Raw genomic sequence first — 57,671 nt, 5'->3', positions numbered from 1 at the left:
CCAGCTGCTGCCGAGGTTCTTCCAGGTCCTGCACACCGTCATGCCCCTGGGCAACGCGGTCGACGGCCTGAGAGGGGTCCTGTACTTCGACAACGCGGGTGTGCTCAGACCGGTCCTCGTGCTGTGCGCGTGGATCGCGGCGGGTATGGCCCTGCTGGGTCTCGACGCGTGGCGGCACCACCGCACGGCCGCACGGCAGGGAGCGGAGGACGAGCAGGAGGACGTTCCGGAACCGCCGGTGGAGGACCCCTCCATGGAGGCGCCCGTGCCCACCGCGCTTCCGGTTCACCCCCATCACTTCGGCGAGCCGTTGCCGATGCTGGAGGGCATCGTCCGCGACGACGAACAGCAGCCCGTCCGCCATGCCGCGGTGACCGTCATGGACACCAGCGGCCGGCAGCTGGTGCGGACGGCGACGGACGCGCGGGGCGAGTACGCGGTGACCGGTCTGCCCGAGGGATACATCAGCGTGGTGGTCTCGTACCCCGGCCGGAATCCACTGGTCCACCAGAAGCTGCTGCAGTCCGGCGTCGCCGTCCGGGCCGACTTCACCCTGCATGACCGGCGCGGGACGACTCGCGCGGCCGCTCACCCCCTCGATCTCGGACCCGCGCGACACGGATCCTGAAGAGCCGACCGGCTGCCGCTCGGCATCGAGTGACCCGCGCCACCACAGTGCGGGACGTGAGGAAGGCACTTCACGCCCCGGGCCCCGGATCGGCCGCAACGCGGAACGCGGAGCAATAGGTTCCACATCAGCAGCAGTCCCGCCCGCGCGGCAACGGTGTATGTGCCCCTGGCCGAGAACGCGGCCCGGTCCGGGCACAGCCAAGGCCCCTGAGGTGCAACGCCAGGAACCTCGCAGCCCGGTTCCGTCATCCTCGAAGGAGTTCCGCCGATGAAGACCGTCACCCACTGGATCGCGGGCAAGCCCTACGGAGACGTTTCGGACGCCTCCGGCACCTGGGGCCCCGTGACCGACCCCGCGACCGGAGAGGTGACCACGCGGGTGGCGATGGCCGGCGCCGACGAGGTCGACGCCGCTGTCGCCGCGGCGAAGGAGGCCTACGCCACCTGGCGCACGTCCCCGCTCGCTCAGCGGATCGCGATCCTCTTCCGCTACCGCGCGCTGCTGGACGCGCACCGCGACGACATCGCCGCGCTGATCACCGCCGAGCAGGGCAAGGTCCACGCGGACGCCCTGGCCGAGGTGGCCCGGGGCCTGGAGATCGTCGAGCTCGCCTGCGGGCTCGGCACGGCGCTCAAGGGCGACACTTCGACCGAGGTGTCGAGCCACGTCGACGTGGCGTCGGTCCGCCAGCCGCTCGGTGTGGTCGTGGGCATCTCACCGTTCAACTTCCCCGCGATGATCGGCATGTGGATGTTCCCCATGGCGATCGCCTGCGGGAACACGTTCGTCCACAAGCCGAGCAGCAAGGCCCCGTCCGCGTCCATACTCCTCGCGGAGCTCGCGGCCGAGGCCGGCGTGCCCGACGGTGTGCTCAACATCGTGCAGGGCGACGCCGTGGCGGTGGACGCGCTGCTCGACCATCCGGACGTGGCGGCAGTGTCCTTCGTGGGCTCCACGCCGGTCGCCCGCCACGTCTACGGCAGGGCCTGCACCGGCGGGAAACACGTCCAGGCCCTGGGCGGCGCGAAGAACCACATGCTGGTGCTGCCCGACGCCGACCTCGATGCGGCGGCCGAAGCCGCCGTGTCCGCCGCCTACGGCTCCGCGGGTCAGCGCTGCATGGCCGTCTCCGTGGTGGTCGCGGTCGGTTCGGTGGGCGACCCGCTGGTCTCCCGGATCGCCGAGCGCGCCGCGAAGGTGAGGATAGGACCGGGCAACGACCCGGCGTCCGAGATGGGCCCGCTCGTCACCAAGGCGCACCGCGACGAGGTCGCGCAGTACGTCGCGGGCGCGGCCGCCCAGGGAGCCGACGTGGTGCGCCGCGGCTTCACGGTCGAGGGCCTGGAGAACGGGCACTGGATGGGCATCTCGCTCCTCGACAAGGTCAGCACGGACTCGGACGCCTACCGCAACGAGATCTTCGGTCCCGTCCTGTGCGTGCTCCGCGCGGAGACCTACGAGGAGGCCATGCGCATCATCAACGGCTCCCGGTTCGGCAACGCCGGCTCGATCTTCACCCGCGACGGCGGCGCGGCCCGCCGGTTCCAGCTGGACGTGGAGACCGGCATGGTCGGCGTGAACGTGCCGATGCCCGTGCCGGTGGGCTACCACTCCTTCGGTGGCTGGAAGGACTCGGCCTTCGGCGACCACCGCATGTACGGCAGCGAAGCCGTGCACTTCTACACGCGCGGCAAGGTCATCACGAGCCGCTGGCCGGCTCCTGCCGAGACGGCGTCCGGTCCGGACCTGGGCTTCCCCGTGTCCTGAGCCCAGCATCCCGCACACGCGGCCGGGCTCCCCAGGATGCCGGTGCGGCCGCGGGCGTACCCCGGGGCGGGCGGATTCCAGGAACCGCCACCCTTGGGTGGCGCTGGACGACCGCGCCGTCGCGCAGCCGGAGGAGGCAGCCTGGAGGCAGTGTCTTTTGCGTCAGATGCAATCGGAAACAGGGTGCCGCGATCGACGCGGCCCCGGATTTAGGGAGACACATGTCCGAGAAGAACCACACCACCGTGGCGGTCACCGGGGTGACCGGGGCGCTGGGCAGCCGGATCGCGGCCCGGCTCGCCGACAGCGGCGTCCCGCAACTCCTCGTCGGACGCGACCCCGACCGCATGCCGGAACTGCCGGGCGCCCAGCGACGCGGTCCCGCCGCCTACGCCGACACCTCGGGCATGCGCAAGGCCCTTGAGGGCGCGTCGACCCTCATCCTGGTCTCCGGACACCGCACGGGACGCCGCCTGGAAGAGCACGCCGGCGTGGTCGAGGCCGCGGCCGCGGTCGGCGTGGACCGGGTGCTGTATGTGTCCCTCGTCGGCGCGGCGCCCACCGCCACGTACCTCAACGCCCGCGACCAGTGGCTGACCGAGCAGTTCCTGGCTGGTTCCGGGGTCCGCCACACGGTGTTCCGGGCAGGCTTCTACGCCTCGACGCCGGCCGCCCTCGCCGACGAGCAATTCGTCGTCAGCGGCCCCGCGAGTACCGGCCGGGCTGCCTTCGTCACCCACGAGGACATCGCCGACGCGATCACGGCCGTCGCCCTCGACGAGGGTCTTCGCTCCGAGCACGACGGCGCGATCCTCGAGATCACCGGGCCCGAGGCCCTGACCCTCGACGAAGCGGTCACCCGGATCGCCGCGGCCACCGGACGGCCCTACCGCTACGAGCCCGAGACCCTTGAGGAAGCCTTCGCACGGCGCTGGCGACAAGGCATGAGCGGGGAACAGATCGAGACCTGGATCTCGTGGTACCAGGCGATCGAGAAGGGGGAGATCTCCGTGGTCACTGACGTCGTCCCCCGGCTCACCGGCTCACCGGCGACGCCCGTCTCGGACGCGGCCTGGTGGCCCGCACCGAACACCGCGCGCGGCACCGCCGAGCTCGGGCGGGGCCGAAGCTGACCGCCACCCCTGTCACGCGCCGAATCGGTCGGGGTCGGCGGCCTTCCAGTCCGCGGCCCAGGACTCCGGCGGCTCGATCAGCAACTGCCCCGGGGCCAGCCATTCGTAGAGCTCCGCGTAGGAGCGGACCGTGACCGGATCCACGCGCCGGCGCAGCATGTGCGGGCGCAGCTGCGCCGGTCCGCTCACGCCCAGTGAGGCGATGATCTTCATGGAGCTGTTCACCGTGGCGGACTGGAAGCGCTGGACCCGCACCGACTTGTCGTCGACGTGCAACGCCCGGGCGCGGCGCGGGTCTTGGGTGGCGACGCCGGCGGGGCAGGTGTTGGTGTGGCAGCTCTGCGCCTGGATGCATCCGATCGCGAACATCATGGCGCGTGCCGCGTTGGTGAAGTCGGCACCCTGCACCATGCGCTTGACGATGTCGGCGCCGGTGGCCACCTTGCCGCTGGCGCCGATCTTGATCCGGTCCCGCAGGCCGGCGCCGACCAGAGCGTTGTGCACGGTGATGAGCCCCTCGGTGAGCGGGCTGCCCAGATGGTCGGCGAACTCCAGCGGCGCGGCTCCGGTGCCGCCCTCGGCTCCGTCGACGATGATGAAGTCCGGCGCGGTGCCCTCGTCGATCATGGCCTTGCACACCGCCAGGAACTCACGCCGGGAGCCCACACACAGCTTGAAGCCGACCGGCTTGCCCCCGGACAGCTCACGCAGCTCTGCGATGAACCGGATCAGCTCGCGGGGAGTGCTGAAGACCTCGTGGTACGGGGGTGAGATGACGGTCCGGCCTTCGGGGACTTCGCGTACCCGGGCTATCTCGGCGGTGACCTTCTCCCCGGGCAGCACCCCTCCGATGCCGGGCTTGGCTCCCTGGGACAGCTTCAGCGACACGCACTTCACACTGTCGTGGGCGGCCTTCTCCGCGAACCGCGCCCGGTCGAAACGGCCGTCCTCGGTGCGGCAGCCGAAGTATCCCGTGCCGATCTCCCACACCAGGTCGCCGCCGTGCCGCAGATGGTATTCCGACAGGCCGCCTTCACCGGTGTCGTGAGCGAAGCCCCCGAGGGCGGCGCCGCGGTTCAGGGCGAGGATGGCATTTGCGGACAGCGAGCCGAAACTCATCGCCGAGACGTTGAACAAGGCCATGTCGTAGGGCTTGGCGCAGTCCGGACCGCCGATGCGGACCCTGGGCTGCTCCGACGGCACCGGGCGAGGCCGCATCGACGACTCGAAGTACTCGTAGCCCTCGGCGTAGACGTTCCGCTCGGTGCCGAACGCCTGCTCCGCCTCCAGGCCCTTGGCGCGCTGATAGACGAGGCTGCGCACATCCCGGTCGTAGGGACGGCCGTCGTAATTGCGCTCGATGAAATACTGCTGCAGCTCCGGCCGGATCGACTCCAGCATGAAGCGCACATGTCCCAGCACAGGGTAGTTGCGCAGTATCGAGTGGCGCCTTTGGAGGAGGTCATGGGTACCCACCGCCGCCAAAGCCGCGCACAACACGGCGGCCGGCCACCACCAGGCAGACCCGGTCGACGCGAAGGCTCCGAATGCGGCTGCCAGGGCCCCGATGAATGCGATCGCTGCAATTCTCATCACATGCGAAACGTACAGCCGGCCAAGTGGCGTCACAATGATTCAATGGTGCGATATACGGCACACTCGACTACCCGTGTACCGGCCAATCACTAGATTATGCGATGCACTGCACGCCTTCCTGCTCGAGACTGGTCGCGTTGACAGTTATTACTCCCCAGGAAAATTAAGGAGTGAGTACTTTGCGCACCAGGAACAAGCTCGTACGACGCATCACGACCACCGCTGCTTCTCTGGCTTTCGCCGGAGGCGCTCTCCTCGCCGCCGGGGGTGCCGCCCACGCGGCTGCTCTTCCGGCCGGCGCGCACGTCCCTGCCCGGGCGGGTGCGGTGGTGGAGACGGTGACCGCCGGTGGGCACCACGGCGGACACTACGGACACGTCTGGGACTGTGAGAGGTACGAGCGCTTCTACCCGTGGATCTGGGAGCAGATGGAGACGTTCGGGTACGGCTCGGCCCGCCCCTGACAGGGCGGGACGGGTGTCGACCGGGTCCCAAAAGGCCCGGAGGTACACCGCGGGAATATTCGGGACGACGTCTGCGGCTATGCCGATGGGTCGTCCCGGAAACCTGTCGGCGTCAGAGGAAGTGTGCGAGGACGGATCGCAAGTGACGAAGGAACACGCCGACAGCCGCGGTGTCCCGCCGGACCGCCGCAGGAAGCACACCGCGGAACTGCTCGCCGCGTGCGCTGCCTGTCTCATACCGTGGACGGTGATGCTGGGTCTGACGCTGCCGTCGTCCCGCAACGTGCACGAGTGGCGCCTGACCTGGGTCGGATTCGACGTGCTGCTCATCGTCGCGCTGGCATCCACGGCGTTTCTGGCCTGGCGCCGCAGCCGCTCGGTCATCCTGTATGCGCACGCCACCGCGGTCCTGCTGATCTGCGACACCTGGTTCGACATCTCGCTCGACGCCGGCACCGACGACGTCTGGACGGCGGGCGGCCTCGCCCTGGTCACCGAACTGCCGCTCGCCGCCTTCCTCATCCATCGGGCACACTCCCTGATCGCCCTGCTCCCGTGGCCGCCCGCGCACACCGCAGCCGGCGACACCGCCGGCAGCCGGACGGAACCGGTCCCGGACGGGGAATCCGTCCACCCGCGCCTGCGGACGCGCGGATAACCGGAGCGGTTCATTCGAGGGCGTCACTGCCCAGATATTCGCGTACGTACCGGGAAAAGTCGTGCCCCTCACCGATCACTTCGCCCCGTGCGTCAAGCACGAGGGCGTAATCGTCGGTGTCCACCAGATAGATGCGGCCGTCGACCGTATATGCGCCGGAATGCTCCACTGACATGGTGAACCTCTTACGGGTGCGTGTCTTTGGGCTCTAGGTATTTCGGCGGACCGCGAAGCAGAGAAACTGGGCGCTGACGACCAGCAGATACACAGCGGTCGTGGTCGTGCCGACCAGCCCCCACAGGAGGGGCCCGGAACAACACCGTGCGAGCAAAAAGCTGACCAGTGCGGCGAGAGTCGCCATGGGCAGATGGAAAGCGGCCCATATCCTCGTGCCGGCCGCGGCGGGCCTCTCCGGCTTCATGGGGCCGCCCCCGTACGCGAGGGCACCCAGCCCGACGAAGGCGAGCGTCGCACCGGCGAGGAGGGCCAGGACCTCGGCCGGCCCTGGGGCACCCCGGTCGGACGACGTCACCGCGGTGGCGGTCCACAGCGCCAGGGTGTATCCGTGCGGGGCCGCGCTCGCGGCCACAGCAGCGCGGAGCCGGCCGCGGTATCCGCGTTCGGCGACCGCGCCGGCGTCCGTGACGGCCGAACCGTACGGTGGTTGACCGTCCGTCCGCGACTCGGGGGAAAGCCTTGCCACGCCGGTACTCCTTCTCGAGCGCCTGGTATGCGGCCCGGGTCTGCGCCAGGGGTTCGACCCCGTGGTTGTCCGGGCTCAGCCGTCCGCATGTGATCGGACCGCTGACGGCGCGGTGCCTGTAGGCACGCCGTCGCGACCAGCATCACCGGGTACGACCGTCGCCGGCATCGCCCATTCACGGGATGCTCGCCGGCGCGCCCCGCGGTCACGGGGCTGCCGCTCAGTCCGCCCCGTCGGCGGCGGTGCCCCGTTCGATCGCCAGCCGGGTCAGCTCGACTCGGGTGTTGATACCGAGCTTGGTGAAGATGTGCTTCATGTGCGTGTTGACGGTGTGCACGGACACGTACAGCCGGTCGGCGACGGCCCGGTTGGTGAGGCCCTCCACGACGAGCGGGATGAGTTTCCGCTCGGACTCGGTCAGGCTCTCCCACCCCGGGGCGCCGGTCGTGTGGTGCCGTGGGGCACCGGTGCGCACGCCGAACTGCCTGAGGCGCCGCATGATCCGTTCGTGATCGCGCAGGGCGCCACAGTCCGACGCCAGCTCACCCGCCTCTTCGAAGTACGCGATCGCCGACGTGGTGTCGCCCGACGCGGCCACGAGGTCGCCCAGGTCCTCGCAGGCCGCGGCCAGGGCCAGCCGCCTGCCGGTGCTGCGGTAACCGGTGACGGCGGACGCCAGTGCGCCTCGGTCGTCGTGGAGCAGGCCGTCCACATGGGCCCGGATCGTCCCGATGATCTGCTGGCTGTCGTCCCGTGCGGCCAGGGTGCGCAATGCCCCGGACACGGCCTGCGCGAGCGACGGGTCCTCGCCGCGGAGCGCCATGCGCACGATCCCGGGCCAGTGGGACGGCGGTACGGCAAGCAGCCGTGCCGGCTCGCCGTCCGTGAAACTGCCGGTGAGTGCGGCTGCCGCTGCGGCGTCCCGGCCCTCCGCGTCCGCCAGGCAGGCGCGCGCGAGCGACACCCATAGGCCGAACCGCTGAGTGCTCGTGCCGGAACCGGCTTCGGTGGCGCGGAGCTGGTCCCTGGCCCTGGCGAGGTCACCGCGTCTGATCTCCACCAAGGCCAGTACGGAGCGGGCCTGCGGATTCGGCTGGGTGATCTCGAGTTCGTCGGCCACCATCAGACTGGACTCGGCCTCCACGGCCGCGTCGTCCAGCGCCCCCTGTTCGAACAGTGCGCAGGCACGGCTTGCATGCCAGTGGGGAAGTGACCAGCCCAGGGCCAGCGCCTCCGCCTCGCGCTGCCCCTCCCGCAGCACCCGCTCGGTGTCCGCGAGCCGGTCGGTGGCGGTCAGCACCGTGGCCAGCCACAGCGCGGGAATCCGCGGGGGCCGCAGGTGGAGCAGGCCGGATCCCGTGCCGGCGCGTGCGGTGGCCTCCTCGGCGAGCTCGAGGGCGCGGGCCAGGCGCCCTCGGTAGAAGAAGGTCTGCGACTGGAACACCATGGCGCTGACGACGACGGCCGGATCCTTGCTCCGGTAGGAGGCCTCGACCAGCCCGACGTCGGTCTGCTCGGCAGCGGTGAGGTCCCCGAGGTACACGTGGCCCGTCGCCTTGGTCTTCAGCAGCCGGACCCGCAGGTCGGCCGGCAGCGCGGGCAGGGCCAGGGCCTGCTGGAGATGTGTCATCGCGGCGGCGTCGTCGCCCGCGGCCTGGTGGATCTCGGCGGCGACCAGGCGCAGACGCGCCTCCTGCAGCGGCTCCAGCCGGTCCGACAGGGTGGCGTCGACCAGATCGAGCGCCTGATGCACCCGGCGGGTCCGGCCGAGGTACTCGGCGGCGTCGGTCAGCAGGCCGATGCGCCGCCCATCGTGCAGGGGCAGCAGTCCGGCGATCTGTTGAGCCAGGTCCGCGGCCGCGTCGGGGGCCGACGGCGACAGTTCCCGTACCGCGGTGGTCAGCGTGGTCACGGCGTCGTCGTCGACCGGGCCGCCCGACAGGACGACGTGCCAGGCCACCTCGGCCGATCGTGCCCCGATGCCACGCAGGATGTCGGCGGCCTCCCGGTGCAGAGCGGTCCGCACGGCCGGCGCCAGGTTCTCGTGGACGGCCTGCCGGATCAGGTCGTGGCGGAACGCCAGTCGCGGGCCGTCGCCCGAGAGCAGACCGGCGTTCAGTGCCGCCTCGACGCCCGACAGCAGGCTGCCGGCCTGCCGGCCGAGCATACGGGCGGCCGTGCCGAGGTCGAACTCCCGGCCGAGGACGGACCCGATCTGGAGCAGGCGCACGGCGTCCTCCGGGAGCCGGTCCAGACGCGCGGCGACGCTCCGCCGGAAACCGACCGGGATGCCGTCGTACAGCAGGCTCGCCATGCCCGCCTCCACTTTGACGGCATCCGTGTCGGCGAAGGAGCGGACCAGTTCGATCGCCAGGAACGGGTTGCCCGCGACACCCCGCAGCATCCGGGTCAGACCGGGTGACGGCTTCGCCCCGAGGACATCGGCGGCGATGTGCTGCAGCTCCTGCTGCGGCAGGGGGCCGAGGGTCAGCCACCGGGCGCCGAGCGCCTCGAGGTCCTCCCGCACCCTGGCAACGGTCGGCCGCTCGGTCTCCGACCGTACCGCCAGCACCCACAGGATCCGCGAAGCCGCCAGTCGCCGGGGCAGGGTGCGGAACACCAGGAGCGTGGCCGGATCCGCCCACTGAGCGTCGTCCACCAGCACGGCCACCGGGGCGCGCTGGGCACGGTCCTCCAGAGCGTCCGTGATGCTGTCCAGCAGCCAGAGCCGCTGGTCGTCGGCGGCCGCGGCGGCTCGTTCGGAACCGCCGGAGGACTGCAGGGCGGACTGCAGGGCGGCTCCCGCCGCGTACTGGTCGAGCTCGTCGGCCCGTACGGACACCACGTCGAATCCGGAGCGCCGTGCCATCTCGTCCAGCTCGGCGAGCAGCCGGCTCTTGCCGACGCCGGGTGCGCCTTCCACGACGACGCAGGCACCGCGCCCGCCACGCACCGCGTCCAGGGCCTCACGGACGGCAGCCATCTCGCGGTCGCGTCCCCTGAGGCGCAGCCCGGTCATGGCCTGGTTCCCACGCCCGACGGGGCGGTCGCCCGCGGGGTCTGCGCTGCGCATGTGGCCAGCATGCCGCACGGTCACATCGCCCTCAACGCCGGTTCCCGTGTGCTCGGTGCTTTCACCCGGGTGATTGTCGGTTCCGTGCCGTGCGCTCACCCCACCGCGACGCATGCTCCGAGCCGTCCAGATCTCTTGCCCCCGAGAGGAGCATGACGTGCGTACAGGCAAGGAATACCTGGCTGCGCTGAACGACGGCCGTACGGTGTGGGTGGGTGACGAACTCGTCGACAACGTGGCCACGCACCCCAGGACGAGGGCGTACGCCCGGAGCATCGCCGACTTCTACGACCTGCACCACCGCCCGGACCTCGAGGACGTCATGACGTTCGTGGACGAGGACGGCGTCCGGCGGTCCATGACGTGGTTCCAGCACCGCTCCAAGGAGGAGCTGCTGCGCAAGCGGCGCTACCTGGAGACGGTGCAGCGGGAACTGGGCGGCGGGGCGATACCGCGCACGCCGGATGTCAACAACTACGTCCTGCTGACCTACATCGACGACCCGGAGCCGTGGAGCAGCCAGTCCGTCGGCACCGACGGCAGGGACCTCACGCCGGGGATCCTCGGCTTCTGGAACGAGGTGCGGGACGGCGACCTCAACGCGACGCCGGCCTTCGTCGACCCGCAGGCGGACCGCTCGCGCGACTCCGCGCAGGCCGAGTCCCCTGCCCTGCGGGTGGTCGCCACCTCGGACGAGGGCATCACCGTGCGGGGTGTGAAGGCGATCAGCACCGGTGCGGCCTTCGGGGACTGGATCCACATCGGCGTCTTCTACCGGCCCGGCATCGTAGCGGAGCAGATCATCTACGGGGCGGTGCGGACCAACACCCCCGGTGTCACCATCGTCTGCCGGGAGAGCAACGTCCGCGACGGCGATGAGGTGGAGCACCCGCTCGCCTCGAAGGGTGACGAGCTGGACAGCATCATCGTGTTCGAGGACGTGCTCATCCCCTGGGACCGGGTCTTCCACATCGGCAACCCCCAGCACGCGTCGCTGTACCCGCAGCGCGTCTTCGACTGGCTGCACTACCACTCGCTGGTGCGTGCGATGGTGAAGGCCGAGCTGATGCTCGGTCTGGCCCTGCTGATCACCGAGCACATCGGCACCTACCAACTGCCGCCCGTCCAGGCCCGGATCGCGCGGTTCGCCGGCTTCCACCAGACGCTCAAGGCGCATGTGGTCGGTTCGGAGGACGACGGCTTCTACACTCCCGGCGGCATCTACAAGCCGAACGTCCTGATGTTCGACTTCGGGCGCGCGTACTACATCGAGCACATCACCGAGTTGACCCACGAGCTCGTCGACCTGTCCGGTCGTGCCGCGCTCATCTACCCCACCGAGGGGCAGTGGCAGCAGTCCGAACTGCGGCCGTGGCTGGAGGCGCTGCAGACCGGACCGGTCGGCAAGCCGCACGACCGGCTGAAGATCAGCCGGGTGATCCGCGACATGTTCCTGTCCGACTGGGGCGACCGCATCGGTGTCTTCGAGAACTTCAACGGCACGCCCCTGCTGGCCATCCGCACCCTCACCATGAAGCGCGCCGAGATGTCCCCGACCGGCAGCATGGCGGACCTCGCGCGCAAGGTCTGCGGCCTCGACAGCGTGAGCAGCCACGATGCGACCGCATACCTGTCCCAGGCGAACTACGCCCGGCGCCAGGACGCCTCGCGTCAGGACGCCTCGTAACAGGACGCCGGGGCCCGGGTCAGAGCATGCCGCACTCCCGGGCCCTGGCGACCGCTCCGCTCCGGTCGTGCGCGCCGAGTTTGCGGAAGATCGCCCGTACCTGTGTCTTGACGGTGTTGTGGGACACATAGAACTCGGAGGCGATCTCACGCAGTGTCAGCGGACCGCACAGGGCGCGGAGTACCCGCCGCTCCCCCAGCGAAAGCTCCTGAGGGCCGGGCGCCGCGAGCGGCACCACGGTGTCCTCGCCGACTCGCCCGAGCAGGTCCGTCAGCGCTCCCGGTGACTCGCACCGGTCGGCTGCCCGTTCGACCGCCTCACGGGCCTCCCGCGCGGCGACCGCGTCGTGCCGGGCACGGGCAAGTCGTGCCCGTGTGAGGTGGTACAAGGCGTGCATCTGGGGTTCACTGCCGGTCCTGGACGAGTCCGTCAGCGCCGCTTTCGCGTCGGCGAGGGTCCGTTCGGCCTCGTCGTACCGTCCTTCTTCGAGGAGCAGGCCGGCCCTGCCGATGTGGGCGGGCGCAGCGACGAAGTGCCGCACCAGGCCGGCCGCAGCGGCCGCCTCGTGGGCCTCGTCGCTCAGTATGCGCGCCCGCTCGTGGCGTCCGGCCAGCAGCGCGCACACCGCCCGCAGACCCAGCGCGCGGACGAGCACCAGGCTGTGTCCGGCGGCATGCGCGTCACGGGTCGCCTCGGCGAGCAGCGCCTCCGCCTGCCCGTACCGGGAGGTCCACAGCAGAGCGGTTCCGCGAGCCGTACAGGCCAGGGCGCGCCAGGACGTCAACGGTACGGTGCCGGCGACGGCGGATTCGGCGAGGCGGTCGCCGGTCAGGACCTCTCCCTGCAGCCAGCAGGCCACGGCCCGGGCGACGGCTGCCGCATCGGACACCGTGCTGCCTTCGCCGACCGTCTCCGCTCCCGGCTCCCTGAGCCGGACCACGTCCAGCCAGCGCCGGGCCGTTTCCGGGGCGCCCCCCGAGAGAGCTGCCATCGCCGCCACGACGCACAGTCGTGCGTCGGCGGCGACCGCGCGGGGCGGCAGGAGCTCCAGCCACCCCGCGACCTCCCGGCTGCGGCCTGCCGAGATCGCCTGCTCCCAGTTGTCGAGTATCGACGCGACGGCCGCGGACTCGTCGCCGCCCCGCACCCAGTGCCGTACGGCCTCGGTCGTCTGGCCCCGCCGGGAGTACCACCGGGCCGCCGACCGGTGCAGGGACACGGCGGCCTCCGGGCCTTCCGACCCGAGGAGGTCCGACAGCAGCGCGGACAGGGCCCGGTGACGCCGGTATGCCGATGGACCGGCGGCGACGGGCACGAGCAGCTGGACGGTCCGTGCGAGCTCGCGCAGCACTGTGCCCGCCCGGTCGCCGGCGAGGGCCTGGCACGGCCCGGCACTCAGCTCGTCGAGCACGCTGGTGCGGAGCAGGAACCGGCGCTGCTCGGTGGTGAGCCCGTCGAGCACTTCCGTGGCCAGGTACTCGGAGACCGCTCGCCTGCCGCGGGCCAGGCCGGCCGCCGTGCCGGCGCCGTCCGACGAGCGGGCGAGGGTACGGCCCATCATGCACAGCGCCGCCGCCCACCCCTCGGTGGCCTCGTACAGCGCGCTCGACGTGTCCGGGGCCGGCGCGGACCCGAGCAGACCGGTGAGCACGGCCTGTGCCTCCTCGGGGGTGAAGGCCAGGTCGTGCTGGTCGAGTTCGGCGATCAGGCCCCGGGCCCGCAGGGCCGGCACGGGTCCGCCGGGAACGTGCCGGGTCGACAGAATGACTCGGAAGCCCTGCGGAAGCCTGGCCAGGAAGTCCGAGAGGCTGCGGATCGCGTCGGCGTCCGTGATCGATTCCACTCCGTCGAGGACCAGTGCGAGCGGTCCCTGTCCGCGCGGTCCGGTCACGAGGCCCGGCAGGATCTCCTCGAGCCATGCGTCGAGTGTCCACTCGTCGCTGTCGGGGCGGACGGGCAGTTCCGGCCGCACGTGCCGCAACGCTCCCAGGATGCCCGCCCAGAGCCGGTCCGGGGCGTTGTCGTACGCGTCCAGGCTGAGCCAGGCGCATGTGCCGCGCGTTGTGAGGCTTCGCGACCACTCGGTCAGGAGCACCGTCTTTCCGGCACCGGCGGGCGCCGAGACCACCACGACGGGCTCGGTCGACGCGTCCAGCCGGCGCAGCAGCCGGGGGCGGGTCAGGAGGTGCGGGGGCTGGTCCGCAGGACGCAGCTTGAAGGTCGGCACTGAGATGGTCATGGCACCTTCGGTGGAGTCGTCGGGACGAGCGGAGCCCCCGGCGTCCGTGGCTCGCCTGCAGGAGCCGGACGCCGGGGGCCGTAGGTGGGCCGGTCAGGAGGCTGCAGCTGCCTCCGTCGGGCCGCTGTCACCAGCGCTAGCAGGGGGCCTTGAGCGCGCCGAAGTATCCGCCGAAGTGGACCAGCGGCCGGCCTTCCACCCGGTGTTCGAAGTGGCGGACGTCGCCCACGAAGATGGTGTGATCGCCGCCCGGGAGCGCATCGGCGACGTCGCACACGACGGCCGCGATGGCCTCCTTCAGCACCGGCACGCCATGGTCGTCGATGGTCTCCACGCCCGCGAACTTGTCCCGCTTGGAAGCGGCGAAGTTGCGGGCGAGGTGCTCACTGTCCTCGCCGAGGACATTGACCGCGAAGCGGCCGTGCTCGGCGATCGCGGTCCGCGTGTACAGCTGGTTGCCGATGCACACGAGCAGTTGGAGCGGCTCCAGGGACAGCGCGGAGACGGCGCTGGCCGTCATGCCGATGGGTGTGCTGCCGGAGCATGTGGTGATCACGCTGACACCCGTGGCGAGCCGGCTCATCGTGGCTCGGAATCCGAAGCCGGTTTCAGTCATCTGAGGACCTCCGTGAATGCGGGGCCGCAGCCCGCGGTGTGGTGAAGTCTTCGACGTGGGTGGTCCTCATGGACCGCCTCTCGTCGTTGTGGCGCCGTGGGCATCAGTCCGTGACGCGGGGTGCGAGGACGAAGGTGTGGCGCAGCAGGGTGTACGGCACGTCGGTCATGCCCCGGCAGGGCCCGGCGTCGGCCGCGTACGTGTCGTAGCGGTCGACCAGCGATTCCTTGACGCCGAACACCGGATCGGTGTCCAGGTGCGGGTCGTCCGAGGGGAAGAGCATGGTGGTCACGCGCTGGAATCCCGGAGCGTCGATCAGCAGGTGCACATGGGCGGGACGCATGAGCGACCTGCTGGTCGCGCTCATGAGTTCGCCGACCGGGCCGTCTCCGGGTATCGGGTAGCTGGACGGGCGGATGGAACGGAAAGCGAAGTGCCCCGTCTCGTCGGTGCGGAACAGCGCGCGCATGGCCGGCTCGTCCAGGCCGGGCACCTCCATGTCGTAGTGGCCGTCCGAGTCGCTGTGCCAGACGTCCACCGCCGCATCGGCCACCGGCGCTCCTTCATGGTCCACGACCCGTCCCTCGAAGAACAGCGGGGTACCGGGCAGACCCCCGGAGATGTCGGCGGCGTCGGCCTGCTGCGGCCTGTCCTGCCTGAAGTACGGCCCCAGCACGCTGTTCTGCGTGGCCTGACCGGGGCGTCGGTTGGTCAGGGCGTCGACCAGCATGGTGACGCCGAGCACGTCGGACAGCAGGATGAACTCCTGACGCGTCGGGGTGCATATCTGCCCGGTGCGCGTCAGGAAGTCGACTCCCCGGGCCCATTCCCCCTCCGTCAGTTCGACGTCGCGGACGAAGGCGTGGAGGTGGCGCACCAGTGATTCCAGGATTTCGGCGACGCGGGAGTCCTTGGTGTCCCGCATGGTCGAGATCACGGCCTCGGTGATGGTGTCGCTGGTCAGATCACGCATGACGCGCTCCCGTGGTGGTGGAGTGGTGGACCGCGGACTCGGTCCGGGGATGTCCGTCGCCGGATGATGTGCACGGGGGCTGCCCGGCCCAGGCGCGGGCCAAAAGGGCGTGTACCGCCGTCCGTTCGACTGGTCGCGGGTTCCAGTAGCCGTCCCGCACGATGAGTTCGGCCGCCTGCTCGATGCCCGATTCCGGCATGCCGAGGTCCCGCAGTGCCCTGGGGGCGCCGAGCCGTCCCGCGAAGTCGAAGAGACCGCTCGCGGCGTCGGCCGCCGACAGCGCCTTCGCGATGCGTGCCATGGCCTCGGGCGCCGCCGGTGCGTTGTAGGCGACCACGTGCGGCAGGACGACCGTGTGGGTTTCGGCGTGCGGAAGCCCGAACGTGCCGCCCAGGACGTGGCACACCTTGTGATGCAGGGCCATGCCGACCGTGCCGAGGCACGTGCCTGCCAGCCACGCCCCGTACAGGGCATCGGCCCGCGCCTCGCCGTCGTCCGGGCGCTGTACGACGACCGGGAGGGACCGGGTGAGGGATTCGAGCGCTTCACCGGCCATCAGGAAGGCGAGCGGGTCCCGGTCCTGTGCGTAGAGAGCCTCCACGGCGTGCGCGATCGCGTTGATGCCGCTGACCGCCGATGCCGCCGCGGGAAAAGTGAGCGTCAGGTCCACGTCGTACACCACGGTCTTCAGCAGCACTTCCGGCAGCCGGCGGGTCGTCTTCCGGCGTCCTTCGGTCTCTCCGAGGATCGGCGTCATTTCCGAGCCGGCGTACGTGGTGGGCAGCGCCAGCTGCGGCAGCCCGGTCCGCAGGGCGATCGCCTTGCCGAGGCCGATGGTCGAGCCACCGCCGATGGCGAGCACGCAGTCGGCTCCCACGGTTCCGGCGTACGCGACCGCCTTCTCCGTGACCTCGACGGGGGTGTGCGGAGCCGCTTCCGTGAAGGTTCCCGCGGCCGCCGTACCGAGTACGTCGTGTACCTCCGCTGCCTGGCCCGCTTGACCGGGTGTGCACAGGACGAGCACCCGACGGCATCCGAGGGCATCGGCCTCTTCGGGGATGCGGCTGCGCGTACCGCTGCCGAAGACCACCTTGGTGATCTGTCCCCGATGCACGAATGTCTTCATGAGAATTCCCCAGTCCCGCCGTCTGCTTGGAACCAAGACTTTCGATGCCTGAATGACGGGGGTCAACGGAATCCGCGAGGGATAACGGGCGCAGGCGTTGAAATACCTTGTTCGTGCGACAGGCTCCGCGCCCGGGGCCTCCGGCTCTCGACAGACATCACTCATCTGCGCGATGCGGTGGGTGTCCGGGGGCCGGATCGTGGATCCGGACCTCTGTCGGGCGGATATGCCGGTCGAGGTCACCGGAACGGCGTCCGACGGGTCCGCATTCACGAGCGGCGAGGGTTCAGGTCGGGGGGTGCCGAACCCAGGAACACGGCCGCTGTCCGTGCGTCTCCCGGACCAGGTGCGGACCGGTCCGGCGCGCAGCTGATCGACGGCTGAGATCCGGCCGTCGTCCCCACCCCAGGAGGCACCATGACCGGAACCGGACGCGACTGCGAGGCCGATCCCGACACCCCGCCCAGGCCGGCGGCGACGGGGACGACCGATGAGGACGCAAAGGCCGTGGCGGACCGCGACATGCAGGCCCGCTTCGAACCGGCACTGGCACACCGTGACCGGCTTTTCGCGGCCGCCGTGCGGATGACCGGCAGTCCGACCGACGCCGAGGACCTGCTCCAGGAGACGTACGCCCGGGCCTACGCCTCGTTCCACCAGTTCCGCGAGGGCACGAATCTCAGGGCCTGGCTGTACCGCATCCTCACCACCACGTTCCTCAACTACCGCCGCAGTCAACGCAGGCGGCCGCAACGCGACGACACGACGGCGATCGAGGACTGGCAGATCGCCCGCGCGGCCTCGCACACCTCGTCGGGACTGCGCTCCGCCGAGTCCGAGGCGCTCGACAACCTGCCCGACTCGGACGTCAAGGTGGCGCTGCAAGCCGTCCCGGAACGCTTCCGGACGGCGGTGTACCTCTTCGACGTCGAAGGCTTCACCACCCGTGAGATCGCCGACATCATGCAGACTCCCGTCGGCACCGTGCTGTCCCGACTGCACCGAGGTCACCGACGGCTGCGCTCGCTGCTGGAGGGCTATGCCCAGGAGCACCGTCTCGTCCCGGCGGGCCACGTTCGAGGCAGTGGGTCCGCACCACGGGCTGGTGAGCGAGGTCACCCGGGACGGCGGCGGAAGGCGGGATGCACGCAGGGGTCATCGGTGTTCCAAGAGCGCATGGAACACCCCTTGACAGCCCTCCGGCCCGGTGTCCGGGACAGCCCCGGGCCGGAGGGCTCGACTCCCGTACCGAGTGAGTGAGGAAGAGATGCCGAGACCCAGCACCGGTGCCGTCAATGCCGAGCTACGTGCACTCCTCGTCATGCCGGACGGCTCGGTGGTGCCCGTGTCCACGCGACTGGGCTATCGCCCCGACGATCCCTACGCGGTCCGCGCGACCTTCCGCCTCGGCGGTGACCGGTCGGTCGAGTGGTTCTTCGCCCGTGAACTCCTGAGAGCGGGACTGCTCCAGCCAGTCGGCATCGGCGACGTGCGCCTGCGCCCTGCTCGGCACGACGGACAGCACATGGTGCAGATCGTCCTCACGCCGCCCGCAGGACGGGCCGACCTCATGTTCCCCTGGCCGGTGGTCACGGAGTTCCTGCAACGCACCGATGCGGTGGTGTCACCGGGCACCGAGCACGTGCATGTCGACCTGGACACCCAACTGATGCATCTTCTCGCAGAGCACTGACCCACACCCACGATCGATCGATCATCGATCAATGCGATCTCGTGGACAGGAGACCACGATGCTGACCGTGCTGTCGCCGATCTTCGCTCTGCTCGCAGCCGCAACCAACGCACTGGGAACCGTGATGCAGCGCCGGGCCGCCACCGTCGTCCCGCAGTCCAGCGGTCTGCGCATCGGCCTGATGTGGGACCTGCTGCGCACACCGGTCTGGCTGCTCGGCATAGGTGGGGTCGCCCTGTCGGCGATGTTCCAGGGCGCCGCACTGGCCACCGGCGCCCTGGCGGTCGTACAGCCGCTCTTCATGCTGGAGCTGCCGTTCGTGCTGCTGCTCGCGAGCGTCGTCTTCGGGCACCCGTTGCCCCGGGCCGGCTGGCTGCCCGTCGGCAGTATCGGGGGCGGCCTGTGCCTGGCGTTGTTCGCGGCCGCGCCGACCGGTGGCACTCTCGGGATCCCTGCGGCCCGGTGGACAGCGGTGCTGACCTGCTGCCTGCTCGCCGTGGCAGTGCTGTGCAGCGTCGCGGTCAGGCTGCCCAACGGCCCGGCCCGCGCCGCGTGCATGGGCCTGGCCGCTGCCGTCTCCTACTCCCTCACTGCCGCGCTCATGAAGTCCTCGACCGCCGCCCTCGGCCGCCAGGGCATGGGCGCCTTCTTCACCGCATGGCAGACCTATGCGTTCGCAGCCCTCGGCGTGTGCGCCCTGTTCCTGCTGGAGAACGCCATGCAGTCCGGACCGCTGGTCGCCTCCCAGCCGGCCCTGACCCTCGGGGACACCCTGGTGAGCCTGGCGCTCGGCGTCACCCTCTATGGGGAAAGACTCCGCGGTGGCTGGTGGCTGACCCTCCAGGTGTTCGGGCTCGCGCTGGTGGCGTACGGGGTCACCCGCCTGTCACGTCAGCATCTCGTTCCCGCAGGAATGTGAAATAGCCGATCCGTGCGATAGCGGCCGACAGCACACCCCTTGAATCGCAGCCAATATCGCCGATCTGCGGGATGGCCAAGCGCGCCGTGACACCGGACCGTGGAGCCCAGGTCTCAGCGGACGGCCCCGTCAGGCTGAATGCACATCGGGCGGACATGCCGGCGGCGTAAAACACTCCGCGATGGACACAGAATTCACGCGAGCATCTGGAGATCCGATAAATATGGGGAAATTGGTCAATACGGCCCTGGAGGCCGTGGCGGATGTGCCGGATGGAGCGTCGTTGGCCGTGGGCGGGTTCGGATTGAGTGGTGTGCCGAACGCGCTGATCCAGGCCCTGTTCGAGCGGGGCGTCGGCGGGCTGTCGGTCGTCTCGAACAACTGCGGGGCAATGGATTCGGGCCTGGCGGTACTGCTCTCGGCGGGCCGGATCGGACGGGTGACGGGATCGTATGTCGGGGCGAACAAGGAGTTCGCGCGGCAGTACCTGGCCGGTGAGCTGGAGGTGGAGCTGATCCCGCAGGGCACGCTCGCCGAACGGCTGCGCGCCGGCGGCGCGGGCATCCCCGCCTTCTACACCCCGGCGGGGGTGGGCACACAGGTCGCCGAGGGCGGGCTGCCCTGGCGCTACGACGGCTCCGGCGGGGTCGCACTGGCCTCGCCGGCCAAGGAGGTGCGGGTCTTCGACGGCACCGAGTACGTGCTCGAGCGCGGCATCCGCACCGACTTCGCGCTGGTGCGGGCGGCGCGGGGCGACCGGCACGGGAACCTGGTGTTCAGCAAGTCCGCCCGCAACTTCAATCCCCTCGCGGCCATGGCCGGCAGGGTCACGATCGCGGAGGTGGAGGAGCTGGTCGAGCCCGGCGAGATCGATCCGGACGCGGTGCACCTGCCCGGCATCTTCGTCCAGCGCGTGCTGGCCCTCACCCCGCAGCAGGCGGCGGACAAGAAGATCGAGCGGCGGACGGTGAGCAGCTGATGGCCTGGACTCGTGAGGAGATGGCCGCCCGCTCCGCGCGTGAGCTGCGCGACGGCCAGTACGTCAATCTCGGCATCGGCCTGCCCACGCTGATCCCCACCTACCTGCCGCCAGGGGTGGAGGTGATTCTGGAGTCGGAGAACGGCATCCTGGGCACCGGCCCCTACCCGGGTGAGGACGCGGTCGACCCGGACCTGATCAACGCCGGCAAGGAGACCGTCACGGTCCTGCCCGGCGCCTCCTTCTTCGACTCCGCACTGTCCTTCTCGATGATCCGCGGCGGGCACATCGACGTCGCGGTGCTGGGTGCCATGCAGGTCTCCGAGCAGGGGGACCTGGCGAACTGGGCGATCCCCGGAAAGATGATCACGGGGATCGGCGGTGCGATGGACCTGGTCCACGGCGCCCGCACGGTCATCGTCGTCATGACGCACACCGCCAAGGACGGCTCGCCGAAGATCCGCACCGAGTGCACGCTGCCGCTGACCGGGAAGCACTGCGTGAACCGGATCATCACCGATCTCGGTGTCCTCGACGTGACCGACGGGGGGCTTGTGCTGGTCGAGTGCGCACCGGCCGTCGACGTCGAGGAGATCATCGCCAAGACCGACGCCAAGCTGACCGTCACGGAGGGCCTGCTGTGAACCCCGTCTACATCGTCGACGCCGTGCGCACGCCGATCGGGCGCTACAACGGCGCCCTGGCCTCGGTGCGCCCCGACGACCTGGCTGCCCACGCCATCCGTGAACTCCTCGCCCGCATACCCCAGTTGGACCCCGCGCGCATCGAGGACGTGTACCTCGGCAACGCAAACGGCGCCGGCGAGGAGAACCGCAACGTGGCCCGCATGGCCGCCCTGCTCGCCGGCCTGCCCACCAGCGTGCCCGGGGCGACGGTCAACCGGCTGTGCGCCTCCGGCCTCGAAGCCGTCATCCAGGCCGCCCGCGCCATCGCCGTCGGCGACGCCTCCATCGCCGTCGCCGGCGGCGTGGAGTCCATGACCCGCGCCCCCTACGTCCTGCCCAAGAACGACAGACCGTTCCCGGCGGCCCACGCCGAGCTGTACTCCAGCACGCTGGGCTGGCGCATGGTGAACCCGGCGATGAACCCGCAATGGACCATCCCTCTCGGGGAGTCGGCCGAGCTGATCGCCGAGAAGCACAAGATCGGCCGCGAGCAGCAGGACGAGTTCGCCCTGCACAGCCACCACAAGGCCGCAGCCGCCCAGGAACAGGGCCTGTTCGACGCCGAGTTGGTGCCCGTTCCCGTCCCGCAGCGCAAGGGTGACCCCCAGCTGTTCGCGGCCGACGAGTGCGTACGACCAGACGCCTCCCTCGCGGCGATGGCCAGGCTCAAGCCGTCCTTCCGTACCGAGCAGGGCACCGTCACCGCCGGCAACGCCTCCCCCCTCAACGACGGCGCCGCCGCCCTGCTGCTGGCCGACGAGGAGGGTGTGAAGGCCATCGGCCGCGAGCCGCTTGCCCGCGTCTGCGCGACCGGGGTCTCCGCGATCGACCCCGACTACTTCGGCCTCGCCCCCGTCGAGGCCGTCGACCGGGCCCTGGCCAAGGCCGGCCGGACCTTCGCCGATCTCGACGTACTGGAGCTGAACGAGGCCTTCGCCGCCCAGGTCCTCGGCTGCCTCGCCGAATGGCCCGAGTTCGACCCGGCGATCCTCAACCCGCAGGGCGGCGCGATCGCGCTCGGCCACCCCCTCGGCGCATCCGGCGCCCGCCTCGCCGGCACCGTCGCCCACCAGCTCGCCCGCCGCGGCACCGGCACCGGTGTCGCCACCCTCTGCATCGGCGTGGGACAGGGCCTCGCCCTCGTCCTCGAACGCTGACACACAAGGGGCGAGCAGACCGTCGTGGGGAACAGCGTCCGGGACGGGAATCGGCGGCGGACTCCGCGCGGGGTCGGCGGGTGCGGACGTACGGTACTGATATGTGCGCCATGCGGGAAGGCGGCGCGGCGCAGCCCCACGGGCCCCGCCCCCCTTCACCCACCACCGGGTCACTGCGCCGGGCCGAGCTGGACCGGCTGCTGGAGCTCGCCGTGCGCGACACGGGCGTGCACGCGGGAGCGGTCTTCCTGCTGGCGTCCGACGGGCAGACCCTGCGGCTGGAGGTGACCGCAGGCATGCCGGCGGAGTATCTCGCGCCCTGGTTCGGGGTCCCGCTGTCGAGCCGCTTTCCCGTGACCGATGCGGTGCGCGAGCGGCGGCTCGTCTGGCTCGGCGACCCGGAGGAACTCGCCCGTCGCTACCCCCGCACGGCGATCGCCCTGCCCTACCAGCATGCGGTGGCCGCGGCACCGCTCCTCACCGGTACCACGGTCTGGGGCGCGCTGCTGCTGTTCTGGCCCGGAGCCGTCGCCACCAGTGCCGACGGCCCGAGCCCTGAACGGGTTCGTGCCGCCGGTCGGCGCCTGGGACGGTTCCTGCGCGACGCCGCCGGCACCGGCCACGCCGTCGGCCCGGGACCCACACCCCGCACCCTGGTGCAGCCGCCCGCCGGCCGGCGGGGGCCGGCCGAGGCGCTCGCCGCGGCCGACCTCGTCGAGCGGCTTCCCTGGGGCAGTTGCTCCCTCGACCTCGAGGGCAGGTTCACTTATGTCAGCGCCACCGCCGCCGCCCTGCTGGGCGCGAGCAGCCCCGACGATCTGATCGGCACGCGCCCCTGGCAGTCCTTGCCCTGGTGCACCGACCCGGCCTTCGAGGACCACTTCCGTGCCACCGTGGTCAGCCGGAAGCCCGGCTATTACACCGCCATGCACCCACCGGACCAGTGGCTCGCGTTCGAGCTCTATCCCGACGGCTCGGGGGTGAGCGTCCGCATATCGCCGACCGGTCCGGGCGGGGACTCGCAGCCGGCGCCCACCAGGACGGAGACGTTCCGGGGCGAGCCGATCCGCCTGGGTGAGGTCTACCGGGTGCTGCACCTGGCCGCCGCCCTCTCCGAAACCGTGGGCGTCTCGGACGTGGTCGATCTGGTCACCGAGGAGATGCTGCCGGCGTTCGGAGCCCGGACCGTCGCCCTGCTCGCGGCCGAGGACGGCAGAATGCGGGTCATCGGCCGCAGCGGCTACAACCCCGCGCTGCTCGAACACTTCGACGGCGTGCCGCTGACCCACCCGGCACCCGCGGTCCGGGTCCTCGCCACCGGAGTGCCCAGCTTCTTCGCCTCCTTCGACGAACTGTCCCGGGCCTACCCGGCCGCCCCGCACCAGGAGGGTCTGCATGCCTGGGCATTTCTGCCGCTGATCGCCTCCGGGCGCCCGGTGGGCTCGTGCGTGTTCGCCTTCGACCGGCCCCACCCCTTTCCCGACCAGCAGCGGGTCGTCTTCATCGCGCTCGCGGGACTGATCGCGCAGGCGCTGGAGCGGGCTCGCCTGTACGACACCAGCAACCAACTCGCGAAGACCCTGCAGGCGGCCCTGCTCCCCGACTCGCTGCCCGACCTTCCTGGACTGGATGTGGCGGCCCGCTATCTGCCCAGCGTCCGCGGCATGGACATCGGCGGCGACTTCTACGACCTGGTCCGGGTCGACGACACCACCGCTGCCGCGGTCATCGGCGACGTCCAGGGCCACAACGTCACCGCCGCAGCGCTGATGGGCCGGGTCCGCCCCGCCATCCGCTCCCACGCCGCCTCGGGGGCCACGCCCCCACAGGCCCTCGCGCAGGCCAACCGCCAGCTGGTCGCCATGGACCCGGGCCGCTTCGTCAGCTGCCTGTACGCCCATCTCGACCTCGCACACCACCGAGCCGTCCTCGCCACCGCCGGCCATCCCCCGCCCGTTCTGCGCCACCCGGACGGCCACGCCGAGGTCCTTCCGCTCCGACCCGGCGTGCTGCTCGGCATCGACCCCGCCGCGGACTATCCGCCCACCGAGATCCCACTTGCGCCCGGCACCGTCCTCGCCCTGTACACCGACGGCCTCGTCGAGACTCCCGGGGTCGACCTGGACGACGCCATGTCCGGGCTCGCCACCCAGCTGGCCCGGGCCTCGGCCCAGCCCATGGACCGGCTCGCCACGACCCTGATCGACCATGCACGGCAGACCGCGCCCCGGACGGACGACATCGCCCTGCTGCTCATCGGGCTCGCCACCGCCGGGTGACGCGCCCCCGGCCGGGCCTTGCCGGCAGGCACTGTGTGCGTACGGCATGCCTTGACAGCGCTGGGGCGGAGGACAACGATGGGAACCATGGAAACTAATTCCGTTTCTCAAGTTTCCTCCAGAGACGAGCAGCGTGCGGACGTGATCGTGGAGGCGGCCGGCCGGCTGTTCTTCGGGGCGGGCCTCGCGCGGGCGAGCATGGACGATCTCGCTCGTGAACTCGGGATGAGCAAGAAGACGATCTACCGTCATTTCCCGGACAAGCGCAGCCTGCTGGCCGCGGTGCTTGATCGGCAGTTCGCCGCGGTGGAGCGCACCCTGGTGGCGGCGGCCGAGGACTCGGAAGGGCAGCCGTTCGATGTGCGGGTGCAGCGGTTCCTGATCGCGGCGGGCAGTGGGCTCGGGCGGATCGGCGCGGCTCAGCTCGCGACCGGGCGGGGCGGCGACGCGATGCTGCGCCAGTACGTGGAACAACGCACGGACGCGGTGGTCTACCGGCGGCTCGACGAGCTGTTCCGGGAGGGACACCGGCAGGGCTTTCTGCCGGCACCGCCCGAGCTGCTGAGTGAGATCACCCGCGGTGCGCTGGAGCGTCTGCTCACTTCGCGATTGCCGCACGCACTGGACTGGACCGCGGCCGATCTGCTGCGGGCCACCGTCGACACCGTGCTCTACGGGGCGATCCGCCCGGCAGACCAGGGCATCGACGCCGAACGACCCCGGGCGGTCATCCCGACGGCCCGCGACGACGATCAGGAGGTGGGCCCATGACCGGGACGACCGGCAGGGTGGCATTGGTGACCGGGGCCAGCAGCGGAATCGGAGCGGCCACGGCGGGCGTTCTGGCCGCGCGAGGAATGCGCGTGGTGGTCAACTACCTCCACAACACCAAGGCGGCCGAGCAGGTCGTGGCCGACATCGAGGACGCAGGCGGCCAGGCCATGGCCGTGCAGGCCGACGTGCGCGAGGAGGCCGCCGTCGAGCGCATGGCCGGGCAGGTCCGGGAGGCCTGGGGCGGCATCGACGTGCTCGTGCACAACGCGCTCATCCCCTATGCGGTCAAGCCGTTCCAGGACATGACGTGGGAAGAGCTGGGCGGCAAGATCGACGCCGAGATGCACGCGGCGTTCGCGGTCACCAAGGCGGTACTTCCCACCATGACCGAGCGAGGCTGGGGACGCCTCATCTACATCGGCACCGGCCTCAGCCGGCTACCCCGGGCGGGCATGATCGCGCTGGGCGTCTCCAAGGCCGCACTCGAGCAGTTCGCCCGGTACCTCGCCCAGGAACTCGGCCCGCAGGGCATCACGGTCAACGTCGTCTCGCCCGGCCCGGTGGAGTCCCGCACCGCCGATGCCGTGCTCGACGACGCGACGAGGCAGCGGCAGGTGGCCGCCACCCCCTTGGGCCGCCTGGCCCACCCGGCCGACGTCGCGCAAGCGGTGGCCTTCTACGCCGCCGAGGACAACTCCTTCATGACCGGTACCACGGCCGCGGTCAACGGCGGGATGGCCATGTACTGACGCCCCGCCGACCTCCGCACACGGGGGCCACACCCTTAAACGATCAAGGAAAGACGTTCATGCACACGATCGACCTGGCCTACGTCGGACGAGGCCTGCACGAGGAGCTGGCCGCCTACATCGCCGACCAGCAGGACTACTACGCCGATGAGGGCGTCCACGTCGCGCTGCGCGACGGCTGCACCTGGGACGTGGAACGGCTGCGCCACTGCGCCACCATCGGGCTCGGCCGGGCGCTGCTGTCGCGGCTGACCGACGGCACGCCGTGGGTCGCGCTCAGTGTCAACACCCAACGCCCGCTGTTCTGGTTCCTCGCCCGCCCCGGCCTGACCTCCCTGGCCGACCTCGCCGGCCGACGGCTGGCGGTCCACGCCCCGCACACCCCGCCGGGCGCATTCGCCCGGATCGTGCTGCGAAAAGCCGGCCTCGACCCCGACCGCGACCTCCACACCATCGTCCGCTCGCCCGGCGACTACGGCATGGACCTGCGCCGGCTCAACGACGGAAGCATCGACGCCGCCTACGTCGGCAGCACCATGGCACCGGAGGCGGTGGCCGCCGAGCACGGCTGGCAGGTGCTGGCCTGGGTCGGCGACCACTTCCAGATCCCCACCGTGGGCGTGGCCGTCGACCCCACCTACATCTCCCCCGACGACCCCGCGGTCCAGGCCGTCGTACGAGCGCACCGGCGCGCCCTTCAGGTGATCCACGACGACCCCGACACCACCGTGCGGCACATGCAGACGTTCCTCGGCGGACAGACCGCGGAGGAGGCCCGAGCCCACTACGAGACGTTCATCGCCCCGTACTTCACCACCGACGGGCAGGCCGACCTCGCTGTCGGCGACAAAGCGATCACCGCGGTCGCCGCGGAACTCGGCGTCCCCGCCGGCGTCACCGCAGCCGAGTTCTACCGCACCGCGATCACCGAACTCTAGGCAGCGCTGGTTCGCGGATCACGGTGCTTCCCTGGGACTTCAGGGGGTCTCAGATGATGAGGCAATGGAGTGGGCGAGGACGACTCCTATGGGCGCCCATGATCACGTCCTGTTGATTGACTCCGATCGAGCGCCGCGCGTTCATGACCCTCAACGCGCGGCTGTGAGGCACAGTCGCCCGGGCTCAACCTTCTGGGCCTCGTTTCCTGAGGTAGTAGGTGTGGTTGGGGCCTTCCCGAATGATGCTGGTCTGGGCGGACAGGCAAATCACGCGGCGAAGGCGGCGGCTGTGGCGCTCGGGGCGGTGCAGGTTGCCAGTGCGACGTCCGGAGTCTGTGGCGACCGGGACCAGGCCGGCGGCCGACGTGAGATGGCCGGCGTCGCAGCAGCTCGCCAGGTCGCCTGTCATGGCCGGGCAGTTGGATGTGTTGGGCATGCGCGACGGTGAGGGCGGTGGCGGCGACCCTTGCGGGGTGGCGGACGCCTCGGGCGGCGAGCCAGCTGGTCCGGCGGGTCCGGCCGCAGCGTCGTAGAGCGGCGGGGTCCGGTAGCGGTGAGCAGGCGGCCTTCGGCGGGCCCCTGCATGCCGCTGGTCCTCGACAAGCCACTGCTGCCGGCGTCAGACCGTGCGTGTGTGCCGTCCTCAGGGTCGTCCGCCACGTCCAGTTGCTCATCCTGCCGCACTCCCGGTCGACTCGCCGGTCGTCGGGTCCGATCGGGCGGTTCCTCCTCCGGAGCGACTCGCCCGATTGCGGGCTGGGAGAACGTCGCCTTAGCGTCAAGGCATCGGAATCATTCTGATAAAGCCGACATAACCCCTTATGTCGGCTTCCCCGTGGCATCGAATGGAGCCTTGATGTCGGTGATGACCGCTACCCCGCCCCTGCAGCAGTTCGGCCAGCAGAACGCCGGGCAGCAGCAGCTCGCGCAGGTCGTCCAGCAGACGATCCAGCAGGCCTGCCAGCAGGCGAGCCAGCAGATCGCCCAGCGCATGCAGCAGACGCTGCAGCAGATCCAGCAGGTCCAGCAGCAGCTGCAGCAGCAGGGCCTGGCCCACCAGGCCCACCCGTACCTGGCCGTCGCGCTGCACACGACGCTGATCCAGGGCGTGCGCAGCGCCGTGGAGCAGTCCGTGCAGCAGGCGCTGCCGACCGCGATCCTGACGCTGGTGCAGCAGAGCCAGCCGGGCCAGCAGCAGTGGGGCGGCGGCTTCGGCCAGCAGCAGTTCGGCCAGCCGTACCCGTCGCAGTACCAGCAGCCGGGCGTCGGCTTCGGCCAGATGGGTCAGCCCTTCGGCATCGGCTGACATAGGGCGGCGCGCTGTGCGGTGTGCCCGGGAGCGATTCCCGGGCACACCGCACAGCCGTGGAAGCGCGAGAGCCGCCCGTCATCCGGATCACAAGCTCACAAACCGACGTAGGCGTGGTGAAGGTGGAGGTCATGGTCAAGGACAGGCCCGGAAACAAGCCCCAGAACAACCGCCAGAGCGAAGCCGAGGGCGCAGGGGCCGGCGGGCCCGGCTCCGCGGAGGAAGCAGCGCCACGCGTGCAAGGCGCACCGTCACCGATCGCAGTGCAGCCTCGCCGGCCGCGCTACATGGTGACCCCGCTGCCGCAGCATCTGCTCCCGCCGGGAGTGCCCGAACTGGACATGGACGCGGTGTGCGAGCGGCTGGAGCAGATGCCCGAGGTGATGGTGGTCCGCAGACTCACCCCGTCCCAGAAGCTGCAGTCGGCCGGTGTGCAGCCCTCCTGCCCCGAACTCATGGTCGTCGAGGCGGCCGAAGCCCAGGTGCCGGCGCTGCGGTCACTCCATGTGCACATCGAGCCGGATCTGCCGCTGACCGCAGCCGCACCTGCTGCCACGCCGGCCGCGGGGGTGCAGCCGCTGCGCGACCCTGCTCTGGTCATGCCGCTGGAAGAGCCCGCGGAGGTCTCGGTTCGTGTCTGCGGCCCGGACGGCGAACCGCTGGCCGGCGCAGGGGTGTTCCTCATCGGGGCTACCTGGCCGGCCCAGGGCATCACCGCCGCCGACGGGAGCGTCACCCTCACCCTGGCGACGGAGACCGTCGACTCCATCCAGTCCCTGTACGTCAGGCCCACCGGCGGATACACCGATCGCTGGATCCACCGCCCCGACCTGTCGGCGACCCAGGACAACCTCGTCACCCTCACCCCGCTGTCCGAGGTGTACCCGGAGCTGGACCAGCGGCAGAGTTACGGCTGGGGCCAGCAGGCCATGCGACTGGACCGGCTGCCGCCCACGTTCCGTGCCTTCGGCATCAAGATCGCCGTCATCGGTACGGGTGTCAGCGCCGAGCACCCGGATCTGTCGGAGCGGGTGCGCGCCGGCGTCGACCTCGTACGCGGCACGCAGGAGGGCTGGGCACACGACCCGGTGGGCAGCGGCACCCACGCGGCCGGCGTCATCGCCGGATCAGACACCGGCAAGGGCATCATCGGCATCGCCGTCGACGCCGAACTCGAGGTCTGCCAAGTGATGCCCGACGGCCACTTCAGCGACCTGATCGCCGCCCTGGACCACTGCATCGGCTGCGAGGTCGACATCGCCCACATCCAGGTGGCCACCCCGTACCCCTCGGCACTGGTCTCCCGCAAACTCGCCGACGCGACCGCGGCAGGAATCGCCTGCATCGCCCCGGCGGGCGACACCGGCGGACCGATCGCCTTCCCCGCCTCACTGCCCACCGTGTTCGCCGTGGGCGCCCTGGGAGCCTTCGGCACCTACCCTCCCGACAGCTCCCAAGCCACCCACACCGCACCACAGCTGACACCGGAAGGACTGTTCGCCGCTCCGTTCAGCTCCCACGGCCCCGGAGTGGATAGCGTCGCCCCCGGAGTCTCGGTCCTTTCCTGCGCCCCGCAGGGCGGCTACACCGCCCTCGACGGCACCAGCACCGCCTCCGCCCATGTGGCGGGCCTGGCCGCCCTCGTGCTGGCCCACCACGAGGACTTCCACGGCCAGTTGCTGCCGCGCGGACCCGGCCGGGTGCAGCACCTGTTCGAGATCATCGCCGCCAGCTGCCGCCCACTGGCCGCCCCCGGAACACTGGACGCCGCCCGCACCGGACGCGGCCTGCCCGACGCCCTCACCGCCCTCGGGCTGACCCCCGGCATGCAACTCGCCCCGGCCCTGTCACCCATCGCCCCGTCCATGGCCGGGTAGATCCCCTCCCGCGGCTCGCCGAGCCGGACGGCACACACGCCTCGTCTCGGGGGCCCGTGCCGTCCGGCTCCAGCCCTCGATCTTCGTCGCCGGCGATGAGTTTCCCCGCCCGCCTCCGTCTTACCCGGTGAAGACCGAGGAAGCGGAGGCATGGAATGAGCAGGACGACCCACATCACACAGGTGGCCACGATCGGGATCCGCGTCACCGATCAGCAGAAGGCAACCGACTTCTACGTCCGTGAACTCGGCTTCGAAGTACGCCGGGACGTGCCCTTCGGCGACGGGCGCTGGATCGAGGTGGCACCGCCCGGGGCGACGACGACTGTCGCGCTCGTTCCCGAAGGGGTGCCGACCGGCATCCGTCTCGTGACCCGGGACGCCGCCGCCGACCACGCGCACCTGCACGCACGCGGCGTCGATGCGGATGCGGAGGTCCTGAGAATGGGGCCCGCAGTGCCGCCGATGTTCGCTGTGCGTGACCCGGACGGAAACAGCCTCATCCTCATCGAAAGCTCCTGAGCAGACGGTACGCGTTCACGGACAAGCGACGTCGGCATGCTCCCCCGGCCGCCCACGCACTCGATCCGTCAACGGCCATCCCTCCCTTCACCATCCATGAAACGCGGCAGCCCACAACCGTGCTTCGGAACGTTCAAGCGTGTCGAGGCCATGGACGAGATCGGGATCGGCGCTGCGGCAGGTTGTCCAGCACACGCCCGAGCTGGTTCTTGCTGCCCGGGACTTCCAGCGCGGTGTCGGCGGTGGTGAGGGTGGGCGGGATACGGTCGGTCGGCGGGTCGCTCACCGGCCTCCAAGCGGGCGAGCAGCAGCAGGTCGGCGCCAGGTGGTTGAGGCGTACGAGGCCGTGCAGCAGGTCGGGGACGTCCAGCAGCTCGGGATGTGTCCAGCTCAGCCTTTGCCTTCCGGCGCGTGGACACGGCCACAAGTCCCACTCCTGATGGGTGAGTTCATGTCGACGTATCGAGCCACGATCGATCACCCAAACGATCTTTGAAGACGGACCCCAAGTGCCTACGACGCCGGGGTCACCTGCATCGCGTGTTTCAGCAGGCTGCTGAGCTGCCAGACGACGGCTGCGGACAGGGCGGCAGCGCAGACGTAGAGGAGATCGCTTTCCATGACCTGCTGCAACGCCTGGCTGGTCTGGCCTGGAGTGTGTGCGTGCTTCAGCTCGGACAGGGCGTCAGCGCCCACTGCGCCCGCAGCGAGGACCGAGAGCCACCAGAAGGTGAGCAAGGGATGGCCGCGCTTACGCCGCGCCGCCGGCCGGGCGGCGGCCCACAGGTCGTTGACGAACATCTTCAGCACGAACACATCGGCAACGGGAACCACCCAGCCGAAGAACAACCAGGCACGGCTGCGACGCTGCCCCTCGGGCCAGACCAGCTCCGCGAGGTCACGCATGCGGGACAGCCAGACGCTGAAGACCAGCACCGTCAACAGGGTGGCGCCGTTCCACCAGCCCCTCAGATTTCCGAACCACATGTCGGCGTTGAGCAGCGGCAGCGCCTCGCTGCCGTCCGACTGAGCCGGCAGTGGCGGTGCGTGCAGCACCTGGTACTTGTGCCACGCCGCTACCCCGGCCGCCGAAGTCAGCATCGCGTACGCGGCGAGCACGCCGCACGTCCATCGGGTCAGCCCACCCAGCGTCCCTGCAGCCCTGCCCACTCCACACCTCCTGGAAGCCGCCTGTTCGGAAATTCCTGCAGGTCGGCGGGGGATCTTAACCTCACGGGGATGGGGAAGTCACGGCCCCGCCCACCGAGCCGTGACGACCCGCTCGGTGGGCCGGTCCCCGCGGCGGCGATGCGCTTCTTGATGGCGCGGGAGCAGATCGTGCAAGTCCCGCGGTCGGGGTCGACGGGCACGGCCAGGTCGACGATCAGCTCCGCCTTCCCGGGCAGGGTCCGCAGCCGTAGCAAGGCGGCAGACGGCCGGCTGCTGCGGTGACCATCCGCGCTGTCAGGAAGGAGCAGACGAGTGTGGCAAGGATGCCGAGCTTGGCCTCGTCAAGGCGCCCACCGTGGAAGGCGAGGGTCGCGATGAGCAGGGGATACGCGGGGGCTTCAGCCACACTCGCCCCTTCTCCCCCAAGGGAGCATCGGAACGGAAATTTCGGTGGCGGGGCGACCTTGATTCCTGTTCGCTGAGGTGCCGGTTTCGTCTGGTCAGTGGGCTCCCTGGATGCCGGACAGGCCTGGCGCAGCACCGTCGTGCACCTGGGGATCACGACCTTCCGCGACTTCACCGGCGGGGACGGCACCTCACCCGTGCGACCCGGATGAGGCCCCCTCGTCGCTCCAGGCGATGCGTCAGGTGAGAGTGTGTGCATCGGAACCCCTCTCTTCAGCATCAGGCCGCCCGAAAGGTATCGACGTGGAGATGCCCGCACATGCCTCTGCGGCGGGGTTGGTCTCCGCCATCCGCATCGGCGACATCGAGGCCGTCCGGCGCATCGTCGCCGACGCACCCGAGCTCGTCGCAGGGCCTCTCGGCGGTCCTTTCAAGACCCGCACCGCGCTCCACGTTGTGGCCGACTGGCCCGGCTACTTCCCGAAGGGGCCTGAAATCGTCAGGCTGCTCGTCGCCGCCGGTGCCGACCCCAACACCCGCAGCCCCGGTGACGAGAGCCCGCTGCACTGGGCGGCCAGCAGCGACGACGTCGACGTCGCCGCTGCTTTGATCGACGCGGGCGCCGACATCGAAGCAGCCGACGGCTCCATCGGCACCCCGCTCGACAACGCCATCGGCTACGCCTGCTGGCACGTAGCGTCCCTTCTCGCCGCCCGCGGTGCCCGGATCGAGAAGCTCTGGCACGCCGCCGCGCTCGGCATGCTCGACCGCCTCCAGCAACTGCTCGACACCACCACCCCCACGTCGCAGGAGGTGTCTCAGGCGTTCTGGCACGCCTGCTGCGCCGGACAGCGACGCGCCGCCGAACACCTCCGTGGCGCCGGCGCGGACCTGAACTGGGTGCCCGACTACGCCGAGGGCACCCCGCTCGATGCGGCCAGAGGCCGCGGCACCCGCAGGGACAACGTGATCGGCTGGCTGGAGGAACAGGGCGCTCGCTCCGCGGCAGCCAGTCAAGAATGACGTTCTGTTGCCTCAAAGATCTCCCCTCTTCCCCGTCGATACGGGTGAGCCCGCCGGTCAGCATCCTCGTTCCCCGGCGGGCTCCGCTGTTGTCGGCAGAGATCCGAAGACTGCCCGTGCCAGGGTCTAGATGATCTATTCCAAGGGGTCAGTGATCGTAGGCGATCAGTGAGCGTAGGACGGTTTGTCCGGTCGCGTCGTTGTGCCAATCGCGGCGGTCAGCGGGAGGATGCGTTGCATGACGCGGGCTATGGCACCGTCGGGTGTGTGCCCTCGGTGCCGTTCGAGGTCAAGCTGTCCCTTGAAGGTCTCGTTGATCGATTCGATGACCTGCCGCAGCGGCTTGAACAGGGCTGCGCCAGGCCGTTCCCGTTCACCTTTACGGGCAGGCCGCAGCAACTGGACTCCATACTCGGACAGTTCGCGTTCGAAACCACGGCCGAAGTAGCACCAGGTGCAGGCGCAAGCCCCAGAAAAAGCGGCTGTGGCTGGCGCAGTAGCCGTATCCGGCCCAGCCTGCCAGGTCGGAGGGTTTGACGGTCTCGCGGGAGCGGCCGCATTCCACCGGGGTGGAGTCCACGACCCATACGTCGTCGCTCCACCGAGGTGGTGGCGGCCAGTATCCGGTTGACGCTTCGCATCAGACCCGCGGCCTTGCGCAGCCGCTTGTTGTAGCCGGACTGCTGGGGCAGGCAGGGGAAGAGGTGGCGCAGGCGGGCACGGGCATGGCGGAGCCATTTGGCCTCGGAGGTGAAGCCGAGTACGGCCTGCATCATGGCGAGGGTGACCAGTTCGGCATCGCTCAGGCGGGGCGTAATGCCGACCGGCGGGCGCCACGGCGCCGGCTCGGAAACGCTCTTTCAGCATGTCGTCGGTCGTCGCATAGAGTGCTGTCGCGAGGGTGTCCACGTCGTTCGCCATAAGACGATCTTGGACACCCTCGTTCTCGTCTCCGCAGGCACCCCTTGGACCACACCACCAGGAGGAACCAGTGTCATACCGGCAACTGCTCACCCCCGAGGAGAAGCTCGCCGACGCGAAGAAGCAGCTGAGCCTCCCGCGTATCGTCGTGATCTGCGGCTCCACCCGCTTCATGACCGAGATGACCGAGGCCGATCTGGGGGAGACCAAAGCCGGAAAGATTGTCGTCAAACCGGGCTGTGACATGAAGTCGCCGCACGAACTTTGGTCCGATCCTGTCGAGGCCGAGGCGCTGAAGGTTCGACTCGACGATCTGCACCGGGCGAAGATCCGGCTCGCTGATGAGGTGCTCGTAGTCGGCGACTACATCGGAGACAGCACCCGAGCCGAAATCGCATACGCCCGGTCGCTGGGCAAGCCCGTGCGGTTCACGCACCCCGAGGTCGACCCTGACGCCTGACCGCCCGCTGCCACCTCGACAACCAGGGTCGGCAGCCCGCCGCCTGACCGTCTTATGGTGGCTTCGGCCGCCGCCCACCCCGCACCCCCTGCAGGCATCCCTTGGAATTGATCATCTAGGCACGGTTGCGGGCAACACTCTTTCCGGTGTAGTCGGGGTGCCGTCGCGCCCAGGGGTCGGCGGAGGCGATAGCGGCGTCGGTGCCGAGCGTGTCCGGGGCGGCTAGGGCATCGATCGCGCACATCGCCGAGACCTCGATTCCGTCGGCGAGACGGGTTTGATGGGCCGTGGGCAGGGCGGAGAACGTGTATGCCGCCCGGATGCGGCCGTGGTCATCCGGGGCAAGGGAGTCGTCGGCCGCCCGATCGGCCACGACCTCGGAGACAGTACGGCCCGGAGTGCCTGATTGGTGGAGAGTCCTGCCCAAGGACTTCCCGGCCTGACGTACCTGCAACCGGAGACATGTCCCGCTGGGCTGCAGCCGGGGTCGTCGGGCAGATCCGTCACCAGCGCCGTAAACGGGTCGCCGGCTGATTGGCTGGGCCCGCCCTTAGTGGCCCGCCACCGTCATCGACTCCCAGCGTCGACGCCGCCGCGACCGTCGGCCGCGACTCCGGCGGCCATGACGGCGAGAAGAAAATCAACGGCCGCAAGCGGCACCTGTCGTGGATACCAAGGACCTGCCGCTGTTCGTCATGGTCATCCCCAGCCGACAGGACCGACCTCGTCGCGGCAAGAGTCACCCGCAGAAACGGTCAGCCGACCTCCCGCGAAGCCGACCGGGACGTTCTCAAGGTCATGGCCGTCACCTTGGCCTGCATGGACCGAACTGCGTCCTGACCCGCAGGGGTCGCGACCGACCAGGCGAGGCACGGCGAGGTCGGGCCGGGCGGCCGGGAGGCATGTGCGCTCCGCTGCGCTCAAGTCCGCCTCCGTTCCTGCCCGGAGCGCCTCATTGTGCCGGCTGTCCACCCGTCGTCCCGGTAGTCCGCACGATCTCCGCGGACGGGTTCTCCAGCAGACGGTGCCGGTGCGGGCGCCGAATGCCGGACGCCACCGGTGGGCACCGGGGCTCCGGATTTCGAGTGCTGGCCGGGCAACTCGTCTCGAGGGAACGGGACTTCGGGTGCCGTTAGGCTCACACAAAGGTCACGATCTACGCATTCCCGGCCGGCCGGCCGGGCGATGACGGGGCATCAGCCCCGGGCTCGCAACAGAAGGGCATGATCATGATCAACGCATGGAAGCGGGCGGCGGCTCTGGGGGCGGCAACGGTGGCGCTGGCCGCGGGCGCCGTTGTCGGCACGGTCGGCACCGCGTCGGCCGCGCCGCAACACCACCCGACGCCTGCATGGTCGCGCCACTGCGTAGTGGTGCCGGGCCACTGGATGCGGGTGTGGCACCCGGAGTATCGGGGCCACCACCACCGCGCGCCCGCCGGCCACTGGACCCATGTCTGGCGACCCGCTCACCGGGTGTGCCACCGCTGACACCGCCGGCCGCCGGTAGTAGCGGCCATTTCACCGGCCCTGGTACGCCCCTTCGGCGGCGGACCAGGGCCGGTTCATTGCCCGGCCTCGCCCTGCTTCGCCCGTGGTCGCCTCATGCTCCCGAGTTGCATGCTTACCGAGAGGTACATATCGTTAACTTAACGTAACAGCATGTCGCGCGAGAGTCCGTGGGCCCCGCGACTCCAGAGCTGAGTTTCTGTGCGCACCGAATTCTCGTTCCGGCCGACGAGCAGAACGGTCGTCGAGGGCGCCCTCCCCCTGCTTACTCCGCACCCCCGGAACCGATGGGATGCCCCAAGGGAGATCCGTCATGCCCGAATTCCTCCGTGCCCACTCTCGCCGGACGTTCATCTCCACATCGGCCGCCGCCGTCACCGCGGCGGCGACAGGGTCCCTGGGGCTGCAAGGGCGGCACCACTCCGGGAAGGAATCCACCGGAAAGCCGGTCAGCGCGGCCGAGCGGCAGAGCCTCCGGCCCTTCCGCGTGAGCATTCCGGAGCGGGATCTCACGGAGCTGCGTCGGCGCATCGTGGCGACGCGGTGGCCCGACCGGGAAACGGTTCACGACCAGTCCCAGGGCGTCCAGTTGGCCACGATGAAGGAACTCGCCCACTACTGGGGCACGGCCTACAACTGGCGGAACATCGAGGAGAAACTCAACTCGCTGCCGCAGTACATGACGGAGATCGACGGACTCGACATACATTTCATCCACGTTCGCTCCCGCCATCCGAACGCGCTCCCCATGATCCTGACCCATGGCTGGCCCGGCTCCGTCCTGGAGTTCCTGAAGGTCATCGGGCCGCTCAGCAACCCCACGGCCCACGGGGGTAGCGCCGAGGACGCCTTTCACCTCGTCATACCGTCGATGCCCGGCTACGGCTTCTCGGAACGGCCGACGAGCACCGGGTGGAACCCCGACCGCATCGCACGCGCCTGGGCCGTGCTGATGGAGCGGCTGGGATACACGCACTATGTGTCCCAGGGAGGCGACTGGGGGGCCGTGATCTCGGACAAGATGGCCGTACAGCGACCCGCGGGACTGCTCGGCATCCACGTGAACTTCCCCGCCACCGTCCCGCCGGACATCGCCGGGAAACTCGCCTGCGGCGACCCCGTACCGGCCGGCCTGAGCCCGGACGAGAAGGCCGCCTACGACAAACTCGCCGCCTTCTACAAGACCGGGTCCGGCTACTCGGCCATGATGGTCACCCGTCCGCAGACCGAGGGTTACGGGCTGACGGACTCTCCCGTCGGACTGGCCGCCTGGATGTACGACAAGTTCGCCGCCTGGACCTACAGCGGCGGCCATCCCGAGCGTGTGCTGACCAAGGACGAGATGCTCGACGACATCACGCTCTACTGGGTCACGAACACCGCTGTCTCCTCCTCGCGCCTCTACTGGGAGAACAACGCCAATAACTTCAACGCGGTGTCGGTGTCCCTCCCGGCCGCCATCACGGTGTTTCCCGGCGAGATCTACCAGGCGCCGCGGAGCTGGGCATCCCGCGCCTACCACAAGCTGTTCTATTACCACCGGGTCGGCAACGGCGGCCACTTCGCGGCCTGGGAAGTCCCGGACCTCTTCACGACCGAACTCCGCACGGCGTTCAGGGCACTGCGTGGCTCACAGGAAAGCCCAGGAAAGTGAACCGTCCAGCCCCGACGCCGGCACCCGCGACGTTTCAGGAGGCGGAGGGTGCGGGTCGGTCTGCATGCCCTGGGAATCGGCGACAGCGGTCGACGCCGGCTGGCTCGATCCGCTGTTCACCCTGCCTTTCGCGGCGGCCGTGACGGAGGGGATCGGGCCGGCCACCGGAGTACTGCTGCTGCCCGAGCGCCACCCCGTGGTGGCGGCCGAACAAACGGCGCCCCTGGACCTCCTGTCGGCCGGGCGGCTCACCCTCGGCATCGTCTGGTCGGCCGACGAATTCGGCTCGCCCGGCGTTCCGTTCACGGCACGCGGTCGGCGGACCGAGGAGCACCTCGGCCATGCGGACCCTGTGGCGCGCGGACGTGGCCACGTTCGAGGGCAACTTCACCCGCGTCAATGGCCTGCGCGTCAACCCCGAACCGGTGCGCGAGCGGTGGATTCCCGTCGTCATGGGCCTCGCGGCCCTGCGCAGCGCGATATCGCTCTTGCTGCCCGATCGGGGACGGAAGGTACGGCTTCAACCTCTCGGTTGCGGTGTCGCGTAGGCGGTGGAGCCTGCTTCCGTCCTGGCTTGGCCAGGTCGGCGGCCGTGAGCCGCCGCCGCCTCCTGTTCGTAGCGGACCTGACTGCCGTGCACGACCGTCACACGGCGCGCCTCGGGGTTGTTGAGCCGGGCCCGTGGACTGGGCCGCGGCACACCCGCACGGCCCGTCCCGGTGTGTCACCGGCAGGGCGCCGTGGGTCGGTCCAGCAGGACGCGGCCCCGCTCGAGCAACTCGGCAACCTCCGGCTCCGCCCTGCTCCGCATCCCCCACAGCAGCGCACGCCGCACCACCGGCATCGCCCGCGTCCGCAGCCGTTCGTCAGGATCGTCGAGCAGCGTCACGGCCGCCCCCAGCCGTACAGCCTCCCCATGCGCCTGAAGCAGCCGCCATGCGGACGACCGCTCCGCCCGGGGCCGGGCCGGGTCCAGCCGCGTCAGAAGCCACTGAGGCGGCAGCATCTGCGCCGACGGCAGCAGGGCGAGCGTGGCCTCTCGGACGACGCCGGGCGCCGGATCGTCCAGCATGTGCCGCATCCTCGGGACGTCTGTCACGTCCAGCGTCCGCAGACCCGCCACCGCACGCGCCCGCACCCCGGGCAGCGGATGCTCCAGAAGGGGCCGCAAGAGGGCCGCGTCCGCGCGGTCCCCGCACTCCGCGAGTCCGATCGCGGCACCCGGCGGCAGCACCGGGTCGGCCGGGTCGGCGCAGCGCGCCCGGTACCAGGGCAGCGGATCGGTTCCGTGGTGCCGTAGGACGTACCGGGCGCAGGCCCGCACCAGGGCCGACCGGTCGGCGAGGAAATCCACGGCCCGGTCGGGCTTGTCCAGCCGCCGCAGCGCGGTCACGCCTGCCGACCGGGCCTGCGGGCTACGGGCGCCCAGCAGCGCGTGCAGCACCTCCGGCGCGTCGTTCCGCGTCACGGCGGTGAGCGCGGCTTCCGCGCACAGTGACTGTACGACCGTGTCGTCGTCCTTCGCGGCGCCGCGGGCCAGTTCCTCGGCGGAGAGGAAGCCCTCCTCGACGGCCAGGCCGTAAGCGAACCGGCGTACCGCACGGTCACCGGATACGAGAAGTGGGGTCAGCCGTTCCCGGGGCGCCCGGCGCAGCAGGTCATCGAGCAGGCCGAGGGCGAAGTCGCCGCGGTGGCGGTCGGCGAGGCGCCGGATCAGCGGGGCGAGCTGTGCCGCCGTCTCGGCGTCCAGCGCCTCGGTGAGCCGCTTGCGCGCCCGCGTACGCACCGGCTCCGCCCAGTCGGTGCACCGCACGGCCACCAGGGGAAGCAGCTCGGGCCGGCCGGCGGCCCGGCCCAGCGCCCGGTGCCGGATCCTGCCGTCGCGGTGGCACAGGGCGAGGGCAAGGCGGGCGTCGGCGATCGGATCGCCGGCGGCCAGGGAAGCGAGCAGCGCGCGACCGCTGCCCGTCCGCTCCCAGGCGCTCACTTCCGGCGGCCAGTACCACTCCTCCGCCCGCACGTCCTCGTCCAGCTCCAGCCAGGCCGCCGGGTCGTCGACGTCGAGCACGTCCCGAAGCGCCGCGCCCTCGGCGAGCCGCCGTACCGCCGGGATCCCCTCTCGCACGTGTGTCTCCTGCCCGTCTCTTCTGCTCGGCCCCATGAGGGGAACGCATCTGCGCCTGCCTCAATAGCACGATCGCCCCGGCAACGCATCCGAAGGCCGAAGGACCACGGCCGTACCTCTGCCCTTGGCTCGAGGCCGCCAGGGCCACGCCGTCCAGGGTGATCCAGTGGACGTGGGGGCGGAACTGATTGCGATCACTGGCGTAGCGGGCGCTCTCGGGGGCCCGTTGCTCACCCGGCGGGGCGCCGACCGGGCCAAGAACCGCGAGCTGGAGATGGACCGAGCCATCCAGGAGGCTCACGAGAACCGCGAGCTCCGGCGGACCGCGCAGCGCACACCTGGTCTCTGATACGCGTCATGAGAGACGCGATGCGTCGTGCTCTGGGCGTCACAGGAGACCCCACCCACCAAGCCGCTGCTCGGCCCGTCGCCCTCGTCCAGCAACGCCACGGCCCTGACCAGGGACTTCGCGGAGTTGCTCGATGGCCCCGACTCCTAGGTTGCGGGTTCCTATGAGGAGTGCGCCCACCACATGGACATCACTGCCACATAGAGCTCATTGATGCGCCGCTCACGGGCTTTTCGCTGCTCGCAGGCGTCACGGTCGAAAGCCAGTGGGCGGTCCCCCGAGCGGCCGTGGTGCCTGCGTTCGGCGACCTGGTCGGCCGATGGGGGACGACCGTGCGGACACCGCATCGGCGCCCGACCGCCCACCGCAACCGACGGAGGCGCCGGGGCCCTCGGTTGCCGGGCAGCTGAACCGGGTGAACCATGGCATAAGTGCGGTTTCTCACCCTTCGAGCAACGGGGGTGGGATTTTCATCGGGGCTTGCACGTGCGACCTGTGGAGGACTCATGTACACGACTCGATCCCGTGCCCGTTCCGCCGCGGTCTGCGCCGCCACATTGTGTGTCATGGGTGCCACGTCGCTCCCGGCTCTCGCTGCGTCGTCGCCGCCGCCGACGGTCTCCACCCTGGACAGGCAGCTCCTGACCGCAGCCCATCAGGGCAACCTGTGGGAGATTACGACCAGTCTGCAAGCTCAGAGCGCCGCGAACAGCGCCTGCGTCAGGCGGGCAGCCGCCGACTTCATCCGCGACCACCGCACCCTTGATGCCGGTGTCGTCAAGACCGCGGCAAAACTCGGCGTGGCCCTGCCGTCCGGACAATCGGGGGCTCAGTCGAAGCAAACCGCCGCCCTCAAGTCCCTCGCGGGGACGCCCGCGTACGATGCCGCGTGGCTCAAGGACCAGTACCCCGCCCACGTGCAGACCCTCGCGCTCATCGACAAGGAGATCGCATCCGGCACCAGCCCGCTCGTGAAGTCCCTTGCCAAGAGCGCGCGCCCGGTGGTCGTACGCCACACCCAGATGGTCAACCACGGCGTGTGCCACGCATAGCGCCTGTCGGCTCGCGGATGTGAACTTTCAGGCCGCCGCGGCCGAGATGTGGCTGGCCTCCGACCGGCCAACGGGTCCGGCGCGTCCTGGCGGGAACAATGTGTGTTCCCCGCAGGACGGGCCGGACCATTTCGCATCCCACTCATCCGCGCGACACGCGAGGTGCGGAGCGTGGACCCTGCGTGCGCCGGGCAGGGGCGAGCGGGTCAGCGGGTGAAGGTGACCCGGTTCTCCCTCAGGGCACCGCAGTTGGAGCCGGTCACCTGCAGGTACACGTTGCTGATGCTGCCACCCCAGTCGACGCAGTGGGCCTTGCCATAGACGTAGGTCGGACCCGCGTACGACGTGTACTGACCGTAGTCCTGGTCACCCTGGTCGGTGTCGGAGACATAGATCCAGGCGGACATGGCCACGGCGGTACCCGGGTTGTTGCGGATGGTCGCGACGCAGTTCTTGCCGTTCGCAGAGTTGTACGTCAGGTAGACGGTACCCAGCGAGCCCTCGGGCGCCGAGCAATTCGCATATTTCCCCCTTGCAACTGTTGGAGGTGGTTGCTCCTGCCTGGTGTGACCCTCCAGGCCGCCAAAGGCTTGTGCCCCGGTACTTGGGTAGGTCGGCAGGCAAGGACGTCGTATCCAACTTGGTCTGCTCCTCGGCCCCGCCCTCAATGATGGGTAAGGCTCTGATCATCTGCGCGTCGCCGAGGTGACGGGTCTGCGCGAGTTCGCCTCCTCCCTCCCGCAGCGGCAGGGACGGGCGTTCGTGTTCGCGACAAGCGGTCTGCCCGCGCCTCGCTTCGGCCCGATGGTGCGACTGCTGGAGTACAAGGGCTTCGAGGTGGCGGACACATTCTCATGCCGCGGCTTTGACACCTGGGCACCGTTCAAGCTGGTCGGTGGGATCCGCAAGGGGCGACCTGACATCACGGACCTCGCAGCGGCGCGGGCATTCGCCGAAAAACTGAAGCGCACCGCCTAGGGTGCGCATCGAATCGTGATCAACGGGTGCTTCGGGTGAGGTCTTTGATCCAGATCACCGAGGCGCGCAGGTGGAGGCCGACGAGGTGGCTGTCTCGACCGAGCTCTCCCACACCGAAGGCGATCCGGCACGAGGGTGCAGCCGAATTGCAGCTCGCGCCAACGGAGCCAACTCAGGAAAGGCTGCGGTGACGTCGACCGGCCGCGCCGGAGTAGTACGTACGAAGACCATACCGGCGATCCTGCCACCAGCCGCCGACAGTTCCCAGCCGCCTCAACCGGCGCCAGCGCTCAACTGGCCGCCAAGGTGGCCGCCCGCCCGGGTTCGACCGCGAGACCTACTGCCGCACCTTCACGTTGCCGGCATCCGCATATGGACCCGACGCTGACAAAAGAGGCAGAACCAGCCGGTCGGCCAACGGGCGTGCTCAGTGCTGTACTGCGAGTTTGGGGCAGTGACGCCGCATCGCGTCCAGGACCGCCTCAGGCAGGACCGGCAAGGTGTTTGTGGCCATGATGGCCGGACCGAAGCCGAGTCGTGCGTTCATGGACGCGGTGCCGCGGACGAGCTTGGGTGCTCGAGCCAGATAGGCGTCCGGATCGTGCAGCACCAGCTCGATGAACCACTGCGAGGTGTTACGTACCCGCTGCTCGCGTATCCGCACGGCGGCTATCTCGTCCCAACCGAACCGGCCCAGCCTCACGTGGTCCACTCCCGCATCGTCCAGCAGCAACTCCGGTCGGTCGCGGAGCAGGCGCTGAATGATGATCACCGAGCAGAACCCGAAAAAGGGCACGGCCAGCGCACCCGCCACAGTCATCTTCACGGTGCTGTGGGCGACCAGGAAAACAATGCCCAGAGCGACGAAGACCAGAGAGCCGGCCAGCATGGCCCACACACGTCCCTTGGCGAGCGGGTAGACCGTCGGGGGCAGTGGAACGCCGTTTCTGATCACGGGCTCAAACGATAGGACGAGAGCCCTCGCCGGCGGAAGCCTTTTCGCAGACCGCCTGGTGCCGTGGCCGTCCCGTCTGCCGTCGTCCCACGCGGTAGTGGGCCGGCGTCTGCGAGAAGCTGCACCACATCCTGCTCGCCGAGTTGCACGCGGCTGACGCCCTGGACTGGACGCGGGCCTGCATGGACGCCTCCCACATCCGCACGAAAACAGGGGCGAGGCCACCGGCCCGTCACCGGTCGACCGCGGGAAGACGGGCAGTAGACACCACCTGATCTGCGACGGGAAGGGCCCCCCGCTCAAGGTCATCCCTGGATCAGCAGCTCACCGGTCTCCTCGTCGACGGCGCGGCATCCGCGCCGCATACCCAGGATCTCCCCCCGGGCGAGCACCTGTCTGGTAGCAGAGCACCACGAAACCGGCAGTCAGCAGGATGCGGATCAGCCACGGGAGTTCCGCCACGGTGATCGGCCGATCCCGCCATGGGCGGTCGCCGATACGGCCCCTTTACAGTGGGCTGGCTGCACCCTCTGCGACCTGCGCTTCCTCCTGTTCCTGCCGTTGTTGGGGGCGTCTGGCGGGAAAGCAGGGCAGGACCTCCGGGCTCCTCGTCGGGTGCCACCCTGCTGAGTGCGCCCGGGGGAGCTGGTGAATGCGGTGAGTCTCCGTATCCGGTGACCGCCGGGTTTGGGCGCCAGCATGGATCACGCTGCCCCGGGACGCATACAGGTCACTTCATGACGTGCTGGCGGTCGCCTCGTTCAGGTCGTAGACGGCGTCCACCGTCTGGAGGGCCTTCACCAGGTCGTCGCGATGGCTGTCGTCGGTGAGCTTCTGGTCTCGGTCATTCCAGGCGAGGGCGAACCGGCCGACCTGTCGCCAGTCTTCGGTGGCCATGAACTCCACTCGGTGGGCGGCGATTCTGGGTGACGGGTACTCGTAAATCGACACCGTGTCGGTGGTGATGAGCTGCAGGCAGTCGCTTGGGTTGGGCTCTTTACCGGCGGCCTTTTGGGAGCAAGAGGCGGTGTTGTCGCTCGGGTTCCCCAGAGTGGTGACGCCGGTGGCATCGGCGAGCATGGCGGCGGCCTGCTTGGCGGTGAGGCCGGTGGGCGCAGCCGGCGTCTTGTTGGGCAGCGTCTTCGGCTTGGCCGAGTCGTCGGCTGGGCCCGAGCCGGAGCACGCAGTGAGCGAGAGGGCGGCAGCTGCGAGCAGTGCGGTCGCGGCGGTGCGGGCCTTCATGGTCCCCCCAGGAGAGTCGTGGTTGGGGCCATCATGCGGGCGTGAAGACTGCATGAAGCCGACGGGGGTACTGGTGACCGAACGCCGGGCGTCCGTCTCTGGTGAGGCGAAGAGGCGCGGCCTGCTGCCGCGCCCTCACGGCCAAGCCCAACGTGCCCCTCCTCACGTCAGCCTGCTGGTCGCTGCGCGCGGCAGTGGCACCGGCTGGGTTGGCTACCGACGTTCCAGGCGTGATGTCGTCAGCGGCAGCTGATCATCACGTCGCCGCACCGATCACCCTTGCCAGGTACTTGTCGAAGAGATCTGCCTTGTAGAGGAGCCCGCTGTACTCGACGGGGATCCGGTACCCGTTGACTTCGGCGGTAGGCGTGCCCGGCCCGGCGTGCCCGTTGTAATGCCCGGCGGCATCGAACACCTTCTCGGAGGAATCCACGAAATCCCGGTACTTCATGGACTTCACCGCGGTGTCGAAGGAGGGGCTTCGTAGGCCCTTCACCTTGCTCGCCAATTGCAGCAGGCGCGCGTCGGTGAACCCGTCGACCTCCTCGGAAGGCTGGTTCTGGTAGAGGACGGCGTGGTACTCGGCGAACTTCCCCTTCTGCACCGCCGCGCGCAGCGCGTTGACCGCCTTCTTCGACCCGTTTCCTCCCAGCCGTCCGTCCAGGAACGACGCCATCGTGTACTCGACCTTGACCTTGCGTCGCAGGATCCACTTGGTCAGGACCGGGCCGCCGCCCGAGGTCTCGAACTGCTTGCAGTACGGGCAGCGCGGGTCTTCGTAGAGGTGCACGGTAATCCGCGCCTGGGGATCGCCCACCAAGACGCTCGTGCCGTCCGGTTCCACCTGCTCGGGCACGTCAGCCGACCTGGCGTAATCGGCCTTGCCCGAGGTTTGTTGTCCGTCGTCGGCGGCCGCGACCGGGTGCCGAGGCCCACAGCTCACCACGGCCGCACCGAGCACGCCTGTCAACACGGCTACCGTCAGCCGTCTACCCCCACGCTTCAGCTGCATCATGCCCCCCTGTGCGTCATGGAAGGGGAGAGTAAAGCATCTGCTCCAGGACCAGGGCGGTGGGGGTTCTTCCGTGGTGCTCAGCTGCGGCCACAGGTTCCCTACGTGTTCCGGTGGGAACCCTTCGCCGTCCACAGGCCATTTGCGTGCGACATCGCGCCTGGAGTCTCAGTAGCAGCCAGGTCCGTCTTCTCCGGGATGACTGCCGTGATGCCGCGGGGCGCAGGTGGGTCCGGTTGCCGCACGATGAGTAGGCCTTGTCTCCGGCGACCGAGTCGGGCGGAGTGCAGGGGCGCCCACAGGCCCGCGTACCCGTATTTTCTTGAGGACGGGGATGAACTGCGGGTTGTCCGCGGCCTGTCCGGCGATCGGGACGAACGCAGGCGGGCCGCATTTCCGGTCGGTGGAGAGGTGGGCAGTTTCTCGACGGCGTCAGCTGCGTCGACGCTCTTCCCACTCGGGATCGGCTCCGCTGTCCTGCCCGTTTTGTTCTTCGAGGCTGCCCCGTTTGGCCTGGCCTGGTCCTCCTCAGCCGCAGCCTTCTCCAGAGCCGTGATGACGTCCTCGCCCCGGTGCATCCCGGCAGCGTCGTGGTGAGCCCTGGCGGTGGCGGAGTCGATGTCGACCGGGGGGACAGGTCCACCTCCCCCGGCTTCCCGGCTTCCGCGATCAGTCCCTCCAGCAGAGCCTCGAACGCACCTGCGTCACGCCACTGTCGGAAGCGGTTGTGGACGGTGGACCAGGCACCGAACTCCTGCGGCATCTCGCGCCAGTGCCCACCTGTGCCGAATCGCCGGCTCACGCCCCGAACTGCTGCCGCAGCCGGCCGGGCTACGGGCCGTACCCACCGATCGGCAGGTAGCGCCCGATGAACTCCGGTTCCGCGTTCGTCAGTTGAAACTCGCGTCACGCAAGAAGATCTACTGACCCAGGCCCCGCCACGAGGACGAAGCCCGCAGATCGATCACGTCTCGATACGCACGCCAGAGCACCGGCCAACCGCGTCACCTCGCACCGCGAGCAGTGTGTACGGGTCGACCCTCGGCGCAGCAAGCTGGTCGTCCGTTGCAGCCGTGCCGGTCCCGGTCGCGGTCCTCGACCAGTGGGCATGACCGGCGCTCTCCCACAGATCCTCGTGGGCGGGGGCCAGAACCGGACCCCCGCGATGTGGCTGATGGACTGCACCCCTGCAGCCGGGTGTTCAAGCGGACCACGCCGTACGTCTGTTCGTACGCCTTCGATGACTCGGCGACGATGCCTGACGATGCCTTGCGTGGGGCCTGCTCCTACCGGATGACGTTCGGAACGACAGGGTGGTAGCCGCGCACCGCACACCGAGGCGCGTGCCCGGCGTGCGGAGGGCAGCCCGATGCCCGCGTGCCGCAAACCCTTCAGTCCGGTATCACCCGCCGTCCACCAAGGCGGATCAGGGTCTGAGGGCTTCCGGTGCATGCATCGTGCACCCACCGACCCTGCTGAGGACGACATGTGCCTTGACGGACACTGCGAGCACAACACGGATCCCCTCGAACCCGACGCCGCGCACGGCGACGAATCGGGTGCTGGACTGGGACGGCGGCGGCTGCTCACCGCGGGGCTGGCCGGCGCCGCCGCCCTGACCCTCGCCCCGATCTCCTTCGCTCAGGCCGCCGAGGGCTCCTCCGACGGCACCCCAGCGGCCGGTGCCGAGGCCACCCGCGTCATCACCGGATTCCTGGAGACCGGGGCCGCGGACTTCGTCTACCTGCCCGTCGAAGTGCCCGAGGGCGTGCAGAAGATCGCCGTCTCGTACTCCTACGACAGGCCCACTGTCCCTGCCGGCACACCAGGCAACTCCTGTGACATCGGCGTGTTCGACGAGCGGGGCATCGCGCTCGGGGGCCGTGGTTTCCGCGGCTGGTCCGGGGGGTTCCGCACCATGTTCGAGATCTCCAACAGTGACGCAACGCCGGGGTACTTGCCCGGCCCGGTCAGCGCCGGCACCTGGCACGTCGTACTCGGGCCGTACCAGGTGGCGCCCCAGGGCATGAACTACCGCGTCCAGGTGACCCTGACCTACGGCGAGCCCGGCCCCGCCCACGTGAACAAGTACCCACCGCAGCGGGCCAAGGGACGTGGCCGTGACTGGTACCGCGGCGACTGCCACCTGCACACCGTCTACTCCGACGGAAAGCGCCTGCCGAGTGAGGTCGCGGCCGGCGCCCGTACCGCCGGGCTGGACTTCATCGTCTCCACCGACCACAACACCCCGGCCTCGCACGGCGTATGGGGCGAGTACGCCGGGCCGGACCTGCTGATCATCACGGGTGAGGAAGTCACCACCCGCAATGGGCACTGGCTGGCCCTCGGGCTGCCGCCCGGCGAGTGGATCGACTGGCGCTACCGCTCGCGCGACGACGCCTTCGGCCGCTTCGCGCGCCAGGTGCGCCGCGGCGGCGGCCTCGTGGTCCCCGCGCACATGTACTGCGCGTACGTGGCCTGTCAGTGGAAGTTCGGCTTCGACGACGCCGACGCCACCGAGGTGTGGACCGGCCCGTGGACCTACGACGACGAGCACGCGGTCAGCACCTGGGACCAGAAACTCGGCGAAGCCGTCCGCGCCGGCAAGCGCTGGCTCCCGGCCATGGGCAACAGCGACGCGCACAGCGATCCGCAGGTCATCGGCCTGCCGCACAACGTGGTGTACGCCGACGACCTGGCCACCGACTCGATCATGGACGGCGTCCGAGCGGGCCGTAACTGGATCGCTGAGTCGGCCTCCGTCAAGCTGACCTTCACCGCCAGCGGCCACGGCGGACAAGCCGGTATCGGCGAGAAACTCAGTGTGCCGGCCGACGCGCCGGTGGATGTCCGCCTCGACATCCAGGGCGTACCCCACGGCACCATCCGCTTCATCACCGACGAGGGCCAGATGCACCAGGAATCGGTGGACGCCTCCGGCTCCGGCACGGTGGTGTGGCGGACGACCGCTTCACTCGCGGCGTACGTGCGCGCCGAAGTGCGCCACCCTATGGCGGACGGAAGCCCGGGGCAGGGCAACACGATGGGGGACGCCCTGCTGTTCGGACCCATGGCCGCCCTGACCAACCCGATCTTCCTGACCACCACATCGGCCGGCTGACAAGGGCTTGTTCCTCCCGCGCCGGCGAGATTCCACGTCTCGCCGGCCCGGCGGAGGCGATGGAACCGGGGCGTGGTGTGCGAGCTGCTCGCCGTCTCCCCCCGAAGGCCTCAGCCCCATGGCAAGCCACCATTCGATGCGTCCGCCTGCAGCGACCATCGGCGGCGGCCAGGTCGGTGACGTCGGCGACGACTCGCCAGCAGCTGTAGGTTCTCTCTGGACTTGGCGACGTCGCACGAACGTGACGGCCCACGTGGAGGATCCGCCGTCGTCGTGAGACGGCGGGCCGTGTGTCATCGATCGTTGTCGACGTGATGCCTCACAGCCGCCGGACGCGCAGCACGCCGGTCAGCATCGGGAGAGTGAACTCGCCGCGGGCGGTCTCCGGTCTACTCGCGAGGAAAGCACGGATCCGGCCCAGCGTGGCTTCTCGTTCCTGCTCTGGCATGACCAGCACCCCCGCGCGCGTCGCGATGGTCGCGACCAGAAATTCGGCGGTACGCCGCTGCCCGTGCGGGAACACGGCCTGCTCCGGTGAGCCGAACCGGGCGGCCGCGCCGTTCTTGGGACGGTGCATGTCGGCCGTCTCGGCGCGCCAGCTGGCGGGCGTGTCCCGCGGGCCGATGGCCGCACTCCCGCTGACCCGCGCGAGTTCGGCAACCCACTCGACCTGGTCGTCCATCAGGTTCCACAGGCCGGCCAGGATGCCGCTGGGCGCGAGGATCCTGGCGATCTCGGGTCCCGCGACGGCCATGTCGAACCAGTGCATGGCGTTCCCGGCCAGCACGGCATCGACAGAAGCGTCCGGCAGCGGTATCGCCTCGGCGCTGCCCGGCAGGGCACGGACATCCGGCAGTGAGCGGCGCAACTCGGTCAGCATCCCCGGGTCGGGCTCGACTGCGATGACTTCGGCACCCAGTGCGACCAGCGTGGCGGTCAGTTTGCCCGTTCCGGCACCGAGGTCGAGCACGCGCGGGCCCGGCGCGGGTTGAAGCGCCCAGCGCACCGCGGCTTGCGCGTAGTCCGGGCGGTGTTCGGCGTATGCGCCCGCCGCCGCGCCGAACGACGAGGCGTGACGCAGCCGTTCATCCTGGTCCACACGGTCACGCTAGCGGTGCTGCCGACGGTCGGCTACCCCGCCTCACCACGTCGGCGACGCCAGCCCGGGTGAGATCGTTTGCGTCGGTCCTCCTCCCCCATCGGCCTCAGCCTCGGATCAGCATCGGCTCCCATCCCACAGACCTCCGCCCAGCCGCGGTCCCACGGACCAAAAATGGCAGTCGGCTCGTACCCCAGTTTCCGAATTCACCGGACGCACAAAGAAATGACGGCGGCCGTCGGGATCCGATTTTCGCCGGACCACTCGGTATCGGCCCGCACCTTCGGCTCCATCCATCCATCCATCCATCCATCCATCCATCCATCCATCCATCCATCCATCCATCCATCCATCCAGTCTGGGCGCGAAATCTACGGCCGGACCACCCCTTCTGCGCTTCCACTACGTGATTCTGCACAAGTGAGAACCTCGGACCGCACCGCCCGTTTCCAGGAATTGAACGCGTAACAAAGAAGGTATTGACAGCCCGTCATTCCGAACCGGCTAATTATGCGGACGCGTTCTTACGCGCAAGCTCCTCTCCCTCCTCATCGGCCCGATACCGAGGGCCCGTCACGATGGGTACGCAGTGAAGGAATCCCCGCTCCGAAGAGAGCGCATATCCGTGGCCACGACGCTCCGGCGCGGTGCCGCCGCCCTGGGGCTCACCGCCCTCGCCCTGCTGGGCATCCAGACGCCCGCGCATGCCGCGCCGGCCCCGGACCCCTCAGCCGGCACCAGGACGACGCGCCTCGACACCGCGTCCGGCACCGAGGACCCCGCCATCCACCTGACTCCCGTGTGCGGCACCCCCGCCAACGGGCACGCATCGTGCTACGCCATGCGCTCCGCCGGGCAGCCCACGCTGCTCCGGCTGGCCGCGGCACAGACGCCGCCGGGGCTCGGTCCGCAAGACCTCCAGAGCGCCTACAGCCTCCCGGCCGACGGCGGCGCGGGACAGACGATCGCCATCGTCGACGCCTACGACAACCCGAACGCCGAAGCGGACCTCGCGGTCTACCGCGCCCAGTACGGTCTGCCGGCGTGCACCACGGCCAACGGCTGCTTCACGAAGGTGGACCAGCGCGGCGGCACCGACTACCCGACGTCGAGCGACATGTGGGCCGGTGAGATCGCCCTCGACCTCGACATGGTCTCCGCGGTCGCCCCGCAGGCCCACATCCTGCTCGTGGAGACCGACAACGACGGACTCGACCGGCTCGCGGCCGGTGTCGACGAGGCGGTCTCACTGGGCGCGAAGTACGTCTCCAACTCCTATGGCCGTTCCGGCGATTACCCCACCGACGCACCGGCCTACGGTTCCTCCTACGACCATCCCGGCGTCGCGATCGTCGCGGCGAGCGGGGACAACGGCTATGGCGTCGCGTTCCCGGCCACCCTCCCCACCGTGACGGCGGTCGGCGGCACGAATCTGGTCGCCGACCCGGCAAGTCCGCGCGGCTGGGAGGAGACGGTGTGGAAGCGGGCCCCCTACGGGCCCGGCTCGGGCTGCGCGTCGTACCAGCCCAAGCCCGTCTTCCAGAAGGACACCGGCTGCCAGGGACGCAGTGTCACGGACGTGTCGGCGGTCGCTGACAACGTTGCCGTCTACTCGACGTTCGGCTCGCTCGGCACCGGCTGGCAGCGCTACGGCGGCACCAGCGCCTCCACTCCGTTGATCGCCGGCGTCTACGCGCTGGCCGGCTCCCCTCGCCCGGGCACCTACCCCAACGCGTATCCGTACGCCGCCGGCGGCGCCGGACTGAACGACATCATCTCCGGGTCCAACGGCACCTGCACCACCGCCTACCTGTGCACGGCGGGTACCGGCTACGACGGCCCTACCGGTCTGGGCACCCCGGCCGGCCTGGCGGCCTTCCGCAGCGGCCCGAGCGGCACGTTGTCGGGCGAGGTGAGGGACGCCAGGACCGGCAAGCCCGTCGCCGGCGCCACCGTGGGTTCAGGGCTCGACGTGGCCACGACCCGCACCGACGGCACGTACACCCTGAACCTGCCCGCCGGTGAGGTGAGCGGGCTGACCGTCACGGCCTTCGGCTACACCACCACGACACCGGTCACCCTGCAGATCGAGGACGGCAAGACGGTGACCCGCGACTTCGGGCTCACCGCGCTGCCCCGCACGCATGTGCGCGGGACCGTGCGGGACGGATCCGGGCACGGCTGGCCGCTGTACGCCCGGATCGCAGTGGCGGGCTCACCGGAGACGCCGGTGTGGACCGACCCGGTGACCGGCGACTACGACATCTCCCTGCCGAAGCACGCGGGTTACACCCTGAACATCACGGCCGCTCTGCCCGGTTACGAGGCCGTCGCCCGCAAGGTGACGGTGGGCGGCAGGACGGTGACCGCCGACGCGGCGCTGACCGCCGACCCGGACGCGGCCACCGCCGTCGGCTACGACCTCCGCACCACCGAGCACGCCGAGGGATTCGCCTCGGCCTCGGCCGCGCCCGAGGGCTGGACAGTGACGAACGCGCCCGGCAGCGACAACGGCTGGCGGTTCGACGACCCGATCCAGCTGGGCAACTCCACAGGTGGCAACGGGTCGTTCGCGGTCGCCGCGAGCGACAACGGGCCGTTCGGACCCCACCAGGACACCTCACTGGTCAGTCCCGCCTACGACCTGTCCGACGCCCAGTCGGCCGTGCTGACGTTCAAGACCAACTACATCACCAACACCGGTCAGCAGCACATGACCGTGGACGCCAGCAGCGACGACGGCGCCACCTGGCAGAACGTGTGGGGCGGCCCCAAGTCGAGCGGCGAGGCCGACCACCTCACCGTGAGAGTCCCGCTGCGGCAGTACGCCGGACAGCCGTCCGTACGGCTGCGCTTCCACTTCGTCGCGAACTGGGCGTACTTCTGGGCGATCGACGATGTGAGCGTGCAGAACCGGACGCTGCAGCCGGTCCCGGGCGGGCTGACGGTCGGTACCGTCGAGGACGCCCGGACCGGCGAGGCGATCACCGGCGCGAAGGTCGCCGACGCCTCGGCCCCGGACACCGCCGCGGTCACCGTGGCCACACCCGAGGACCCGGCCGTCGGCGACGGCCTCTACACCCTGTTCTCGGCCGGCGCCGGCGTCCACACCCTCGGCGTCACGGCGGACGGCCACGTGACGCTCACGCGACGGGTGGTGGTGCGCGAGGACGGGGTCACCCGGAAGGACTTCGCGTTGCAGGGCGCGAAGTAGCCGCCGCGAAGCAGTCGAGCGCCGCGGGCGGTGCCGTGTCCACGGGCACGGCACCGCCCGCGGCGCCAGTCGGCGGCGCGAGGGCGGGGCCGGAGGGCTTGGGCCGGAGGCTTTCTGGAGGACCACTGGCAGCGGCGTCTGCTAGTGGTCCTCCAGCCACCCCCGTTCTGCCGCCAGGAGGGCGATCTGGAAGCGGGTGCGGGCGCCGAGTCGGGTGCCTGCCTCGCTGACGTGTTTCTGAACGGTGCGACGGCTCACCTTGAGCAGACGGGCGATCGTGTCGTCCTTCAGTCCGGTGGCCATCAGGTGCAGGATCTCCCGCGTGCGGGGGTCCGGTTCCTGTGTCGCCGGGGTGTCTGCGGGCAGCGGACCCTCGGGCGTCGGTGGCGGGGCGTCGGTCCGGCCGGACAGTGACACCGGCTCCGCGCGTTCCCACACGCTCTCGAACAGCGCCACCAGTGCCTCGACGAGCGCGGGCGAGTGGACCACCAGGGAGCCGGCGGCCGGCCGGTCGCCGTGCACCGGAAGCAGGGCCGCCACCCGGTCGAACACCACGAGCTTCACCGGCAACCCTGACGCCAGCCGCAGTTCCCCGCCCTGCCCGGTGCCACGCAACGCCGTGGTCAGGGACACCGCGTCGGTGAAGCCCTCGGTCTCGTACACCGAGCGCATACGCACCCCGTCCGCCACGCCCAGTTCCCCCGCGGACGCCTCGGAACCTGTGACGTACGGCGGTTTCGCCAGGTGCAACACCTCGGATGCGCATCCTTTGAGCAGCTGGCCGTAGCGCGCCGACACCTGCTGTTCGCGCTCCAGGAGCTCCACCAGGTGCGCCGCGCGCGGCCCGGACACGGTCTCGTACATTTCTTGAAGGCGCTCCACGAGCACTTCGGCGTGTGCCAGTTCGGCCCGCCGACGGGCCAGCAGGGCGCCGAGGGACGAGCGCGGGGGGCCGGCCGCCCAACGTGGCGTGGTGCCGTCGATGCGCAGTGCCAGCGAGGCGTCGGCGAGGTGTCGCAGGGCCCGTTCCGCGTCCGCCGCGGACACGCCGGCCGCCGACGCCACCTCGGCTGCGTCCGCCGAGGGCACCGCCACCAAGTGCTCCAGCACGCGCCCGGTCCGCGCATCCAGACCGGTTCCCGACCATGGGCTGTCCGCGGGTGCGTCCATGGGCTCTGACACTCCTGTGCGCTGCAAGGCCGGGCGAACCCGAGGTGACGGGTGGGGAACCGACGTCGATGCTACGTCCGTTCCGACAGGCCCGGCGCCGTCACCGCACGAGGCCCCGCCGAACGCCAGGGCACCAAGGATTCGTCGTCCCGTTCCACCGCTGGAAGTCGAGCGTACGATCGGCTGGCGCGTGAACGCCCGACGCACCGCGCACACGGCACGTTGGTCTCGGGTGGCGGTGCTGGACGGGCGATGGTCCGTACTCGTCGATCACGACGTGAGTGCGGCCAAGAGGTCCGGGATCAGTGCCGCGTTGGGGTGGCTCAGGGGTACGGTCAGCACCGGCTTCTCGACGCCCACCTGAGACACGCAGACCATGCCGTTGTACAGCTGTGGAGCGCTGATCGACTCCCACGGCAGGGAGAGCTGGGGCTTCGCACACGCGATGCCGCCCTGGCTCACCTCCAGGCTGCCGCCGACCGTGACGGTCTCACCTCGGCGAACCCGGGCGACCAGTTCGGCGAGCAACCGGGGCTCCAGGTAGTGCCTGGCCAGGTTCACCAGGAAGATCCACTCCTCAGGCTGGTCGGCTCGGCGGCCTCCCTTCGAGAAACGCACGTCGACCCTGGGCCCGCCGTTGTACGGGTACCGCCCCACCCTGAAGTCCCACTTGTTGTCGTACAACGTGGGGAACATGAAGCGTTTTTCGGCGATCCGGGTCGCTGAGTAACCGACCCACTCCACATCGTCGAGCGCGATCGATTTCCGGCCGTACGTGATCACCCGTGGGTCGGCGTGCAGATGTGTCCAGCCGACCGTGGTGTCGAGGACCGGAACCGGGTCAGGCTGCGCCGGCCCCACGGCCCGCATCGGGTCCTGCGGGGGCGTCGACGCGGGGGACGCGTTCCGGGGGCCAGGGGCCGCCGCCGCAGGTCGCGGGGCCGGCTCCGGTCGCCTCGGGGGTCGCGCGGGCTGGTCCTGCCGTGAGTCGGGCCGCCCCGACGTCGCACCGGTCTCTCGCAGTGCCGTACGGTGTGCGGGATCGAACCCGGCGGCTGCGGCAGCGTGTTCAAAGAGCCAAGCCGGTGTATGGGCGCGCGGGTAGGCGGCCAGGTCGTCGCGGTAGTGTTCGGGCGCCAGCAGATGGTCGTCGGGGAAGGGCTGGTCACCGTAGTCGTACTCCGTGGTGATCCGGGCGTCCGTTCCAGCGCTGTGGCTCACGGCGAGCAGCAGGCGCCACCATGGTCCGGCCGGCATCTGTGCGGCGAGGTGTCGCTGCCGGCGGACCAGCACGGCTATCTGCTCGGGTACCAGCACGTCGGTGCTCGTGTTCCCGCACCAGAACCGAAGCTGGGCCACCTCGCCGGAGACCGTGAAGGAGAAGGCCGCCACGAAGCGGTCCCACCCCGGCGGGCCGAGCACGGCCAACTGCTGCGCGATCGGGTCGAGCAGCCGGGACGCCCTGGCCGCGAGGACCTCCTCGGTGGGGGCGTCGATGGTGAACGAACTGATGCCCGCGGGGCCTTCCGACGCGGAGTCGAGCCGCATGACCTCGTCCCTGAGGCCGGCCATGAACCCTTCCTCGGCGGGCCTACGGCGAACGTACGCCTCTTCGGCGCGGAACATCTCCTCCGCCTGCTGCGGAGGGATCGAGCTCGATACCTCCTTGACCCGCCCGATGTCGCTCACCAGGAACACCGACCGGCCCACCGGCATGTCCAGGAACGCCATCGGATCGCTTTCGTCGATGTCCACCGGCGCGTATACGCTCCACCCCGCCTCGAAGCGGTCCGCCGCCAGGCCCTGCGTGGGGTAGTCGAGGCGGCGGGCGCGGATCCGCTCCACGACCAGTGAGATCGCCCGTGCTGCGGCCAGCTGTCCGCCCTCGGGCGTCGAGACGTGGTCGAGAGGGTGGCCGGCCTGGCCGCCGGGGGCGGTGCCGACGGACGACCTGCCGCGGTAGTGCTGCGTGAGGTCGAACCAGAGGCACACCTCCTCGGCCGTCTCGGCATGGACATCGGCCGTGATCACCGACCAGGAGCCGCCGGCGTCCCGCCCGTAGAGCGTGACCGCGTCGCCGCCGTCCCGGCCGGCTACGACGTAGTCCGCCTCGTGGAGATCGCCGAGTTCGGCGGCCTCGGCGAGCGTGGGCACCGTGGAGCTGACGCGATCGCCGAAAGCCTGGCCGTTTACGTCGATGGCGGTCAACACCTAGTCGTCTTCAGGAGTGGGGGCGTACTCGAAGCCGACCGGAGGGCTGTCGTCCCAGGCCGGCTCCGACCGGCTCAGGGCATCGTGCCTGCGGCGCATTTCCACGACGACGGGGGCGGGGGCATGGGCGACGAGGACCGACCAGGTGCCTGTGGCGTCCCTCCCATAGAGGGTGATGTCGTCGTGGCCATGACGGACCGACACGTAGTTCGTACGGTGGCTGTTGCCGTAATCGGCTGCTTCGCCGAGGGTGGGTGCCGTGGAGACGATACGTTCCGCGAGCCGTTTCCCGTCGGCATCGGTGGCAGCCATCACGTAGCCGGTCATCAGTCCTGCTCCTGTCGCTACCGGAGTGGGATGCAGGGTCACCCGCCACCCTAGTGGCTGACGGGATCGGTTGGCCGGTGGTCGGAGTGCCTCTGTGCCAGGGAAAACCCTGCTTCGTTGGAGGAGTTGGCGGTATTGGGCGGGATCGGTGAAGACCCGGTCGAGGAGGCGGCCCCCGACCGATGAGTTCCGCCTCGCCGCGTCGTCTGCATGTGTGGGCCGTCCCCTTCCGCGATCGTGGGAGGCCCGAGATGAGATGACAAGGAGCGTGCAACCGTGGACCAGGAGAGCGTGAGCGCCACCCTGACTTTCCCCGTGCCCGCCGCGAGGGTGTTCGCGGTGCTGGCGGACCCGACGACCCATGCTGCGATCGACGGCACCGGCTGGGTCCAGCAGCCCGTCGACCGGGCGCCGCTGACCGAGGTGGGGCAGATTTTCCGGATGGGCATGTATCACGCCAACCATCCAAACGGTGACTACGAGGTGGTCAACAAGGTCCAGGTGCTCGACCCGCCACGCGCCATCGGCTGGCTGACGGGACAGAAAACGAGTGATGGGCGCCTGGAGTTCGGCGGTTGGATCTGGCGTTACGACCTCACACCCCTCGGCTGGTCCGAGACCGAGGTCACGCTCACCTACGACTGGTCGGCAGTGCCGCAGTACATCCGCGAGCGCGGTATCCAGTTCCCGCCCTTCGGCCCGGAACATCTCACCAACTCGCTCCATCACCTGGCCGAGCTTGCCGCACCGACGTCCCGGACCTGCAGGCCCAGCGGCCAGGCGCCCGGCGGGCGGCTGTAGCAGTCCACTCGAACGAAGATGCCGGCAATGCGGGCATCAGTCGGACACCGTCGCTTCAGCACCCAGGGCCAGGGACCACTAGGACAGCTCGCCCCACGCCCTCACGATCCGTCCCATAGGCCCAGACGTTTTAGCCGGCGCTGCCGGAGCCGCTCTGCCGCGGCCGTGAGAAGTGTCGGGCTCCCCATTTCTGGATCCGGGTCGGACGCTGCCGCCCGCCCAGAGCCCGGTCCACGACCCAGAACGCTGCACCCACTGACCGTCGCCAGTTCGCCACGCCGCAGGCGTATGGCGCGGATTCGCCTGTCTCTCCCTGAGGCTCACGGC

At 70.0% G+C, this 57,671-nt stretch carries 49 protein-coding genes and 6 pseudogenes (1 of these 55 cut by a window edge); 33 read left to right on the top strand and 22 right to left on the bottom strand.

Annotated elements, in window-relative coordinates; genetic code table 11:
* From SRB17_RS24570 to SRB17_RS24560, 3 genes are all read left to right on the top strand, one after another.
* Positions 1-628 carry the final stretch of a carboxypeptidase regulatory-like domain-containing protein gene (locus SRB17_RS24570; RefSeq protein ID WP_323376182.1) on the top strand. It extends 776 nt beyond the left edge of the window, so 628 of the gene's 1,404 nt are visible here — the last part of the coding sequence; its start codon lies off the left edge, out of view; the stop codon is at positions 626-628.
* A 270-nt stretch (positions 629-898) separates the two neighbouring features.
* Complete coding sequence (mmsA, locus tag SRB17_RS24565; protein ID WP_153542195.1) at positions 899-2,398, top strand: CoA-acylating methylmalonate-semialdehyde dehydrogenase; 1,500 nt, start codon at positions 899-901, stop codon at positions 2,396-2,398.
* Between the two features lie 221 nt (positions 2,399-2,619).
* Positions 2,620-3,531 (top strand): NAD(P)H-binding protein, encoded by a 912-nt coding sequence (locus SRB17_RS24560; RefSeq protein ID WP_153542193.1) that lies wholly within the window; start codon positions 2,620-2,622, stop codon positions 3,529-3,531.
* Positions 3,532-3,543: 12 nt separating this feature from the next.
* On the opposite strand, the gene SRB17_RS24555 is transcribed toward SRB17_RS24560, so the two are convergent.
* Complete coding sequence (locus SRB17_RS24555) at positions 3,544-5,124, bottom strand: FMN-binding glutamate synthase family protein (protein ID WP_153542191.1); 1,581 nt, start codon at positions 5,122-5,124, stop codon at positions 3,544-3,546.
* A gap of 182 nt (positions 5,125-5,306) precedes the next feature.
* Here SRB17_RS24555 and SRB17_RS24550 point away from each other — a divergent pair, with 182 nt between their 5' ends.
* Both SRB17_RS24550 and SRB17_RS24545 read left to right on the top strand, forming a co-directional pair.
* Positions 5,307-5,591: a hypothetical protein gene (locus SRB17_RS24550; RefSeq protein WP_153542189.1), complete on the top strand. Its 285-nt coding sequence runs from the start codon at positions 5,307-5,309 to the stop codon at positions 5,589-5,591.
* A 142-nt stretch (positions 5,592-5,733) separates the two neighbouring features.
* Positions 5,734-6,249, top strand: coding sequence for a hypothetical protein (locus SRB17_RS24545; protein ID WP_194294117.1), 516 nt, complete (start codon positions 5,734-5,736; stop codon positions 6,247-6,249).
* A gap of 10 nt (positions 6,250-6,259) precedes the next feature.
* Here SRB17_RS24545 and SRB17_RS24540 read toward each other — a convergent pair whose 3' ends face one another.
* From SRB17_RS24540 to SRB17_RS24530, 3 genes are all read right to left on the bottom strand, one after another.
* A complete protein-coding gene (locus tag SRB17_RS24540; RefSeq protein WP_153542187.1) occupies positions 6,260-6,424 on the bottom strand; it encodes a hypothetical protein in 165 nt (54 codons plus the stop codon).
* A 33-nt stretch (positions 6,425-6,457) separates the two neighbouring features.
* Positions 6,458-6,952, bottom strand: a complete 495-nt coding sequence (locus tag SRB17_RS24535) for a hypothetical protein (protein ID WP_153542185.1) — start codon at positions 6,950-6,952, stop codon at positions 6,458-6,460.
* A 220-nt stretch (positions 6,953-7,172) separates the two neighbouring features.
* Entirely contained in the window at positions 7,173-10,025 is a 2,853-nt protein-coding gene (locus SRB17_RS24530; RefSeq protein WP_194294116.1) for a helix-turn-helix transcriptional regulator, read from the bottom strand.
* 157 nt (positions 10,026-10,182) lie between these two features.
* Here SRB17_RS24530 and SRB17_RS24525 point away from each other — a divergent pair, with 157 nt between their 5' ends.
* Complete coding sequence (locus tag SRB17_RS24525) at positions 10,183-11,712, top strand: 4-hydroxyphenylacetate 3-hydroxylase family protein (RefSeq protein ID WP_323376181.1); 1,530 nt, start codon at positions 10,183-10,185, stop codon at positions 11,710-11,712.
* Between the two features lie 19 nt (positions 11,713-11,731).
* On the opposite strand, the gene SRB17_RS24520 is transcribed toward SRB17_RS24525, so the two are convergent.
* From SRB17_RS24520 to SRB17_RS24505, 4 genes are all read right to left on the bottom strand, one after another.
* Entirely contained in the window at positions 11,732-13,951 is a 2,220-nt protein-coding gene (locus tag SRB17_RS24520) for a helix-turn-helix transcriptional regulator (RefSeq protein WP_153542179.1), read from the bottom strand.
* Positions 13,952-14,087: 136 nt separating this feature from the next.
* Complete coding sequence (locus tag SRB17_RS24515; RefSeq protein ID WP_153542177.1) at positions 14,088-14,567, bottom strand: flavin reductase family protein; 480 nt, start codon at positions 14,565-14,567, stop codon at positions 14,088-14,090.
* 103 nt (positions 14,568-14,670) lie between these two features.
* Complete coding sequence (locus tag SRB17_RS24510; RefSeq protein ID WP_153542175.1) at positions 14,671-15,540, bottom strand: dioxygenase; 870 nt, start codon at positions 15,538-15,540, stop codon at positions 14,671-14,673.
* Complete coding sequence (locus SRB17_RS24505) at positions 15,533-16,666, bottom strand: maleylacetate reductase (RefSeq protein ID WP_153542173.1); 1,134 nt, start codon at positions 16,664-16,666, stop codon at positions 15,533-15,535. The genes SRB17_RS24510 and SRB17_RS24505 overlap by 8 nt, the downstream gene beginning before the upstream one ends.
* Before the next feature lie 417 nt (positions 16,667-17,083).
* Between SRB17_RS24505 and SRB17_RS24500 the strand changes: the two are divergent.
* The 10 genes and pseudogenes from SRB17_RS24500 to SRB17_RS24455 all read left to right on the top strand — a co-directional run.
* Positions 17,084-17,758: pseudogene (locus tag SRB17_RS24500) on the top strand (sigma-70 family RNA polymerase sigma factor); the annotation flags it as partial.
* Positions 17,759-17,933: 175 nt separating this feature from the next.
* Positions 17,934-18,359 carry an SsgA family sporulation/cell division regulator gene (locus SRB17_RS24495; RefSeq protein ID WP_153542169.1) on the top strand — a complete coding sequence of 142 codons (426 nt, stop codon included), beginning with the start codon at positions 17,934-17,936 and terminating at the stop codon, positions 18,357-18,359.
* Positions 18,360-18,390: 31 nt separating this feature from the next.
* The gene (locus tag SRB17_RS24490) at positions 18,391-19,278 is read left to right on the top strand and encodes a DMT family transporter (RefSeq protein WP_228396223.1); all 888 of its coding nucleotides are present in this window, start codon (positions 18,391-18,393) and stop codon (positions 19,276-19,278) included.
* 223 nt (positions 19,279-19,501) lie between these two features.
* Entirely contained in the window at positions 19,502-20,257 is a 756-nt protein-coding gene (locus SRB17_RS24485; protein WP_153542167.1) for a CoA transferase subunit A, read from the top strand.
* A complete protein-coding gene (locus SRB17_RS24480) occupies positions 20,257-20,901 on the top strand; it encodes a CoA transferase subunit B (RefSeq protein ID WP_153542165.1) in 645 nt (214 codons plus the stop codon). The genes SRB17_RS24485 and SRB17_RS24480 overlap by 1 nt, the downstream gene beginning before the upstream one ends.
* Positions 20,898-22,100: a thiolase family protein gene (locus SRB17_RS24475; protein WP_323376180.1), complete on the top strand. Its 1,203-nt coding sequence runs from the start codon at positions 20,898-20,900 to the stop codon at positions 22,098-22,100. The genes SRB17_RS24480 and SRB17_RS24475 overlap by 4 nt, the downstream gene beginning before the upstream one ends.
* Before the next feature lie 101 nt (positions 22,101-22,201).
* The gene (locus SRB17_RS24470; protein ID WP_228396222.1) at positions 22,202-24,379 is read left to right on the top strand and encodes a SpoIIE family protein phosphatase; all 2,178 of its coding nucleotides are present in this window, start codon (positions 22,202-22,204) and stop codon (positions 24,377-24,379) included.
* A gap of 78 nt (positions 24,380-24,457) precedes the next feature.
* Positions 24,458-25,150, top strand: coding sequence for a TetR/AcrR family transcriptional regulator (locus tag SRB17_RS24465; RefSeq protein ID WP_228396221.1), 693 nt, complete (start codon positions 24,458-24,460; stop codon positions 25,148-25,150).
* A complete protein-coding gene (locus tag SRB17_RS24460) occupies positions 25,147-25,902 on the top strand; it encodes an SDR family NAD(P)-dependent oxidoreductase (RefSeq protein ID WP_153542164.1) in 756 nt (251 codons plus the stop codon). Before SRB17_RS24465 ends, SRB17_RS24460 begins: the two co-directional genes overlap by 4 nt.
* A 59-nt stretch (positions 25,903-25,961) precedes the next feature.
* Positions 25,962-26,840, top strand: coding sequence for an ABC transporter substrate-binding protein (locus SRB17_RS24455; protein WP_153542162.1), 879 nt, complete (start codon positions 25,962-25,964; stop codon positions 26,838-26,840).
* 199 nt (positions 26,841-27,039) lie between these two features.
* On the opposite strand, the pseudogene SRB17_RS24450 reads toward SRB17_RS24455, so the two are convergent.
* Positions 27,040-27,382: pseudogene (locus SRB17_RS24450) on the bottom strand (transposase); the annotation flags it as partial.
* A 314-nt stretch (positions 27,383-27,696) separates the two neighbouring features.
* Between SRB17_RS24450 and SRB17_RS24445 the strand changes: the two are divergent.
* From SRB17_RS24445 to SRB17_RS24435, 3 genes are all read left to right on the top strand, one after another.
* A complete protein-coding gene (locus SRB17_RS24445; protein WP_153542160.1) occupies positions 27,697-28,146 on the top strand; it encodes a hypothetical protein in 450 nt (149 codons plus the stop codon).
* 266 nt (positions 28,147-28,412) lie between these two features.
* A complete protein-coding gene (locus SRB17_RS24440) occupies positions 28,413-30,026 on the top strand; it encodes a S8 family serine peptidase (protein WP_323376179.1) in 1,614 nt (537 codons plus the stop codon).
* 155 nt (positions 30,027-30,181) lie between these two features.
* Entirely contained in the window at positions 30,182-30,547 is a 366-nt protein-coding gene (locus SRB17_RS24435) for a VOC family protein (protein ID WP_153542156.1), read from the top strand.
* Between the two features lie 513 nt (positions 30,548-31,060).
* Here SRB17_RS24435 and SRB17_RS24430 read toward each other — a convergent pair.
* Complete coding sequence (locus SRB17_RS24430) at positions 31,061-31,666, bottom strand: DUF4328 domain-containing protein (protein ID WP_153542154.1); 606 nt, start codon at positions 31,664-31,666, stop codon at positions 31,061-31,063.
* Between the two features lie 765 nt (positions 31,667-32,431).
* Between SRB17_RS24430 and SRB17_RS24425 the strand changes: the two genes are divergently transcribed.
* Positions 32,432-33,145 carry an ankyrin repeat domain-containing protein gene (locus tag SRB17_RS24425; protein WP_153542152.1) on the top strand — a complete coding sequence of 238 codons (714 nt, stop codon included), beginning with the start codon at positions 32,432-32,434 and terminating at the stop codon, positions 33,143-33,145.
* Positions 33,146-33,293: 148 nt separating this feature from the next.
* Here the strand turns inward: SRB17_RS24425 and SRB17_RS24420 are convergent.
* A pseudogene (locus SRB17_RS24420) lies at positions 33,294-34,066 on the bottom strand (IS982 family transposase).
* A 70-nt stretch (positions 34,067-34,136) separates the two neighbouring features.
* Here SRB17_RS24420 and SRB17_RS24415 point away from each other — a divergent pair.
* Positions 34,137-34,526 carry a hypothetical protein gene (locus SRB17_RS24415; RefSeq protein WP_323376178.1) on the top strand — a complete coding sequence of 130 codons (390 nt, stop codon included), beginning with the start codon at positions 34,137-34,139 and terminating at the stop codon, positions 34,524-34,526.
* 115 nt (positions 34,527-34,641) lie between these two features.
* Here the strand turns inward: SRB17_RS24415 and merB are convergent, their stop codons facing one another.
* Complete coding sequence (merB, locus tag SRB17_RS24410; protein WP_323376177.1) at positions 34,642-34,899, bottom strand: organomercurial lyase; 258 nt, start codon at positions 34,897-34,899, stop codon at positions 34,642-34,644.
* Between the two features lie 206 nt (positions 34,900-35,105).
* Here merB and SRB17_RS48535 point away from each other — a divergent pair.
* The 5 genes and pseudogenes from SRB17_RS48535 to SRB17_RS24390 all read left to right on the top strand — a co-directional run.
* A pseudogene (locus SRB17_RS48535) lies at positions 35,106-35,236 on the top strand (IS5/IS1182 family transposase); the annotation flags it as partial.
* 513 nt (positions 35,237-35,749) lie between these two features.
* Positions 35,750-36,016, top strand: coding sequence for a hypothetical protein (locus SRB17_RS24405; RefSeq protein WP_228396219.1), 267 nt, complete (start codon positions 35,750-35,752; stop codon positions 36,014-36,016).
* 331 nt (positions 36,017-36,347) lie between these two features.
* Positions 36,348-37,688 carry an epoxide hydrolase family protein gene (locus SRB17_RS24400; protein WP_153542148.1) on the top strand — a complete coding sequence of 447 codons (1,341 nt, stop codon included), beginning with the start codon at positions 36,348-36,350 and terminating at the stop codon, positions 37,686-37,688.
* A 64-nt stretch (positions 37,689-37,752) separates the two neighbouring features.
* Positions 37,753-38,055, top strand: a pseudogene (locus SRB17_RS48530) (LLM class flavin-dependent oxidoreductase); the annotation flags it as partial.
* Positions 38,030-38,236, top strand: coding sequence for a hypothetical protein (locus SRB17_RS24390; protein WP_153542146.1), 207 nt, complete (start codon positions 38,030-38,032; stop codon positions 38,234-38,236). The pseudogene SRB17_RS48530 and the gene SRB17_RS24390, both read left to right, overlap by 26 nt.
* A gap of 176 nt (positions 38,237-38,412) precedes the next feature.
* On the opposite strand, the gene SRB17_RS24385 is transcribed toward SRB17_RS24390, so the two are convergent.
* Positions 38,413-39,813, bottom strand: a complete 1,401-nt coding sequence (locus SRB17_RS24385) for a HEAT repeat domain-containing protein (RefSeq protein WP_323376176.1) — start codon at positions 39,811-39,813, stop codon at positions 38,413-38,415.
* A 376-nt stretch (positions 39,814-40,189) separates the two neighbouring features.
* Here SRB17_RS24385 and SRB17_RS47630 point away from each other — a divergent pair, with 376 nt between their 5' ends.
* Complete coding sequence (locus tag SRB17_RS47630; protein ID WP_267133445.1) at positions 40,190-40,312, top strand: hypothetical protein; 123 nt, start codon at positions 40,190-40,192, stop codon at positions 40,310-40,312.
* Positions 40,313-40,728: 416 nt separating this feature from the next.
* Positions 40,729-41,214 (top strand): DUF4142 domain-containing protein, encoded by a 486-nt coding sequence (locus SRB17_RS24375; RefSeq protein WP_194294115.1) that lies wholly within the window; start codon positions 40,729-40,731, stop codon positions 41,212-41,214.
* A 206-nt stretch (positions 41,215-41,420) separates the two neighbouring features.
* Here SRB17_RS24375 and SRB17_RS24370 read toward each other — a convergent pair whose 3' ends face one another.
* Positions 41,421-41,849, bottom strand: coding sequence for a hypothetical protein (locus SRB17_RS24370; protein WP_416237083.1), 429 nt, complete (start codon positions 41,847-41,849; stop codon positions 41,421-41,423).
* A 70-nt stretch (positions 41,850-41,919) separates the two neighbouring features.
* Here SRB17_RS24370 and SRB17_RS24365 point away from each other — a divergent pair, with 70 nt between their 5' ends.
* Positions 41,920-42,192, top strand: a complete 273-nt coding sequence (locus SRB17_RS24365; RefSeq protein WP_194294114.1) for a hypothetical protein — start codon at positions 41,920-41,922, stop codon at positions 42,190-42,192.
* A 427-nt stretch (positions 42,193-42,619) separates the two neighbouring features.
* On the opposite strand, the gene SRB17_RS24355 is transcribed toward SRB17_RS24365, so the two are convergent.
* Positions 42,620-43,147 (bottom strand): STM3941 family protein, encoded by a 528-nt coding sequence (locus tag SRB17_RS24355; RefSeq protein WP_323376175.1) that lies wholly within the window; start codon positions 43,145-43,147, stop codon positions 42,620-42,622.
* A gap of 101 nt (positions 43,148-43,248) precedes the next feature.
* Here SRB17_RS24355 and SRB17_RS46545 point away from each other — a divergent pair.
* Positions 43,249-43,454: pseudogene (locus SRB17_RS46545) on the top strand (IS5/IS1182 family transposase); the annotation flags it as partial.
* Between the two features lie 428 nt (positions 43,455-43,882).
* Here the strand turns inward: SRB17_RS46545 and SRB17_RS24350 are convergent.
* The 3 genes from SRB17_RS24350 to SRB17_RS24340 form a co-directional block, all read right to left on the bottom strand.
* The gene (locus SRB17_RS24350; RefSeq protein ID WP_153542138.1) at positions 43,883-44,389 is read right to left on the bottom strand and encodes a hypothetical protein; all 507 of its coding nucleotides are present in this window, start codon (positions 44,387-44,389) and stop codon (positions 43,883-43,885) included.
* A 256-nt stretch (positions 44,390-44,645) separates the two neighbouring features.
* Positions 44,646-45,404, bottom strand: a complete 759-nt coding sequence (locus SRB17_RS24345; RefSeq protein WP_228396218.1) for a DsbA family protein — start codon at positions 45,402-45,404, stop codon at positions 44,646-44,648.
* 13 nt (positions 45,405-45,417) lie between these two features.
* Entirely contained in the window at positions 45,418-46,311 is an 894-nt protein-coding gene (locus SRB17_RS24340) for a transposase (RefSeq protein WP_153542137.1), read from the bottom strand.
* A 576-nt stretch (positions 46,312-46,887) separates the two neighbouring features.
* Between SRB17_RS24340 and SRB17_RS24335 the strand changes: the two genes are divergently transcribed.
* Positions 46,888-48,522 carry a CehA/McbA family metallohydrolase gene (locus SRB17_RS24335; RefSeq protein ID WP_153542135.1) on the top strand — a complete coding sequence of 545 codons (1,635 nt, stop codon included), beginning with the start codon at positions 46,888-46,890 and terminating at the stop codon, positions 48,520-48,522.
* Between the two features lie 319 nt (positions 48,523-48,841).
* Here the strand turns inward: SRB17_RS24335 and SRB17_RS24330 are convergent, their stop codons facing one another.
* Positions 48,842-49,621: a class I SAM-dependent methyltransferase gene (locus SRB17_RS24330; protein WP_323376174.1), complete on the bottom strand. Its 780-nt coding sequence runs from the start codon at positions 49,619-49,621 to the stop codon at positions 48,842-48,844.
* Between the two features lie 625 nt (positions 49,622-50,246).
* Between SRB17_RS24330 and SRB17_RS24325 the strand changes: the two genes are divergently transcribed.
* Entirely contained in the window at positions 50,247-52,835 is a 2,589-nt protein-coding gene (locus SRB17_RS24325; protein ID WP_323376173.1) for a carboxypeptidase regulatory-like domain-containing protein, read from the top strand.
* Positions 52,836-52,976: 141 nt separating this feature from the next.
* On the opposite strand, the gene SRB17_RS24320 is transcribed toward SRB17_RS24325, so the two are convergent.
* From SRB17_RS24320 to SRB17_RS24310, 3 genes are all read right to left on the bottom strand, one after another.
* Positions 52,977-54,005, bottom strand: coding sequence for a helix-turn-helix transcriptional regulator (locus SRB17_RS24320; RefSeq protein ID WP_153542133.1), 1,029 nt, complete (start codon positions 54,003-54,005; stop codon positions 52,977-52,979).
* Positions 54,006-54,275: 270 nt separating this feature from the next.
* A complete protein-coding gene (locus SRB17_RS46540) occupies positions 54,276-56,213 on the bottom strand; it encodes a hypothetical protein (protein ID WP_228396217.1) in 1,938 nt (645 codons plus the stop codon).
* Between the two features lie 3 nt (positions 56,214-56,216).
* On the bottom strand, positions 56,217-56,543 hold the full coding sequence (locus SRB17_RS24310) for a hypothetical protein (protein ID WP_153542131.1): 327 nt from the start codon (positions 56,541-56,543) through the stop codon (positions 56,217-56,219).
* A 276-nt stretch (positions 56,544-56,819) separates the two neighbouring features.
* On the opposite strand from SRB17_RS24310, the gene SRB17_RS24305 reads away from it, so the two are divergent.
* A complete protein-coding gene (locus SRB17_RS24305; RefSeq protein ID WP_323376172.1) occupies positions 56,820-57,344 on the top strand; it encodes a polyketide cyclase in 525 nt (174 codons plus the stop codon).
* Positions 57,345-57,671 lie beyond the last annotated feature (327 nt).

Origin of the sequence: Streptomyces sp. RB17 (assembly GCF_009604455.1) — a bacterium.
In the GTDB taxonomy this organism is placed as follows: Bacteria; Actinomycetota; Actinomycetes; order Streptomycetales; family Streptomycetaceae; genus Streptomyces.
Note: the sequence above shows the minus strand (reverse complement) of the source record. Positions and strands in the feature narration are given on the sequence as shown.

What these genes read in the sequence shown, in the direction of transcription:
- SRB17_RS24405 (WP_228396219.1), top strand. Translation starts at nt 35,750, where the DNA reads ATGATCATGATCAACGCATGGAAGCGGGCGGCGGCTCTGGGGGCGGCA.
- SRB17_RS24375 (WP_194294115.1), top strand. Translation starts at nt 40,729, where the DNA reads ATGGGTGCCACGTCGCTCCCGGCTCTCGCTGCGTCGTCGCCGCCGCCG.
- SRB17_RS24470 (WP_228396222.1), top strand. Translation starts at nt 22,202, where the DNA reads ATGTGCGCCATGCGGGAAGGCGGCGCGGCGCAGCCCCACGGGCCCCGC.
- SRB17_RS24320 (WP_153542133.1), bottom strand. Translation starts at nt 54,005, where the DNA reads ATGGACGCACCCGCGGACAGCCCATGGTCGGGAACCGGTCTGGATGCG.
- SRB17_RS24390 (WP_153542146.1), top strand. Translation starts at nt 38,030, where the DNA reads ATGCGGACCCTGTGGCGCGCGGACGTGGCCACGTTCGAGGGCAACTTC.
- SRB17_RS24435 (WP_153542156.1), top strand. Translation starts at nt 30,182, where the DNA reads ATGAGCAGGACGACCCACATCACACAGGTGGCCACGATCGGGATCCGC.
- SRB17_RS24485 (WP_153542167.1), top strand. Translation starts at nt 19,502, where the DNA reads ATGGGGAAATTGGTCAATACGGCCCTGGAGGCCGTGGCGGATGTGCCG.
- SRB17_RS24455 (WP_153542162.1), top strand. Translation starts at nt 25,962, where the DNA reads ATGCACACGATCGACCTGGCCTACGTCGGACGAGGCCTGCACGAGGAG.
- SRB17_RS24480 (WP_153542165.1), top strand. Translation starts at nt 20,257, where the DNA reads ATGGCCTGGACTCGTGAGGAGATGGCCGCCCGCTCCGCGCGTGAGCTG.
- SRB17_RS24495 (WP_153542169.1), top strand. Translation starts at nt 17,934, where the DNA reads ATGCCGAGACCCAGCACCGGTGCCGTCAATGCCGAGCTACGTGCACTC.
- SRB17_RS24555 (WP_153542191.1), bottom strand. Translation starts at nt 5,124, where the DNA reads ATGAGAATTGCAGCGATCGCATTCATCGGGGCCCTGGCAGCCGCATTC.
- SRB17_RS24560 (WP_153542193.1), top strand. Translation starts at nt 2,620, where the DNA reads ATGTCCGAGAAGAACCACACCACCGTGGCGGTCACCGGGGTGACCGGG.
- SRB17_RS24345 (WP_228396218.1), bottom strand. Translation starts at nt 45,404, where the DNA reads ATGATGCAGCTGAAGCGTGGGGGTAGACGGCTGACGGTAGCCGTGTTG.
- SRB17_RS24505 (WP_153542173.1), bottom strand. Translation starts at nt 16,666, where the DNA reads ATGAAGACATTCGTGCATCGGGGACAGATCACCAAGGTGGTCTTCGGC.
- SRB17_RS24510 (WP_153542175.1), bottom strand. Translation starts at nt 15,540, where the DNA reads ATGCGTGATCTGACCAGCGACACCATCACCGAGGCCGTGATCTCGACC.
- SRB17_RS24445 (WP_153542160.1), top strand. Translation starts at nt 27,697, where the DNA reads ATGTCGGTGATGACCGCTACCCCGCCCCTGCAGCAGTTCGGCCAGCAG.
- SRB17_RS24460 (WP_153542164.1), top strand. Translation starts at nt 25,147, where the DNA reads ATGACCGGGACGACCGGCAGGGTGGCATTGGTGACCGGGGCCAGCAGC.
- SRB17_RS24530 (WP_194294116.1), bottom strand. Translation starts at nt 10,025, where the DNA reads ATGCGCAGCGCAGACCCCGCGGGCGACCGCCCCGTCGGGCGTGGGAAC.
- SRB17_RS24425 (WP_153542152.1), top strand. Translation starts at nt 32,432, where the DNA reads ATGCCCGCACATGCCTCTGCGGCGGGGTTGGTCTCCGCCATCCGCATC.
- SRB17_RS24540 (WP_153542187.1), bottom strand. Translation starts at nt 6,424, where the DNA reads ATGTCAGTGGAGCATTCCGGCGCATATACGGTCGACGGCCGCATCTAT.
- SRB17_RS24400 (WP_153542148.1), top strand. Translation starts at nt 36,348, where the DNA reads ATGCCCGAATTCCTCCGTGCCCACTCTCGCCGGACGTTCATCTCCACA.
- SRB17_RS24310 (WP_153542131.1), bottom strand. Translation starts at nt 56,543, where the DNA reads ATGACCGGCTACGTGATGGCTGCCACCGATGCCGACGGGAAACGGCTC.
- SRB17_RS24350 (WP_153542138.1), bottom strand. Translation starts at nt 44,389, where the DNA reads ATGAAGGCCCGCACCGCCGCGACCGCACTGCTCGCAGCTGCCGCCCTC.
- mmsA (WP_153542195.1), top strand. Translation starts at nt 899, where the DNA reads ATGAAGACCGTCACCCACTGGATCGCGGGCAAGCCCTACGGAGACGTT.
- SRB17_RS24515 (WP_153542177.1), bottom strand. Translation starts at nt 14,567, where the DNA reads ATGACTGAAACCGGCTTCGGATTCCGAGCCACGATGAGCCGGCTCGCC.
- SRB17_RS24465 (WP_228396221.1), top strand. Translation starts at nt 24,458, where the DNA reads ATGGGAACCATGGAAACTAATTCCGTTTCTCAAGTTTCCTCCAGAGAC.
- SRB17_RS24490 (WP_228396223.1), top strand. Translation starts at nt 18,391, where the DNA reads ATGCGATCTCGTGGACAGGAGACCACGATGCTGACCGTGCTGTCGCCG.
- SRB17_RS24520 (WP_153542179.1), bottom strand. Translation starts at nt 13,951, where the DNA reads ATGACCATCTCAGTGCCGACCTTCAAGCTGCGTCCTGCGGACCAGCCC.
- SRB17_RS24335 (WP_153542135.1), top strand. Translation starts at nt 46,888, where the DNA reads ATGTGCCTTGACGGACACTGCGAGCACAACACGGATCCCCTCGAACCC.